Genomic DNA, 57,075 nt, shown 5'->3' with positions numbered 1-57,075 from the left:
CACCGTGCACGATTTCCGCCCCTATAGGGCCGGAAATCGCGCACAGGTGCCGAAGGCGCCTACAGCATGCAGCTGACGCAACCCTCCACCTCGGTTCCTTCCAAGGCCATCTGGCGCAGCCGGATGTAGTACAGCGTCTTGATTCCCTTGCGCCACGCGTAGATCTGCGCCTTGTTGATGTCACGCGTGGTGGCGGTGTCCTTGAAGAACAGCGTCAGGGACAGGCCCTGATCGACGTGCTGCGTCGCCGCGGCGTAGGTGTCGACGATCTTCTCGAAACCGATCTCGTACGCATCCTGGTAGTACTCCAGGTTGTCGTTCGTCAGGTACGGCGCCGGGTAGTAGACGCGCCCGATCTTGCCTTCCTTGCGGATCTCGATCTTCGACGCGACGGGGTGGATCGAGGACGTCGAGTAGTTGATGTAGGAGATCGACCCGGTCGGCGGGACGGCCTGCAGGTTCTGGTTGTAGATGCCGTGCTTCTGCACCGACGCCTTCAACTCCACCCAGTCCTCCTGCGTCGGAATGTGAATTCCGGCGCCGGCGAACAACTCTCGCACCCGGTCGGTCTCCGGCTCCCAGGCCCGATCGGTGTACTTGTCGAAGAACTCACCCGACGCGTACTTCGACTGCGGGAAGCCGCCGAAGTAGGTGCCGCGCTCGATGGAGATGCGGTTCGATGCCCGCAACGCATGGAACAGCACGGTGTAGAAGTAGATGTTCGTGAAGTCGATGCCCTCGGTGCTGCCGTAGAAGATGCGCTCGCGGGCGAGGTACCCGTGCAGGTTCATCTGGCCGAGACCGATGGCGTGCGAGGCGTTGTTGCCCTCTTCGATCGACGGCACCGACGTGATGTGCGTCTGGTCGGACACGGCGGTCAACCCGCGGATCGCCACCTCGATGGTCTTCGAGAAGTCCTCGGAGTCCATCGTTTTCGCGATGTTCAGCGAGCCGAGGTTGCACGAGATGTCCTTGCCCACATGGCTGTACGACAAATCGTCGTTGTAGGTGGACGGCGTGGAGACCTGCAGGATCTCCGAGCACAGGTTCGAGTGCGTGATCTTGCCCTCGATCGGGTTGGCGCGGTTCACGGTGTCCTCGAACATGATGTACGGGTAGCCGGATTCGAACTGCAACTCGGCGAGAGTCTGGAAGAACTCGCGCGCCTTGATCTTGGTCTTGCGGATGCGCTTGTCGTCGACCATCTCGTAGTACTTCTCGGTCACGTTGATGTCGGCGAACGGCACGCCGTACACGCGCTCGACGTCGTACGGCGAGAACAGGTACATGTCCTCGTTCTTCTTCGCGAGCTCGAACGTGATGTCCGGGATGACGATTCCCAGCGAGAGCGTCTTGATGCGGATCTTCTCGTCGGCGTTCTCACGCTTGGTGTCGAGGAAGCGGTACACGTCGGGATGGTGTGCGTGCAGGTACACCGCACCCGCGCCCTGCCGGGCACCGAGCTGGTTGGCGTACGAGAACGAATCCTCGAGCAGCTTCATGATCGGGATGACGCCGGAGCTCTGGTTCTCGATGCGCTTGATGGGAGCACCGGACTCGCGAATGTTGCTCAGCAGCAACGCGACTCCACCGCCGCGCTTGGAGAGCTGGAGTGCGGAGTTGATGGAGCGACCGATGGACTCCATGTTGTCCTCGATACGCAGCAGGAAGCACGAGACGGGCTCACCGCGCTGCTTCTTGCCCGAGTTCAGGAACGTCGGGGTGGCCGGCTGGAACCGTCCGGCGATGATCTCGTCGACGAGATCGGTTGCGAGGGTTTCGTTTCCGGCGGCCAGCGTGAGAGCGACCATGCAGACGCGATCCTCGAAGCGCTCGAGGTAACGCTTGCCGTCGAACGTCTTCAGTGTGTACGACGTGTAGTACTTGAACGCACCGAGGAAGGTCGGGAACCGGAACTTCTTGCTGTACGCGTGCTCGATCAGACCCTTGACGAACGACCGCGAGTACTGGTCGAGAACCTCTGCCTCGTAGTAGTTCTCCTCGACCAGGTAGTCCAGCTTCTCGTCCAGGTTGTGAAAGAAGACCGTGTTCTGGTTGACGTGCTGCAGGAAGTAGGCGCGTGCGGCTTCCCGATCCTTCTCGAACTGGATCTCACCGTTCGGGCCGTACAGGTTGAGCATGGCGTTGAGCGCGTGGTAATCGAGTTCCGAATCGTCGCGCGCCTGGGTGCGGGCCGGCGCTGCGTCGGTGATGGTCGGTGCCATGAATACTCCCGAGAAAGTGGTGTGGTGGATCGGTGGGTGTCAGGCGCGTGAAGCGTCAGGCGCGTGCGAACTGGTTTCCCCAGAATTCGCCGAGGCCTTCCCGAACGCGGTCGACGTCCTCGGGAGTGCCCATGAGCTCGAAACGGTAGAGAAAAGGAACGTTGCACTTCTGCGAAATGACATCTCCCGCAAAGCAATACGAATCACCGAAGTTGGTGTTGCCGGCCGCGATGACGGCTCTGATGAGCGACCTGTTGTGCTGATCGTTCAGAAACTTGATCACCGGCTTCGGCACGTAGTTCGTGTCTCGGCCGAGGTGGTTGGTGCCGCCGCCGTAGGTCGGAACGATCAACACGTACGGCGAGTCGACCCGAAACCGGTCGGCCGAACGGATGGGTATCCGAGTGGCGGGCAACTGGAGGCGCTGGACGAATCGATGCGTGTTCTCCGAAGCACTCGAGAAGTACACCAGGGAGTCGGACATCGAGATCGAGACCGCGTCAGGCTGCGGCGGTCACCAGGTTCTTGATGCGATCCGGGCGGTAACCCGACCAGTGATCGTCACCGGCGACGACGACGGGCGCCTGCAGGTAACCGAGCGCCATCACGTAGTCACGCGCATCGGCGTCCTGCGAGATGTCGACGACCGTGTACTCGATGCCCTGCTTGTCCAGAGCCTTGTAGGTGGCGTTGCACTGGACGCAGGCGGGCTTGGTGTAGACGGTGATGTCGCTCATGATCGTCCTCTTGTTCGTGATCGAGTTGGTCGTGCCGAGTGTTCGGAAAACCGTGCTGTGAAACCGAAATCTTGGGGGAAATCAGACCCTCCGACGGTGCGGAGCGGTTGTGGTCTCCCAGTGCTCAAGACACTACACCTAGTGTCCGACATCGCAAGAGAACACCACAATTTGTATGACACCCGTGTAATGACAACGGTGGAACTAGCTGGTCGGGGGCTCGAGCACCAGGCCGAGTCGGCGTGTCGAAATTCGCCCCGAAGACAGAAGTCCCCCGACCCGATCAGGCGCGGGGCGGGGGACTTCGTCGACGGGTTGGAATCAGGCTGCTGCGACTGCTCCGGCGTCGACGAGAGCGGACAGCGTCTTCGCGATGTCGCCCGACACCTCGGCGTTCTCGCTGGGGTGCGAATTGCCGAACTTCTCGCCCACACCACCGATCGCGAGATGAGCATCGTCGACGAGTGCGCCGCCGGCGACGGAGGCCGCCTTGACGGTGTCCGCCTGGCTCCACTTGCCGGCGTTGCCACTGACCGACGAGCTGATGACGGCAGTCGGCTTGCCGCTGATCGCGCCGACGCCGTAGGGACGCGAGATCCAGTCGATGGCGTTCTTCAGAACGGCGGGAATCGTGCCGTTGTATTCGGGGGTCACCAGCAGCAGTGCGTCGGCGTCGCCGACCGCAGTGCGCAGTTTCTCGACGGAGTCGATGGTGCCGGGGACGTCGATGTCCTCGTTGTAGAAAGGGATGTCGCCGAGACCGTCGTAGACGACGACGTCGACACCCTCGGGCGCGACGGTCGATGCGGTCTCCGCGAGACGACGGTTGATGGAATCGGCGCGCAGGCTGCCGACCAGTGCGATAACTCGAGACTCGGACATGGTGCCCCTTTCGTTGTGGTTGCTGACGTTGGCTGACCCTTGAAACGGACTGTAGTCCACTTTTGTTCCGAGCGGGTAATCTGTCGATGTGATCAGTCCCCTACCGCTCGATCCGTCGCTTCCGATGGTCGGCGCCGAGACCGAGCGATGCGACGCCGCACGCAATCGGCAGCGGCTGCTGAAGGCCGCCGTGGAGCTGGTCGATTCCCTGGGCGCCGACGCCGTGACGATGGACGCGGTCGCGGTGGCCGCCGGCGTGGGCAAGGGAACGGTGTTCCGCCGCTTCGGAAGCCGCGCCGGCCTGATGCTGGCGCTCCTCGATCACACCGAGGCAGAACTACAGCAGCGCTTCATGTTCGGGCCACCGCCGCTCGGACCCGGCGCCGACCCCGTGGACCGTCTCATCGCGTTCGGCCGAGCCCGGCTCGATCACGTCCACGTGCAGGGCGAGGTGCTTCGCGCCGCGGAGGCCGCGCCCGAGATGCGGTACTCGGCGCCCGCCCACGCGGTGAACATCACGCACGTCTCGTCCCTTCTGCGACGGATCCCGGTACACGGCGACATACAACTGCTCGCCTACGCGCTCGTCACGCCGCTCGAAGCCACGCTCGTACTGCACCAGGTGCGAGATCTGGGGATGACCGTCGAACGTATCGGGGACGGCTGGGCCGATCTGGTGCGGCGTGTGACGCGCGATCCGGATCAGCCGAAGACCGACAGCGTCGACTCGGCAGCCTCGCGCAACGCGACGCCGTAACTGCGGCCGTGGCCCGCCGCGTGCACCGCGAGCGGGTGGAGCTGGTGCACGGGGATGCGGTCCCGCGCGCCCGGCCGAAGCGGATGAGCCTCGTCGTACCCGGCGAGGATGTCGTCGAGGAACGAACATCCGAACAGCGCCAGCATCGCCAGATCCGTCTCGCGGTGACCACCGTGGGCGGCCGGGTCGATCATCACCACGCCGTCCTGCGACCAGAACACGTTGCCGCTCCACAGATCGCCGTGGAGCCGCGGCGGCGGTTCGCCGTCGTCGAGCACACCGGACGCCACCAGCGAGCACGCTCTCTCGATCACCGCGCTCTCGGCCGCCGTGACGTTTCCCGCGTCGACGGCGGACCGAAGAAAGGGAAGTACGCGCTCGGCGGCGTAGAACGCGCCCCAGGTGTCGTGAGTGGCCGACGACATGGGCCGATTTCCGATGAACAGCTGTCCCTCGAATCCGTCCGGGGGACTGCCGAATCGGTCCGCACCGGCGTCGTGCACGCGCGCGAGCCGGGCCCCGAACTCTCGCGCCGCCGACGCGGACGGGCGGGTCGGCTGTAGCCGGGCGAGCTCGATGAATCCGTCGCCGAACTCGATCACGTCGACCACTCGGGCTCCGCCGTCGCGCAACCATGCGAGCCCTGCCGCCTCCGCTGCGAAGAAGTCCCGGTGAGCGTCGGCGCGGTTCTTCCGGAAGGTGGCGCTGGTCGAGCGGGGGTGTTCGGGCGGCATCCTACGATGGTGGCATGAGCGATCTACAGAACGCGATCATCGACGAACTCGCCGTGCGTCCCACCATCGATCCGGCGGCGGAAATCGAGAGCCGGGTCGGTTTCCTCGCGGATTACCTCGCCTCCACGCCCGCGCACGGCTTCGTGCTGGGTATCAGTGGCGGTCAGGACAGCACCCTCACCGGCCGGCTGTGTCAGCTTGCGGCCGAACGTGTTCGGGACAGCGGAGGCGACGCCGAGTTCGTCGCGGTGCGCCTCCCCTACGGCGTGCAGGCGGACGAGGCCGATGCCACCATCGCGCTCGATTTCATCCGTCCCGACCGCACCGTGACAGTGGACATCGCGCCGGCCGCGGACGCGAATGCCGCGTCCGCCGCAGCGGCTCTCGGCGTCGACCGGTTGCGTGATTTCGTGCGCGGCAACATCAAGGCGCGCGTACGCATGGTGGCCCAGTACGCACTGGCCGGCGAGCTGGGACACCTCGTGGTCGGCACCGACCATGCGGCGGAGGCGGTCACCGGGTTCTTCACGAAATACGGCGACGGCGGCGTCGACCTGACACCGCTCACCGGCTTGACCAAGAGGCAGGGCGCCGCGCTGCTGCAGGAGCTGGGCGCACCCGAGAGCACGTGGAGCAAGGTGCCCACCGCCGACCTCGAGGACGACCGGCCCGCACTCCCGGACGAGGTCGCACTCGGCGTCACCTACGCCCAGATCGACGACTACCTGGAGGGCAAGGAGGTCGCGGCCGAGGCAGCGGAGCGCATCGAGACGATGTTCACCCAGACCCGCCACAAGCGCACCGTGCCGGTGACACCGGGCGACACCTGGTGGAAGTAAAGGTCTAGCCGCCTGCGAACGGCGGCAACACGTCCACACGCGGTCCCACGAGAGTGGTTCTGTCCCTGGTCAACTCGTCCCCGACCAGGAACGCGCACACCCTCAGGATGCCTGCGAGCGTGTCTCCGTGTGAGTCCGACAGCAGCGTCGACAGGTGCGCGAGATCGGCGCCGACGGGGACAGTGATGGTCTCCTTCTCGGTGCCGGCAGCGTCGGCTGCCGCCGCGAAGTACCGCACCTCCACCCCGATCGTCTCAGCCACCGATCGCACCCATCGATCGTTCGGGCGGCTCGAAGCCCTCGGCGTCGATGCCGTGGCCCGCCCACTTGTTCCACATGGCGCCGCGCCACAGATCGGCGATCTCCTCGTCGGTCGCGCCGCCGCGCAAAGCCCCGCGGATGTCGGTTTCGGTGTCGGAGAACAGGCACGACCGGATGGTGCCTTCCGCGGTCAGGCGGGTGCGATCGCAGTCGGAGCAGAACGAACGCGTCACGGACGCGATGATCCCGACCGTCGCGGGACCCCCGTCGACCGCCCACTCCTCGGCGGGAGCGGACGGATCGTCACGGCCGACCTCGGTGAGATCGAACCGGCGACCGAGAACGTCGAGCAGGGTGACGGCGTCGACCATCGAGCCTCGATCCCACTCGTGGTCCGCGTCCAGCGGCATCTGCTCGATGAACCGGAGGTGGACACCTCGGTCGAGGCACCACGCCAGCAAATCCGTTGCGCCGTCCAACGTTTCGGGCATCAGTACCGCGTTGATCTTCAGCGGCGAAAGACCCGCGGCGAGCGCGGCGTCGATACCGGCCATCACGGCGGGCAGACGATCGCGCCGCGTGAGCGTTTCGAAATGACGTCGGTCGACGGTGTCGAGCGAGACGTTCACACGGGTCAGACCGGCGGCGACCAGATCGCGGGCTCGCCGATCGAGGCCGATCGCGTTGGTCGTCATGGCAAGAGAGAGGCCGGGGGCCGCCGCCGAACACCGGGCCACGATGTCGACCAGATCCTTGCGCACCAGCGGCTCGCCGCCGGTGAAGCGGACGTCCCGGATGCCCAACCGGTGAGCGGCGATACCGACCACCCGCGCGATCTCCTCTGCCGACAACAACCTGTCCGGCGCGATGGCGGGGAGGCCTTCGGCCGGCATGCAGTACGTGCACCGCAACGAGCACTTCTCCGTGATGGAGATCCTGAGGTCGCGGGCGATGCGTCCGAATCGGTCCAGCAGCAACGGCTCGTTCGGGCGGTCGGCGGAGGGAGCAGGAGTAGAGGTACGCAGAGACGGTATGCCCATGCTCACCGCCGTCATTCGCTCACCACTTTCACTCATCCCATGTTTTGCGTCTCTTGCCACCAGTATGCCCGCGCGATGCCTAGGATAATCGCCATGTCCGGTGCGCACGTGGTCTCTCCGCCATCGGTCGACGAGCATTCTGCCCTGATTTCCTCCATGCTCGGGCCACTTCTCGACGCGCCCGCCGAGGAGACGTCGGTGTCCGACGCACTCGGACGGGTCGTCGCCGAGGACGTCCTCGCCCCCGTCGACCTTCCGCTGTTCCGCAATTCGCAGATGGACGGCTTCGCCGTCGACGCGGCGTCGCTCTCAACCGTCCCGGTCACGCTGGACATCCTCGGCACCATCGCCGCCGGTGACCCCGCAGGTGAGCAACACGTTCCGGGAACGGCGCGGCGCATCATGACGGGAGCGCCGGTACCGGACGGTGCCGACGCGATCGTTCCGGTCGAGGACACCGACGTCGCGGGTGATCAGGTGACCGTGCGCGTCGCCCGCCGATCGGGTGAATTCGTGCGCGACCGCGCCAGTGACATCCGCGCCGGATCCACACTCCTGACCGCAGGTGTCGTGCTGCGTCCCCGTCATCTCGGCGCTCTCGCCGCAGCGGGGCTCTCCGCGGTCCCGGTCCGTCGACGCCCTCGCGTTGCGGTGATCGCCACCGGCAAGGAGCTCGTCGACGTCGGCCACACCCTCGGCCCCGGTCAGATCTACGACTCGAACGGACTGACGTTGGCCACCAGCGTGACCGACGACGGCGGGGACGTCGTGTTCCGGGCCCGGAGCACCGACTCGCTCGACGAGTTCTCCCGGATTCTGCGTCACGCCATCGCGGTCGCGGACGTCGTCATCACCTCCGGCGGGGTGTCCATGGGCGACTTCGAAGTGGTGCGCGACGTGCTGACTCCGCTCGGCGGCCACTTCGGGCACGTCGCCATGCAGCCGGGTGGACCGCAGGGGACGGCGACCGTGGACGGGATTCCGATTCTGAACTTCCCCGGCAACCCCGTGAGCACCCTGGTGTCGTACGTGGTCTTCGCCCGGCCGCTGATCCGCCGCGCGTCCGGACTACCGGTGTCGGAACCGGAATTCGTGACACTCGATGCCGCCGTGCGGTCCACGCCGAACCGCCGACAGTTCCTCCGGGGACGGCGCACGTCCAGCGGTGCAGTCACCACCTCCGGCGCCGGCTCTCACCTCGTGGCGACGATGGCGCACGCCGACGTCCTCGTCGACATCCCCGCGGACGTGACCGACGTGGCCGCGGGCACCCGTGTGCGAGTGTGGGAGCTGTGACCTCCAACTCCTTCTCCCACGTCGACAGCGACGGCCGAGCCCGCATGGTCGACGTGAGCGGCAAAGCCGACACCGTGCGGGTGGCCGTGGCCGCCGGCGAACTGCGCACCACGCCGGAGGTGATTCGGCTCGTCCGCGCCGACGGCATGCCCAAGGCCGACGTGATCTCCACCGCGCGCATCGCCGCGATTGCCGGCGCCAAACGGACGTCGGATCTCATCCCGCTGTGCCACCCGCTCGCCCTGTCGTCGGTGACGGTCTCCTTCGGCTTCACCGACGAGTCCATCACCATCGAGGCCACGGCCAAGACGACCGGGCCGACGGGAGTGGAGATGGAAGCGCTCACCGCGGTGTCGGTCGCGGGATTGACCCTGCACGACATGGTGAAAGCGGTCGATCCCGCCGCGTCGATCGACGGTGTGCGGCTGATCAGCAAGAGCGGCGGCAAGCGCGGTCACTGGCAGCGAGAAGGCGCCGCGCCCGCGCCCGAACCACCCCGGTGCGGTCCGCGCTCGGCGGTGGTCGTCGTCGCCTCGACCGGCGGTGCGCTCGGGACGCGGGAGGACACCACCGGGCCCCGAATCGCAGAGTGGTTGTCGGAGCGCGACTTCGACGTCCGCGGGCCGCTCGTGGTCGCCGACGCCGACATTGCATCGGGACTGGACGACGCGCTCCGCGGCGGTCCGAGCATCGTCGTCACCACCGGCGGCACCGGCGTCTCCCCCACCGACGCGACCCCCGAGGCGACTCGGGCTGTCCTCGACCAGGAGCTGCCCGGGTTGGCGGAAGCCATCCGCCAGAAGGGAATTGCCGCAACACCGCACGCGTCGCTCAGCCGCGGTCTGGTCGGAATAGCCGGACGCACCGTGGTGGTGAATCTCCCCGGGTCACCCGGAGGGGTGAAGGACGGGTTGGCCGTGCTCGAGTCCGTGTACGAACACCTGATCGCTCAGGTAGCCGGGAAAGGAAGCCACGATGCCTGACATCGTCGCCGTCATCACCTCCGATCCGCTCGATCCGGCCACCGTCGACCGTGCCGTGTCGGGCCCGGAACACGGTGCGGTGGTGACCATGTCGGGAGTCGTGCGCAATCACGATCACGATCGCGCGGTGTCCGCGCTCGAGTATCAGGCGCATCCCGACGCCGAGCGGTTCCTTCGGACGTGTTGCGAGGACATCGCCTCGGAGTTCGGCCTGCCCGTGGCCGCGATGCACCGTGTCGGACCTTTGGTCGTCGGCGACCTCGCGCTCGTCGCCTCGGTGGCGGCGCCACACCGCGGTGAGGCCTTCGCCGCGTGCAGCGCCCTCGTCGACCGCATCAAGGTCGAGGTGCCCATCTGGAAACGGCAGCAGTTTCCCGAAGGCACGTCCGAGTGGGTGGGGTTGTAGGTCACCGCACGTAGCGGTGCACCACCAACATCTCGGCGGCCGTTGCCGATTCGGCCCGCCGCATGGTCGACAGCGCGGATTCGATTGCGGCGGAATCGATGCCCGATCCGATGAAGACCAAGTCGGTGCCCCGCCTCGTCACGGGCTCGAAGGTGATGTGCCGACCGACCGTGTGCACCCCGAATCGTCGTCCGGTTCCGCCGAAGTCGACGAAACCCTTCGATCGGTAGAGCCCGACCGGTGGGTTCTCCAGGAAATCGACGAAAGCGCGCGGATCGAGGATGTCGGCCTGCATCGTGAGCGAGGTGAAGCGGGCGTGCAGATGCGTGTCGTGATCGTCGTCGTCCTCCCGCAGCAGGTCGTCGAGGGTGAGCTGCACCGGCCCGACCACGGGCCCGCGGTCGGGGCGATCGAAAAGCAGATCGACGTCGACGACGCCTCGTGACGTCGTCACGATCGGAGCCTCCGGGGCGGTTCTGCGTATCGTGCCGGTGAGTCGGTCGATCTGCGCCGGCGGGACTCGGTCGGACTTGTTGACGACCACGAGATCGGCCATCGCCAGATGACCCGTCAGTTCCGGGTGTTCGGCGGACGTGTCCTCGAACTCCGCTGCGTCGACGACCACGACCAGGCCGCCGTATCGCAGCCCCTCGTTCTCCGATCCGAGGACGAGCCGAATCATGTTGCGCGGCTCCGCGAGTCCGCTCGCCTCCACCACGATGGCGTCGATCGCAGCGCCCGGGCCGGTGAGGACGGCGAACATCTCGTCGAGGTCGCTGACATCGACAGCGCAACACATGCAGCCGTTGCCGAGAGCCACGACGCCGTCGACCTGCCCGGCCACCAACATCGCGTCGATGTTCACCGAGCCGAAGTCGTTGACGATGACTCCGATACGCAGCCCGTGGTTGTGCCGCAGGAGATGGTTCAGCAGCGTCGTCTTGCCCGAGCCCAAAAAGCCGGCGACGACGAGGACCGGAATGCGGTCGGCCACCGGGATGTCGGCCACCGGAATGTCTCAGCCTCCCGACGGCGCGGACAGCAGCTTGGTGAACAACGTGCTGACGATGGTGAGGACGGCGCTGACGTTCTTCTCGGTCAGCAGACGATCGATTCCGGTGAGGCCGAAGGATTCGAGCAGCGGCGTCAGGACGGACAGCTGCTCGGCGAGCCCGCTCGGTAACTTGGCCAATGCGGCGGCAGGGGTCGAGGGGACGGCCACGCTCGGTGCTGCCGGTGTGGTGGTGGACGGTGCCGTAGCAGACGGCGCCGTGGCGGACGGCGCCGTGGCAGTGGGCGCGGTCGTGGCGGCCGGCGTTCCGGTCAGCAGGAAGTCGACGATGCCGGTGGTGATGGCGATGGCGTGCTTGACCTGACCTTCGGTGCTCTCGAGGATCTTGGCGTCGTCCGGGTTGGACCCGTTGCCCATCTCGAGGAAGACGTCGGGAACGGTGGTCAGCGCCGGGCCCGCGATGTCGCTGCGTTCCTGGATGCCGTCCTTGACGTCGGCGTAGTTCGCGCCGGTGAATCCGGCCTTCTCGTACGCGTCGCGCATGTCGGTGGACGCGGTGCGCCCGGCGCCCGTCTGCACGGCGTTGGCCGTGGCGTCGGGAATGGGGAGGGTCGGCACGATCACGTGGAAGCCGTGGTTCTGCGCGTCGGATCCGGTGCTGGTGGAGTCCGCGTGGATGCTGACGGCGACCTGCGCGCCGGAGGCGTTGGCAGCTCTGGCCCGATCGTCGACGCACCCGCCCCACCCGGAGTCGTCGGCGCGGCTCATGACCACCTTGGCGCCGACGCTTTCGAGGCTGGTCTTGACCAGAAGCGCCACGTTCCAGGTGATGGTGTGTTCGGGTGTCCCGCCGAGCGCGGTCATACCTGTGGTCTGGCAGTCCTTGGTGCCGCCGCGGCCGTCGCTCACCTGCTTGGACAGGTTCTCGGTGTGATTGGTCCCCTGGTGGCCTGGATCGAGGAAGACCGTCTTGCCGGCCAACTCGGTTCCGGTGGCGGGTGCTGCCTGCGCGAGGGGAGCTGTGGACAGGACGGATGCAAGGAACACGCCCGCACACAGGCCGGCGGTGGTCACGAGTCTCTTCACAGTTCTCCTCAGCAGCGATCACACACAACTTCAGTCACATCTGTACCAGAAGCATCGATCGAGCGACAAGAGCTGATCGAATCGGTAGCCGCTCGTGACCGCGTCGTGACCCGAATTTGCACGAAATAAATCCTCGGCCGTTCCGGACGAAAAGAACAATCGCACTCGATTCAGATATCGAACACAATGGGCGTAATGTCGAAATGGAATCCGAAACTGTGACCTGAAAGAAGTAATACATGGCTAAGAAGGTCGTGGTTCAACTGGTCGACGATATCGACCAGGAGCCGATCGAAGAAGGCGGCGAACACATTCGATTCGCCGTCGGTGGAGTCGAATACGAGATCGACCTCAACGACGAGAACGCAGCGGAGTTTCATCGACGACTCGATTACTACATCGACTTCGCCACCAAGGTCGACGGTCGCCGTGGCCGCTCGACGTCCACACCGTCGACCCAGCGCCGCAGCCCCGACCTCACCAAGGCGGTTCGTGAGTGGGCCCGCGAGAACGGTCACGCCGTTTCCGCGCGTGGACGCATTTCGGCGGAAATACAGCAGGCGTACGACGCCGCACACAATGGCTAGTACACAGGCCGCATGAACGACGAGATCCCCGCACCGAATCGGTGCGGGGATCTCGTTTTCTCGTTCCTCGGTGGAGCTAAGGGGACTCGAACCCCTGACCCCCACACTGCCAGTGTGGTGCGCTACCAGCTGCGCCATAGCCCCGAGCAGAACGCCCGACCGAAGTTACACCACCATGACGACGACCGACAAATCGCGTCGATCCGTCAGAGGTCGGCCACCCAATTCGCGTTTCCGAGGGCGTCGACGAGCGATCCGTCCACCACGACCGTCGGGGTTCCCGACGAGCCGGTAGCAGCGAGTGCTTGACGTGCCACCGCGGCATTGGCCGCTGCGCTGGGCACCTGCGCCCCGCCGGTGATGCACTGGGCGGCAGTGTCGGATGCACCGGAATCGCGTGCGAGCTGGGCGAGATCGTCGTTCGAATGATCGCTGCTGCCCTTCTCCGCGGGCTGGAAGTCCGGCGCGAAGAGCGTGCTGTGGAACTTGGAGTACACGATGGCGGACTCCGACGCGGCGACGCACTGCGACGCCGCGACCGCGCGGGTGCTGTAGTCACCGCTGGCCGAGAGCTGATTCAGGAAGTCGAGCATGTGATACCGCACTGTGACCGCGCCGGCATCGATCTTCTGCGCCAGCTCCTGGCCGTGCTTGTTCTCGAGCTCGGCGCAGTACGGGCACATCGCGTCCTCGTACACGTCGATGGTCTTGGTGGCCGACGGCAGTCCGATACTCACGACGCCCTGATCCAGCAGTGCGATCTGCACGTCCGCGTTCTGCACCGAGCCGTACCCGTCGGCGCGCGGTTCGCTTCTGCTCTTCTGCCAGAAGACTCCGCCGATCACGACGGCGGCAATGACCAGAATGGCCAATCCGCCCAGAATGTACGTCGACTTACTGGAGGACGGCTGCGGGTTGTACTTGCTCGGCCTGGCTTTTCTGTCGGTCACGGAATTACTGTGCCATGTCCGACTGAGTGCGCCCTGAGAAGGTTCCCGTTCGTGATCGGGGGCCCAGCGCACCCGGACTCCGGGGAAAGGCGATCAGCCAAACCGCAAGCGCCAGGAACCCGATATCGCGCGCAATTTCGCGCACGTAATCCCACGCGTCTACGTCCGCTGCTCCCCCGCCGCCGAAACATCCGCAGTCGATCGACATTCCGCGGGCCCACACACTGGCGATGACGGAAACGAGAACGAGAAGCACCGCTGCGGACACTCCGGCCACGAGGCGCACGCCCAGACCGACGACAAGAAACAGACCGAGCCCGATTTCCAGGAACGGCAACACGGTGGCGACCGGGCCGACCCAGTCCTCCGACAGCAGGCGATAGGCCCGGACGGCCACGATCGTCTGCGTCGGATCCGCAGCCTTGATGCCGCCCGAGACCAGCCACACAGCGGCGAGTCCGATACGCGCGACCCCCGAGATCCACCGCTTCCACATTGGGGCCACAGTACCGGCGTACCGCTGTAGGTTTGCCAAAGCTTGCTGGTAGAGCGCCCGCGGCGCGAGTACTTTCGCCAGCGTGACCGAGACGAACGCCTCCACCAAGCCCACGGGTGACCCCGCCCCGCACGACTTCGACCACTCCCACGCCGACGTGTCGGGTGGGTGGTTGCGTGCGGCGACTTTCGGAGCGATGGACGGGTTGGTGACGAACACCTCGCTGATCGCCGGCGTCGGCGGAGCGGGTGTGTCGTCGCACACCATCGTTCTGTCGGGTATCGCCGGACTGGTCGCCGGAGCGTTCTCCATGGCGCTCGGTGAGTACACCTCGGTCTCGACTCAGAACGAACAGATCGACGCCGAAGTGAAGGTGGAGCGGGCCGCGTTCGCGAACCATCCGGACGCCGAACGTGCCGAGCTGGTCACGATGCTCACCGACATGGGCATGAGCGGGGACACGGCGGAGACCGCTGCCACCGAGATCCACGCCGATTCCGACCGCGCGGTCAACTTCCACATCGCGCAGGAGCTGGGAATCGATCCCGACGAGAAGCCGTCGCCGCTCGTCGCCGCCGGATCGTCGTTCGTGTTGTTCGCGATCGGCGCGATCATCCCCCTGATCCCGTACCTGCTCGGGTTCGCATCGCTCCCAGCCGGATTGGCCTGCGGCGCAGCCGGTCTCGTGGTGGCCGGTGCGCTGGCGGCGCACTACACGTCGCGGTCGACCCTCCTCGGTGCGGCTCGGCAGCTAGCCTTCGGCGCGGTCGCCGTCGCCGCGACGTATGGGGTCGGCGCTCTCATCGGGGTCGGGACGGCCTGATCGGACGACGGTGTCGGGAACCACCACCCACGCCGCCGCAGCCGCCACCAGGATGACTCCGGTGACACCGAACGCGACACCGTAGGACACCGAGATCAACATCGCGGCAACGATCGGTCCGATGACGGCGCCCACGTCCGACGCCATCTGGAAGGCGGCCAACACGGGCCCGCCGCGAGCCTTCGACCCCACGATGTCGGCCACCGCGGCCTGCTGCACGGGGTTGATGGCGCCGCTGCCGAGTCCTGCCACGAACGTGACCACCATGAACACGACGATGTTCTCCGAGAGGCCCATCGCGATCGTGGAGACCCCGCACACGGCGAGGCCCAGAACGAGGAAGGGTTTGCGCCCTCGCCGATCCGACAGTTTCCCCGCCTGAAACAGCGTCAACGCATTGCCGACGGCGAAGACCGTGAGGACGACACCCGACAACGCTGCCGAGCGGTTCAGCCCCTCGACCACGAACAGGGGAACCACCGCGACCCGCACTCCGAACACGGCCCACCCGTTGGCGAAACTCGAGGCCAGTGCAGCCCGGTAGGGCGACTGAGCCCACGCATCGCGCAGGCGCATCGTCACCGGCTCCTCCCCCGCGGGGACGACGACCTCCGCGGGAGACTTCAGAGCGACGAACACCACGAGCGCGGCGATCACCAACGCGACCGCGTAGATGAAGAACGGCACCCGCAGACCGAATCCGACCAGGGCGCTGCCCACCAGCGGGCCTCCGATGGTGCCCGCGAGGAAACTGGTGGCGTAGAGACCCGCCACTCGCCCGCGACTCTCCGGCGGGCTCACCCGGATCAGCAAGCCGAGCGCGGAGACGGTGAACATCGTGGACCCGATTCCGCCGATGGAGCGAAAGATCAACAGCTGCGGATAGTTCGCCGCGAACGCGCACGCCGCCGTCGATGCGGAGACGATCAGCAGACCCACCAGATAGACGGGCCGCTCGCCCCATCTCTGCACCAACCACCCGGCCGGCGGTGCGAACACCAGACGCATGAGCGCGAACAGCGAGACGATGGCTGAGGCTGCAGTGACGCTCACGCCGAATTCGCGCGCGAACAGCGGTAGTGCCGGTGCGACGATTCCGAACCCGAGAGCGATGACGAAGCTCGCCGAGATCAGAATCCAGATCTCACGACCGATCGGTGCGGGGCGACTCACTCTCCACTCAGGACGGACGACACCAGATCCCGTGCGGCGGACTGCACCTCGGCCAGGTGCTTGTCACCGAGGAACGACTCGGCGTAGATCTTGTACACGTTCTCCGTCCCCGACGGGCGCGCCGCGAACCATGCGTTCTCGGTGGTGACCTTGAGCCCTCCGAGAGGTGCGTCGTTTCCAGGCGCTGCGGTGAGGATCGCGGTGATCGGTTCGCCCGCAAGGGAAGTGGCTTGCACCTGCTCGGCGGAGAGCTTGGCCAGCAATGCCTTCTGCTCGCGGTCGGCGGGTGCATCGGTGCGCGCGTACGCGGGTGCGCCGAACTTCTCGGTGAGCTCGGCGTAGCGCTGCGACGGGGTTTTCCCCGTGACCGCGGTGATCTCGGACGCGAGCAACGCCAGGATGATGCCGTCCTTGTCCGTGGTCCACACCCGACCGTCCTTGCGCAGGAACGACGCTCCGGCCGACTCCTCCCCGCCGAACCCCAGGTTGCCCGTGAGAAGACCGGGGACGAACCACTTGAACCCCACCGGAACTTCGAGGAGCGGACGCCCGAGCGACTCGACGACACGGTCGATCATCGACGAGCTGACGAGTGTCTTGCCGACCTTCGCCGACGGTGACCATCCCGGCCGATGCGAGAAGAGGTACTCGATCGCGACGGCGAGGAAGTGATTGGGATTCATCAATCCGGCGTCGGGCGTGACGATTCCGTGGCGGTCGGAATCCGCATCGTTGCCGGTGGAGATGTCGAAGCGATCACGCGCAGAGATCAAGGACGCCATGGCGTTCGGTGAACTGCAGTCCATCCGAATCTTGCCGTCGGTGTCGAGAGTCATGAACCGCCACGTGGCGTCCACCAACGGGTTCACCACGGTCAGATCCAGGTTGTGCCGCTGGGCGATGGCGTCCCAATAGTCGACGCTCGCACCGCCGAGCGGATCGGCGCCGATGCGCACGCTCGCACCCCGAATGGCATCGAGATCGAGGACGTTGTCGAGATCGTCGACGTACGTTCCGAGGTAGTCGTACTTCTCGACCGACCCGGCGAGTGCCTGCGCGAGGCTGACCCGCCGAACCGACGACACCCCGTCGCGCATGATCTCGTTGGCGCGTGCGGCGATGACCGATGTCGCGTCCGTGTCGGCAGGCCCGCCGTTGGGCGGGTTGTACTTGAACCCGCCGTCGCGCGGCGGGTTGTGCGACGGGGTCACCACGATGCCGTCTGCCGGGGCACTCGGCCCGGACGCGTTGTACCGCAGAATGGCATGAGAGACAGCGGGAGTCGGCGTGTACCGGTCACCCGAATCGATCAGCACGGCAACGTCGTTGGCCGCGAGCACCTCGAGCGCCGTGGTCCACGCAGGCTCCGACAGAGCGTGCGTGTCGCGGCCGATGAACAACGGCCCCGTGGTCCCCTGCGCTGCGCGGTACTCCACGATGGCCTGGGTGGTCGCGATGATGTGCGCCTCGTTGAACGCTCCATCGAGACTCGATCCACGGTGTCCCGAGGTCCCGAAGGCGACCTGCTGATCCGGATCGTCGACGTCGGGGGTGACGGTGTAGTAGGAGGTCACCAGATGTGGCAGATCCTCCAGATCCGACGGTGCCGCAACTTGTCCTGCACGATCGTGTGCCACGACATCTCTCCTTTTGGCTTCTACCCCCGAGCATTCCAACCCTAGCGTGGCTCAGGACGGCAGGCGGGAGAACTCCGCGACCGCGATGACGTCGTCCAGAGCGTCTGCGAGCGCCGCAGCGCGGGCCGGGGAGGTCGGCGCCGCGAGAATGCGCGATCGGTCCGACGGCCCGAGCGGCAGAGCCGCCGCGAGAGCGAACACGTCGTCCTCGGTCATGGCATCGAGGAGAGGCAACGACGGCAGCGTTTCACCTTGCGCTGCAGCCAGTTCCGACAGAACCTCCAGAAGCCGCCGCGCGCGCGTGACCACGGCCACGAGGTCCGCCGAATCGGTACTCGGCTCGTCCGGCCAGTCCTGCAGAAGGGCCCTCGGATACGGGTCGTCCTCGAGCCATTCGGTGACTCGCACCCGCGATCGGCCCTCGCATTCGAGGACGTACCTCCCGTCGGGCAGGGGGAGGCAACGACGGATCTCCGCCACCGTCGCGATGTCGCCGCGGGTGTCGCCGCCGCCGACTTCGTGGCCGCGTTCGATCAGCACGACTCCGAAACGCGGCCCGTCGTCGGACGCCATGCACGCGTCGACCATGGCGCGGTAGCGCGGCTCGAACACGTGCAGCGGCAATGCCTCACCGGGAAGCAGCACCGATCCGAGGGGGAACATCGGGAGCTCGTAAACGTCGATATCGGACACCCCTTCAGCATGCACCTCACGCGCGGTCACCGTCGACCCATCCGGCGCCCCGACCGGTAGCGAAGAGCTTCATGTGACGTCACGCACCGCTCGGCTGTCCATCCGCTCGCTTGCTGCTGCTGCCGCTGCTGTCGCGACGGTCCTCGCGGTACCCGGTACCGCCTCGGCGGCCCCGATCTACCCTGCCCCCGATCCGGACGGCTTCTACTCCGCTCCCGGCAACCTCGGATCGGCCCGCGACGGTGACGTCCTGCGGACGAGGACCGTGCCCGCGACCGGCTTTCCCGGCGCCACCGCGACGCAGATCCAGTTCCGGTCGGAGAACTCGTCCGGTGACCCCATCGCGGCGGTGACCACAGTGCTGACGCCTCCCGGCGGCGGCGCCAACCGCCCTCTGGTGTCGTATCAACCGTTCACCAACGCGCTCGGCCTGCAGTGCGCACCGTCGCACAGTCTGTTCGACGGTGGAATGCAGGAAGCGCCCGCACTCAACGCGCTCCTCGCACGCGGCTGGGCCGTGGCGATTCCGGACCATCTGGGCCCCACCAGCGCGTACGGCGCCGCGAAACTCGGCGGCCGCATCGTTCTCGACGGAGTTCGCGCAGCTCAGCGCGCAGGTGGACTCGGGCTCGGGGCAAGTCCCGTCGGACTCGCCGGGTACTCCGGAGGCGGCATGGCGTCGGAGTGGGCCGCGGCGCTCGCGCCGTCCTACGCACCCGAACTGAACATCGTCGGCGTGGCCGCAGGCGGTGTCCCCGCCGACATCGGTCGACTGGGAGCCGAGGTGGGGTCGAGGCCGTCCGATTCGTTCGGACTGGGCTTCGCCGCGTCGATGGGCCTCGAACGCGAGTACGCGGGACGCTTCGACTTCGGTGCTGCGCTCAACGACAACGGGCGCGCGCTCGCCGGCCGAGTGGCCAACGCATGCACCGACCAAATTCTTGCCGACGGCCGCGGCGGCAGCCTTCCGTCGGTCACCACCACCGATTTCGCCGCCGACCCGTCGGCACGTTCGGTGCTCGCCGAGAACAGCCTGCAGTTCTATCCCGGTGTCCCGACGGCGCCGGTCTACCAGTACCACGGCGGCGCGGACACTCTGGTCTCGCTCGACGCGGTGCAGCAGACGGTGGGCCGCTACTGCTCCTCCGGTGCGCGAGTTCAGTTCGCGGTGCTGCCCGGCGCGGATCACGGAGCGGCGATCGTCGCAGGAGCACCGGGTGCGTTCGGATACCTCGGAGATCGGTTCGCGGGGATTCCGGCGCCCAGTAACTGCTGATGTTCGCGCAACACGAAATTGGGTAAGGATGGGGACATGCAACCCCACGTTTTCGAGGTCTGGGCCCCGAACCCCCAGACCGTTCGACTGTCGGTCGACGGCACAGTTCACCCGATGTCGAAGTCGCAGCACGGATGGTGGACCGCCGAGGTCCCGGCTGCCGACGGTGCCCGCTACGGATTCCTGATCGACGACGACGATGCCGTGATCCCCGACCCGAGGTCGCCTCGTCAGCCCGACGGTGTGCACGCGGCCTCGGCGCTGCACACGCTCGACGACGACGCATGGACCGATTCGTCGTGGACCGGACGCCGGTTGCCTGGGTCGGTGATCTACGAGCTGCACATCGGAACGTTCACTGCCGAAGGGACTTTCGATGCGGCCGCCGAGAAGTTGGATCACCTCGTCGACCTCGGTGTCACGTTCGTCGAGATCATGCCGGTCAACGGATTCAACGGCACGCACAACTGGGGTTACGACGGCGTTCTCTGGTACACCGTGCACGAGGGATACGGCGGCCCGGACGGGTTGCAGCGTCTGGTGAATGCGTGCCATGCCAAGGGAATCGGCGTCGTACTCGACGTCGTCTACAACCACCTCGGACCGTCCGGGAACTACCTGGAGAAGTTCGGCCCGTACATGTCCCAGGGCGCCAACTCCTGGGGCCAGACCGTGAACGTGGCCGAGGAACATTCGGATCCGGTGCGCCGCTACATCATCGACAACGCGTTGCGCTGGATGTCGGAATTCCACATCGACGCACTGCGACTCGACGCCGTCCACGCACTGGCCGACAACCGCGCGGTGCACATCCTCGAACAATTGGCCATCGAAACCGAACGGCTGTCGGCCCACGTGCGACGGCCGCTGTCGTTGATCGCGGAGAGCGACCTCAACGACCCGAAACTGATCTCTCCGCGTGCCGCCGGCGGTTTCGGTCTCGACGCGCAGTGGGACGACGACGTTCACCATGCGATCCACGCCGCGGTCTCGGGTGAAAGGCAGGGCTACTACGCCGATTTCGGTCATCTCGAAACCTTGGCCACCACGCTGCGGCGAGGCTTCTTCCACGCCGGCACGTACTCGTCGTTCCGCGGCCGTGTGCACGGAAAGCCGATCGACGTCCGTACGGTGCGCGGAAGCTCCTTGGTTGCGTACACCACCACCCACGATCAGGTGGGAAACCGCGCGATCGGGGACCGCCCCGGCTTCTACCTCGACGGCGGGCAACTCGCGATCAAGGCGGCGCTCGTGCTGACCTCGCCCTTCACCCCGATGTTGTTCATGGGCGAGGAGTGGAACGCATCGTCGCCGTTCCAGTTCTTCACCTCGCATCCGGAGCCGGAACTGGGCAAGGCGACGGCGGAGGGCCGCAAGTCCGAGTTCGCGTCGCACGGCTGGGACAGCGACGACATTCCCGATCCGCAGGACATCGCGACCTACGACCGGTCCAAGCTCGTCTGGGACGAGGTGTCGGACGGCGAGCACGCCCGTGTGCTCGGGTGCTACCGGTCGCTCATCGCGCTGCGCCGCGAGCGCATCGAGATCACCGACCCGTGGCTCGATCACATCTCCGTCGACTACGACGAGGACAAGGGCTGGATCGCGGTGAACCGGGCGGGTATTCGATTGGCGTGCAACCTTTCTCCCGATCCGGTCACCGTGCCGTTCGGCGGCGTTCCGCTGCTGTGGTGGGATGCGCCGACCCAGGACGAGACTGCGTCCACCACGACCGTTCCCGGTCACTCGTTCGTCGTGCTGGACCGGGTGGCCTGATCGGTCGAGCTACTTCCGGAGCAACCTCAGCACCAGGGCGGCGGTCAGCAGCAGAATCACGGCCGTGATGCCCGACGCGACGTGCATGCCGCCGACGAATGCGTCCCGAGCGGAGTCGAGAACCGCGCTCGCCACTTCGCCGGAGTACGAGTTCGCCACGGCCACCGCACCACCGAGCGTTTCGCGGGCCACTGCTGCGTCGCCGGCCGACACGGTGCTGACGTCGAGCCCGGACCGGAACATCGCCATGACGACCGATCCCAGAACGGCGACGCCCAAGGCGATTCCGAGTTCGTAACCGGTCTCGGACACCGCCGACGCCGCTCCGGCGCGGGCGGGTTCGACCGAGCTGATCACCAGGTCCGACGTGAGCGTCAGCGCCACACCCGACCCGAACCCGATCAGTACGAAGCCCGCGACGAACAATCCCGGTCCGCCGTCCACGCGCAGCCCGATCAGCAGCAGTGCGCCGAGAGCGGCGGCGATCAGACCGGCCGCCAGCACCGTGCCGGGTAGCCACCTCCGGACGAGGGCACTCGCGGCGAGCGACGCCGCGATCGACATGGCGGTGCCGGGAAGGAGGAACAGCCCCGCTTCGAGCGGGCTCGTTCCGAGCACCAGCTGAAGATATTGCGCACCGAAGAACAGCACACCCGCGAGCGCGAAGATCGACAGCAGGTTCGTGAGCACCGCGGTGGTGAACCTCGGCCGCAGGAACAGGTCGAGGTCGATCATCGGGTGGGACACCCTGCGCTGGCGACGCACGAACGCCGCGCCGGATGCGACGCCGAGGGCGGCCATGACCGCCAGCGACCAGTGCAGCCCGTGCACCGCGCCTTCCTTGACCGCGTAGACGAGCGGAACCATCGTGGTGATGGACAGGGCGGCGCTCACCAGATCGAACCGACCCGGGTTCGGGTCCTTGGCCTCCGGGATCACCCACGGTCCGACGAGAACCAACACCAGCATGATCGGGACGTTGATCAGGAACACCGAGCCCCACCAGAAGTGCTCGAGCAGCCATCCGCCGACCAAGGGACCGGCTGCAGCGCCGCCGCCGGCCATCGCTCCCCACACCCCGATGGCCAGTGTGCGTTGCCGTGGAACCGTGAAGATGGTGCGGATCAGTCCGAGGGTGGCGGGCATCAGCGTCGCACCCGAGACGCCCTGCAGAACCCGTGCGCCGATGAGCATTTCGGGGCTGACGGACCACGCGGCGATGGCGGATGCGACACCGAAGCCGGCGGCACCGACGAGCAACAGACGCCGGCGGCCGATGCGGTCGCCCAACGTGCCCATGGTCACCAGGAGACCGGCGAGAACGAACGAGTAGACGTCGATGATCCACAGCAGTTCGGTGCTGCTGGGCGCAAGGTCGGCGCTCACGAAGGGCAGCGCCAGGTCCAGAACCGTGCCGTCGACGGCAATGAGCAGCACCGCGAACGCGAGTACGACCAGTCCCAGCCAGTCCTTCCGCGTTGCCGTTGCTGAATTCGACCGCTCCTCCGCAGTCGTCACGACAGACATCTCCACACTCTCCTCGCTCGTCCGGCTCCAACCGTCCAGCCGGTACAGTGATCGACTGTAGCAACAACCGTCCAGCCGGTACAGTCAACTCCATGCCGGTGGGAACGCGCGACCGAATATTGGACGCCCTCGAGGCGCAGCTGCTCGATCAGGGCATAGGCCAGGTGACACTGGAGAGCGTCGCGGCACGAGCAGGGGTGTCCAAGGGCGGACTGCTCTACCACTTCCCCACCAAGGAAGCCATGATCGCCGGAATGGTTCGCCGGCTCGGCGACCGATCGGATGCCCAACGGGCCGAGGCCGCTGCCGGTGGCACGACCGTCGCGGAGTGGTACCTCCAGCAGCCGGACACGAGCACGAGCGAGGAGGTAGCTCTCTACCGCTCGACCATCGCCGCCCTCCGCAGCGTCGACGGCAAGCCCGGCGAGGTCCAGCAGGCGGTCACCGACGTCATGCGATTGTGGGACGAGGGCCTACGAGCCGAGATCGAGGACCCGGTGCAGGCCGAGATCGTCCGCCTCGTGGGCGACGGCATCTACCTGGCCGCGCTCCTGGACCTACCCGCCACCGATCCCGATCTGCACCGCCGAGTGGTGGAGCGACTGCTCAACCGTGGCAGTGCCCCGTCGAACTCGGCGCCACGTCCAGCGCAGGGTTCCGATCGAAGAACCCCACCGGCTTGAGCCAGAAGGCGACCGTGTCGACGGGCATGACCGGCCAGTCCTCGGGCCGGGTGATGTGATGAATCCCGAAGACGTACCACACGACCACGTCCGTGTTCTCGATCGAACGATTCTGCGCGGTCCACTCCGGCAACCCGTGGTCGACGCTCGACTGGTTGACGAATTCCCCTGACGGCCAGCGCTCGTCGGGATCGTTGGGCGTGACCCACACCGTGTGACCGATGACCTGCGCCCGCTGGAACACCGGCGACGCTGGATCGAACATCGACGGAATGGCCGCTCCCGGAACGAGTTTGTACGCGGGCCGCGTTCCCAGTCCGTTGGTGACGTTGTCGTTCACCACTTTCCACGCCCGCTGGCTGTTCCAGTCGAAGTCCTGCTTGCCCTCGCTCTCGGTCCGCAGAGGTGTGTTCTTCTGCGTCAGCGCCAGACCGTAGGGGTTGTCGGGACCCATCGGCACCACTTCGGTTTCGGTTGCGTAGACGGTGTTCTCGGTGCCGTCCACGTCGAGATCGAGCCGCGCCACCAGGAAGTGCTGGTGGTAGGGCGCGTAGGTGCGCGTGTCGACGAGCGTGCCGTTGGGATGCGATCCACCTTCGGGGAAATGACTGACCACCATGATGCCGGTGGCGCGCACCTCGCACTCGATGTTGCCGTCCTGATAGAACCGCCAGTACGTCAGATACTCGTAGTTGGCGACCGTCACGTGGAACGACACCGTGAGTCGGCGCATCCGGCGCACTTCGGCGCTGTCGTGGTCGACGTGCTTCCACAGCACGGCGGCGTCTTCCTCGTGAATGCAGATCGCGTTCGGGATCGTGTACGGCTCACCCTTGCTGTTGTGCAGAACAGCGTCCAGGTACCGAATTTCGCCGAGGCAGTCACACCCCAGTTCGAGCGAGGTGGTCATGAAACCGATTCCCCACTCGCCGATGTCGAATGCGGTGCGGCGGTAGTGATCGGTGGAATGTTCGCGGTAGGGAACCACCATCTCCGCGAACGACAATCGGTTGGCGACCGACCGCGTCCTACCGTTGTCGTCGTAGGTGATCGCGTGCAGAGTCATGCCCTCGCGATAGTTGAATCCCACTCGCAGCGACCAGTTCTGCCACGTCAGACGATTGCCCTCGAGCGTGAACGACGGCCCCTCGGACTGGATGATGTCGAGCGGCTTCAGGGGCTCACGGGTGGACTTGATCCGATCCGGGATGTGCCGGGGAACGTACTCCCCCATGATGTCCGGCCGGTCCACCGTGAACGTGTCCTCGATTTCCAACAGCTCCATCGAGTTCACGTCGATGACGCAATGAAATCCGTTGACCGGACCCGCGTAGGGATTGGCTCCGTCGGCCTTCTTGACCCAGGTGTCCGACCACCCGAGCCGACGTCCGAGGTACTTCTCCGGCGTCACCGCGGCGCCGTAGGTCCAGGTGTCCATGAACACCAGGCTCATGTCCGTGATGCCGCGTTCGGCCAGAGCCGCAATGACATCCGGATGCGAACGCAGGACGGCGTCGGCCTCCTCCCACTCGTCCACGGTGAAGTTCGGCTGCACGTCGGGGATGTGCGTCCACGAGATCACCGCATCGTCGGTGAGCGACAGCACGGCCTTGTAGGTGGCGTTCTCGTTCCTGTTCAGGCACACCACGACTGCGCGTCGATCGGGTCGCGTTCCGTCGGCATCGAACGCGGCCACCTCGGCCTTGGGCGGCTCGACCATCTCCATCGACGCGAAGCGCCAGCCGTCTCCCACCTGATGCTCGCGGGCCAGAAGAGCTGCAGCAGCAGTGAATTCGTCGGCGCCGAGCGGATCCAGTGGGTGGAAAGTCGCGGTCACGAGTTGGAGCTCATCACGTGCTTGATGCGGGTGTAGTCCTCGACGCCGTACGCCGAGAGGTCCTTGCCGTACCCCGAGTACTTGAATCCGCCGTGGGGCATCTCGGCGACGAGAGGAATGTGGCAGTTCACCCACACCGCGCCGAAATCGAGTGCCGCCGTGACGCGTTGGACCACACCGTGGTCCTTGGTCCACACGCTCGACGCCAGCGCGTATTTGACGTCGTTGGCCAGGGCGATGGCCTCGGACTCGTCGGCGAAGCGCTGCACCGTCACCACCGGGCCGAAGGTCTCCTCCTGCACGATGTCGTCCGTCTGCCGCACACCGGTGATCACCGTGGGCGCGTAGAAGAACCCGCTCTCGCCGACACGGTGTCCTCCCGTCACCACCGTCGCGTGCTCCCCCACGGCGGCGACCTTCTCCGAGACCGCCGTGAAGTGCCGAATGTTGTTGAGCGGGCCGTAGAACGCGTCCGGATCGTCGGGCATCCCCGGCTTCAGACCGTCCGCTGCCTTGACCAGGGCGTCGACCAACTCGTCGTGAATGTCCTCGTGCACCAGTACACGAGTGACCGCCGTGCAGTCCTGTCCACCGTTGAAGAAGGAGGCTTCCGCGAGTCCCTGTGCGGTGGAGGCGATGTCGGCGTCACCGAAGACAAGGGCCGGAGCCTTTCCGCCGAGCTCCAGGTGTGCGCGCTTGAGCTGCTGCGCCGCGGCCACGGCCACGGCGATACCGGCCCGCACCGATCCGGTGATCGAGACCATCGACACCTTGGGGTGTGACACGAGCGCGGCCCCGGTGCCACCGTCGCCGAGCACGATGTTGAGAACCCCGTCGGGAAAGATGTCCTTGGTGATCCGCGCGAGCACCAAGGTGCTCTCCGGAGTCGTGTCACTCGGCTTGAGCACCACCGTGTTACCCGCCGCGATGGCAGGACCGATCTTCCAGATCGCCATCATCAGCGGGTAGTTCCACGGAGTCACCTGGCCGACGACACCCACCGGCTCACGCCGAACGTAGGAGGTGAACCCCTCCATGTACTCCCCCGCGGACTTCCCTTCGAGCATGCGCGCAGCGCCGGCGAAGAACCGCAGCTGATCGGCGCCGACGACGACCTCCTCGGCAGCGATCACGGCTTTCGGTTGCCCGGTGTTGCGACTCTGGGCGTCGACGATCTCATCGCTGTGCGCTTCGAGTGCATCGGCAAATTTCAGCAGCGCGGCTTGACGCACCTTCGGCGTGGTCTTGCTCCAGGACGCGAACGCCCGCTCGGCAGCCGCGACGGCGGTGTCGATGTCACCCGCGGTCGAAATGGGCGACCGCGCAACGACCTTCTCGTCGGTGGGGTCGACGATGTCCATCGACTCGGTTCCGGACGACGGCACGAACTGCCCGTCGATGTAATTCTGCAGCAGCTCGTTCGACACGCGTGCTCTCGTTTCGCCGTGGGGGTCGTTGCTCCCGATTATGCGCAGATTTACCGGCCGCCGCGGCTCATCGAAACGTCCAATGCGTGACCGGGGACACACCAGGGTGTCCAATTGGTTCGGGTCCGGTCAGGTGAGGTACCGGTACGCCGGGCTTCCCGGTTCGAGATGCTCGACGTGGACCGGGGCAGCCTCCATCCGCTCGAGCAACGCGGAAAACCCACGAGCGGAACCCAATTCGACACCCACGAGCGCCGCACCGGTCTCCCGGTTGTTTCTCTTGACGTACTCGAAGACGGTGATGTCGTCGTCCGGTCCCAGTACGTCGTTCAAGAAACCGCGCAAGGCACCGGGCTTCTGCGGGAAGTCGACGAGGAAGTAGTGCTTGAGGCCCAGATGCACCAAGGACCGCTCGAGGATTTCGCCGTAGCGTGAGACGTCGTTGTTGCCACCGGAGACCAGGCACACGACCGTCTCACCGGCACTCAGATCGACGTGCCCGAGGGCGGCAACCGAGAGCGCGCCCGCAGGCTCGGCGATGATCCCCTCGTTCTGATACAGCTCGAGCATGGCCGTGCAGATGGCACCCTCGTCGATCTGCGTCACAAAGAAGGATCCATCTGTTCCAATCCGACCGGCGTCCGGCCTTCCCGCCACAACCCGACCGGCCTCCGGCCTTCCCGCCACAACCCGACCGGCCTCCGGCCTTCCCGCCACAACCCGACCGGCCTCCGGCCTTCCCGAATGCGAGACGACGCGCGCACCCAGAGCGGACACCATGGCGTAGGGAACAGCGCCCACGCGCTTGACCGACGCGCCGTCGACGAACGGGTCGATGTCCTCGAGGGTGACGGGACCACCGGCGACGAGCGCGGCGGTCATCGACGCGGCTCCCGAGGGCTCGACTCCGATGATGGACGTGCTCGGCGACCGCTCGCGCAGGTAGGTCGCCATACCGGTCAGGCAGCCTCCTCCGCCGACGGGAACGATGACGGTGCCGGGCGCCTCGCCCAGCTGAGCGACGATCTCGGCGGCGATGGTGCCCTGTCCGGCGGCCGTGCGGGCGTCGTCGAACGGTGGGACCATCGTCGCGCCGCTTCGTTCGACGTCGTCGCGAGCGGCCTGCGCGGCAGCGTCGTACGTGACTCCGGTGGAGATGACCTCGACGAACTCGCCGCCGTGGAAGGCGATGCGGTCCCGCTTCTGTTTCGGGGTGGTGGTGGGGACGTAGATGCGTCCGCGCACACCCAGACGACGGCACGCGAACGCGACGCCCTGCGCATGGTTACCGGCGCTGGCTGCGACGACGCCGATCGCGCGCTCGGCGTCGTCGAGCTGCAGCATCAGGTTGTAGGCCCCGCGCAACTTGTAGGACCGCACCTTCTGCAGGTCCTCGCGCTTGAAATACACGCGCGCACCGGTTGCGTCGGACAACCGGTCGCTGAATTCGAGGGGTGTCTGCAGAACGACGTCGGCGATGCGTACCGCGGCTTCGTCGACGTCGTCCGCCGTCAGGGCAGGCCGCACCGTGGATTGAGTCGACTCGGTCACCCGCTCATGCTGCCACTGCGACTCGGCGCAGCCTCGCTCAGGATGACTTGGACAGCACGAACACCGGGATCTCGCGATCGGTCTTCTTCTGGTAATCGGCGTAATCGGGGTACGCAGCGACACTGCGTTCCCACCAGAGCGCCTTCTCCTCGCCGGTGACCTCACGAGCGACCATGTCCCACTTCTCGGTGCCGTCACGCAGCTCGACGTGCGGATTCGCTTTCACGTTGAAGTACCAGACCGGGTGCTTCGGCGCCCCGCCGAGCGACGCCACCGCGGCGTACTCGCCGTTGTGCTCGACGCGCATCAACGGCGTCCGACGCAGCTTGCCGGACTTGTTGCCGATGGTCGTCAGCAAGATCACCGGCATGCCGTTCATGGTGGTGCCCTCGGTTCCACCCGAGCTCTCGTATAGCTCGGCCTGATCTGCGGCCCACGTGGACGGACTGGGTTCGTATTCACCTGTCAATGGCATGTATCTCAGTACACACGAGGCCGATCGACCCGGCAACGACTAAATTGTTCGGTTAACCGAACTCCACATTGCGTGTAACCTGACAGTCATTACCGGTACACCCGAAACGAGGATCCATGACTGTCGACATCGCCGGCACCGCGTGGCCCGTGTACAAGCTCGAATCGCTGGCCCTGGGTGCGATCGTCTTTCTCGCCACCTTCGCGATCACCATGTCTCTGCAACCGGCCGTGCTCCTCGGCGCCGCCGTTGCCGTGGCGGCGTGGCTCGGCCTTCCCGCCGCCGAAAAGAAACGACCGGCCGAATCCAGAGGACTCGACCGGTCGCTGTCGTAGGTGGATCGTCAGGAACCGAAAGGCAGCGTTCCGGGCGCCAGGTAGAGGCCGCTGCTTCCGGCTGCGACGCCGCCGATGGCACCGAGAATCAGGTTGATGAAGTTCGTGATCATGCGATACATCCTTTGTTCGATGGAAATTGTTCGCCTCGACGGTACTCGCCGCGTCCCATAATCGACCTGTGAACCTTTGGTACGTCAGCTACGGATCGAACCTTCTGGACGAGCGCTTCCACACCTATCTGACCGGTTCGCCGGATTCGAGCCCTTTCGGAGCACACCGGCCGGCGCCCGACCCCGCACTTCCCGTCCGGGATCGCTGGTTATGGATCGACCACTCGCTGTACTTCGCCGGCGTGTCGAAACGATGGGGAGGCTCGTCGGCATTCCTCTCGTGGGAGTGCACCCCCGAGGCACCCGCGCTCGCTCGTGCCTACCTGGTCCAGAGCGATCAATTTGCTCACGTCGCGGCCACCGAGAACGTTGTGGACCGCGTGGACTTGCCGACCGACATTGCGATCGGCGACTGGGGTCCGATCGGACTGCCGGCGACCACCGAGCCGCACCGCGGCAAATACGATGCGCTGCTTCGCCTTCCCGACATCGACGGAACGCCGGCGTGGACCGTGACGAGTTCGTTCGTGCGTGAACGTGGCACACCGTCCGAGCCGTACCGCGCGACGATCGCACGCGGACTTTCCGACAGCCCGCTACCGGTCGACTGCGCCGCCTACCTCGATGACGCCGTCGCGCGGTCGGCCACCATCACACTGCCAGGCAGGACGGACCCAGCAACGCCTTGAGGTCGCCCATCAGGGCAGACGACGGTGTCACACGCAGGCTGTCGTCGAGTCGCAGCATCGTGATGCGCTCGCCGCTCACCAGCCTGAGGTGCACATCCGACGACCCCGGATGACTCGCCAGCACCTTCTTGAGAGCGCCGACCTTGTCCGCGGTACACAGTCGCGTGGGCAGGCTGACCGCCAGCGGCTTCGCGACACCGATGGCCGAGAGATCCGGTACCGCAAGGTCGTTGACGATCAGCGACGGGCCACGGTCGTCACGCTGTGACACGCGCGCCTTGACCAGCACCACCGAGTCCTCGGCCACGTCGGCGCCCAGCACCGAGTACGCCTGCGGGAAGAAGAGCACCTCGATGCCGCCGGTGAGGTCTTCCAGCTGCGCCGACGCCCACGTCAGACCGTTCTTGTTGACCCGGCGGTTGACCGAGGTGAGGATGCCGCCGACGGTCACCTGCGTGCCGTCCTTGATTCCGCCTTCGAGGATCGCCGGGATGTTGGTGTCGGACTGCTGAGCGAGAACGTGCTCGACCCCGTTGAGCGGATGTCCGGACACGTACAGCCCCAGCATCTCTCGCTCCAGCGCGAGGCGGTGCTTGGTATCCCACTCCTCGTCGGGGATCTTGACGTTGAAGACCGCGTTGATGGACTCGTCGGCGTCGACGCCGCCGAATAGGTCGAACTGGCCCATCGCTTCGGCCTTCTTGGTGCCCAGGACAGCGTCGATCGCGTCGGCGTGTACCAGCATCAGACCCTTGCGCGGGTGGCCCAGCGAGTCGAATCCACCCGCCTTGATGAGGGATTCGGTGACCTTCTTGTTGCAGGCCGTCGCGTCGATCTTGCCCAGGTAGTCAGAGAAATCCTGGAACGGCGACTTCTCCTTGCGCGCGGAGATGATGGACGCGACCACGTTGGCGCCGACGTTGCGCACGGCGCCGAGGCCGAATCGGATGTCCTCGCCGACGGACGCGAAGTTGAGTTCGGACTCGTTGACGTCCGGTGGGAGAACGGTAATTCCGAGCCGGCGGCAGTCCGCCAGATAGATCGACGCCTTGTCCTTGTCGTCGCCGACGCTGGTGAGCAGGCCCGCCATGTACTCGGCCGGGTAGTTGGCCTTGAGGTACGCCGTCCAGTACGAGACCAGTCCGTAGCCCGCGGAGTGCGATTTGTTGAACGCGTACCCGGCGAACGGAAGAACGGTGTCCCAGAGCGCCTTGATGGCGGCCTCGGAGAAACCGTTGTCCAGCATGCCCTGTCGGAATCCGGCGTAGGCCTTCTCCAGTTCGGACAGCTTCTTCTTACCCATGGCGCGGCGGAGAAGGTCGGCCTGACCGAGGGAGTATCCCGCCACCTTCTGCGCCAGTTGCATGATCTGCTCCTGGTAGACGACCAGGCCGTACGTCTCGCCGAGGATGACCCGGAGCGGCTCTTCGAGCTCGGGGTGGATGGGCTTGACCTCTTGGCGCCCGTTCTTGCGGTCGGCGTAGTCGTTGTGCGAGTTCATGCCCATCGGGCCGGGTCGGTACAGCGCGAGCACCGCCACGATGTCCTCGAAGCCCGTCGGCTGCATCTTGCGCAGCAGGTCTCGCATGGCCGTACCGTCGAGCTGGAAAACACCGAGAGTGTCTCCGCGCGAGAGCAATTCGTACGTGGCGGGGTCGTCCAACGGCAGTGCGTCGAGGTCGATGTCGATTCCGCGATTGGCCTTGATGTTCTCGATGGCGTCACCGATGACGGTGAGGTTGCGCAGCCCGAGGAAGTCCATCTTGAGCAGGCCGATGGCCTCGCAGGACGGGTAGTCCCAGCCGGTGATGATGGCGCCGTCCTGGGCACGCTTCCACACCGGAATGGCGTCGGTGAGCGGCTCGGACGACATGATGACAGCGCAGGCGTGGACACCGGCGTTGCGAATGAGGCCTTCGAGCCCCTTCGCGGTCTGGTAGATCTTCGCGACGTCCGGGTTCGAGTCGATCAGCGACCGAACTTCGGACGCTTCCTTGTACCGCTCGTGGGTGGGATCGGTGATGCCCGCAACCGAGATGTCCTTGGCCATGACGGGCGGCGGCAGCGCCTTGGTGATCTGATCGGCGATCGCAAAACCCGGCTGGCCGAACTGAACTCGTGCGGAGTCCTTGATGGCGGCCTTGGTCTTGATGGTGCCGAAGGTGATGACCTGCGCGACGCGGTCACTCCCCCACTTCTCGGTGGCGTACCGCACCATCTCGCCACGGCGGCGATCGTCGAAGTCGATGTCGATATCGGGCATCGACACGCGCTCGGGGTTGAGGAATCGCTCGAACAGCAGACCGTGGGGCAACGGGTCGATGTTCGTGATGCCCATCGCGTAGGCGACCAGCGAACCGGCGGCCGATCCTCGACCGGGCCCGACGCGGATCCCGACTTCCTTGGCGTGGTTGATCAGGTCACCGACCACGAGGAAGTACGCGGGGAAGCCCATCTCGAGGATGACGCTGATCTCGTACTCGGCGCGGGAAAGGTATTCCTCGGTCGGGCCGTCCGGGAACCGCCGATGCAGCCCGTCCATGACCTCTTTCCGAAGCCACGTTCCCTGCGTGTAGCCCTCGGGGACGGGGAAGATCGGCATGCGGTCGCGGTGCTCCCACACCTCGGAGTACGACTGCACGCGCTCGGCGATCAGCAGCGTCGAGTCACATGCTCCGGGCACCTCGTCGTCCCACAGCGCGCGCATTTCCTGTGCGGACTTGAGGTAGTAGCCGTCGCCGTCGAACTTGAAGCGGGTGGGATCGCTGAGGGTCTTGCCCGTCTGAATACACAGCAGGGCTTCGTGATTGACCGATGCGTCCTTGGTGACGTAATGGCAGTCGTTGGTGGCGAGCGGCGGGATTCCGAGCTGCTTGCCGATGTTCAGCAGGCCCTCGCGCACCCGACGTTCGATGGACAAGCCGTGGTCCATCAGCTCCAGGAAGAAGTTGTCCCGACCCCAGATCTCCTGCCACTTGGCCGCCGCCTCGAGCGCCTCGCGGTCGTGCCCGAGGCGCAGCCGAGTCTGGATTTCACCGGACGGGCAGCCCGTGGTGGCGATGATCCCCTCGGCGTGCGTGGCGATGAGCTCCTCGTCCATGCGCGCCCACTTGCCGAGCTGGCCTTCGATGGACGCGAGCGAGGACAGCTTGAACAGGTTGCGCAAGCCGGTGGCGTTCTCGGCCACCATCGTCATGTGCGTGTAGGCGCCGCTACCGGACACGTCGTCCGACTTCTGGCTGCGGTCACCCCACAGAACGCGTTTGGTGTCGAAGCGCGACGCGGGCGCCACGTAGGCCTCGATGCCGATGATCGGTTTGATGCCGGCCTTCTGGGCCTCGTTGTAGAACTCGCTGGCTCCGTACATGTTCCCGTGGTCGGTCATGCCCACGGCGGTCATCTCCAGCCGCGCTGCCTCGGCGAACATGGGCGCGATCTTGGCCGCGCCGTCGAGCATCGAGTACTCGGTGTGATTGTGAAGATGTACGAACGAGTCAGCCACGGGAGTCACTCTATGTGGTCGCACCGACAGTCCTCGGCGCGTCTCGGCGTGTCCCGTCAGGTCGTGACGGGTGTTACCGAAGTGGCTCGATGTTCGTGTCGACTGCGCCTGATCCGGCCCACCGCATCGACCGTGAAGACCACCAGGGCACACCAGATCAACGCGAATCCGATCCACCGGGAGGCCGGCATGTCCTCGTGCAACACGAACACTCCCCACAGCAACTGCAGACCGGGAGTCAGGTACTGCAAGAGGCCCAGGGTCACGAGCGGAACCCGTTGCGCCGCCACCCCGAACAGCAACAGCGGTACGGCGGTGATCGGCCCGGCGAGCGCGAGCAGCAGCGCGTGCGGGACGCCCGCCGAGAGCGCCGTCGCGTGACCCGTCACACCCAGCACGATCAGGAAGGCCAACGCGACGGGTGCGCCGACGATGCCCTCTGCGGTCAAGGACGTGCGCGGGTCCAGCGGGACGATCTTCTTCATCACCCCGTAGAGAGCGAACGAGAAGGCCAGCGCGAGCGAGATGAGCGGCGGGCGACCGTAGTCGACGGTCAGGACCACCACCGCGATCGCCGCGAGCACCACGGCCGCCACCTGAGCGCGGGAGAGCCGCTCCTTGAAGAACACGACGCCCAGCAGAACGCTCACCAGCGGGTTGATGAAGTACCCGAGCGCCGCCTCGACGACGTGGCCGGACAGGACCGCGAAGATGTAGACACCCCAGTTGATGGACACGAACGCCGACGCCAGCGCGACGGTGCCCCACGTCCGTCCACCGAGACCTCGCAGAGTTCTCAGCCTGCCGGTGACCAGCATGACCACCAGCATCAACGCCAGAGTCCACAGGACACGGTGCGCGAGAATCTCCACGGGACCGGCGAAGCTGAGCAGGCCGAAGAAGGCTGGGAACAGGCCCCACATGCCGTAGGCACCGACACCGCTGAGCAGCCCGACGCTGCCGGCGGAACGCGGCTCCTTCTTGGATGTCACTGGTTCTTCTTGGGTGTCACTCGTGAGACGTTACAGAGAACCGGGCACCTGTCACGAAACGTCCCTCCGTCCTGTCTTCACTGGTGAGGCTCGTCTGCACCGACGAGCGAAGGAGGAAGTCATGACACGATTTCTGGTCACTGGATGGACCGGACAACTCGGAGCACCCGTCACCGAGCGGCTTCGGGCGGCGGGCCACACTGTCCGCGGCCTGAGCCGGCGCGGCGGACCGGACGCCACGGCGTGCGACCTCACCACCGGCGCAGGTCTTGCCGCCGCCCTCGGCGGCATCGACACGGTGGTGCATCTGGCCACCACGAACGGATCGAAAGACGTTGCCATCGCCCAGAATCTCGTCCGTGCTGCCGAGCAGGCAGAGGTTCGACACCTCGTCCTGATCTCCATCGTCGGCATCGAGGACGTCCCGATCGGGTTCTATCGAGACCGAGTGCGCATCGAGCAGTCGGTCACCGAGAGCGCGGTCCCGACGACCGTGCTCCGAGCCACCCAGTTCCATTCGTTCGTCGAACGCATCTTCTCGGCGCAGCGGTTCAGCCCCGTCCTGCTGGGTCCGGCGTTCCGATTCCAGCCCATCTCGACCGACGACGTGGCGGACCGTCTGACCGAACTCGCCCTCGGTGCCCCGGCGGGGCGAGTGGACGACATCGGTGGACCGGAGACCGCCACCCTCCGCCAGTGGCACCGGAGGTGGGCGTCGGCGACGGGTAGTCGTCGACCCTTCGTGTCGATCAGGCTGCCGGGCAAGCTGTTTCGCGCCTACGACGCTGGAGTCAACCTCGTTCCGGGCCCGGCGTACGGCCGGGGAACGTTCGAGGAGTATCTGTCCGAACGGGCATGACTCGGGCAAGGTGCGCGAGCTTGCCCGGCTCGAGCACGATCATGACCGACTCGATACCGGACCAGGTGGCGTCGATGGTGCACACCCCGGCGACTACGCCGTCGCGGGTGAACAGCACTGCAGCGCGACCGTTGACCTCGACGATCTGCGGAGCGAGATCCTGGCCGAACTTGGCCACGACACCGAGCAGGAACTGGGCGACGCGACCACGGCCCACGACGGGAACCCGCGCGGCGGTGACTTTCCCACCACCATCGGAGAGCGCGACGACGGATTTGGTCAGCACGGCCTCGAGTCGCGCCATCTCACCCGACGCCACCGCGCCCAGGAATGCGTCGAGCAGACGTCGGTGCTCGTCCGCGTCCACGGCGACCGGCCGGCGTGACTGCAGATGCGCACGGGCGCGCCGAAACACCTGCCGCGCAGTGGCTTCGGCGATCTCGACCACCTCGGAAATGTCCGCGAAAGAGTAGTCGAACGCCTCTCGCAGCACGAACACCGCGCGCTCGGTCGGCGAGAGCTGTTCGAGAAGACGGACCACCGCGAAATCCATGGCCTCGGCGCGAAGTGCCCCGATCGCGGGATCGGACTCGGTGTCCACCGGCTCCGGCAGCCATGGACCGGGGTAGGTCACCCGCCGTGCGTACGCCGACGTCGCCGCGTTGACGGCCAGCCTCGTGACCATCGTCATGAGGAACGCTCCGGGATCGCGCACCGCTTCGTGGTCGACGTCGGCCCACTTGATCCACGCGTCCTGAACGATGTCGTCGGCGTCAGACGCACTGCCGAGCATGCGGTACGCGACGCCGAACAGCCGGCGACGATGGGCGTCGAACTCGGCGAGTGCATCCGTGGCCATGATTCTCGGGAGTCTAGGGACGCCCGCATAGTCTTAAAAGATGAAGACCGAGGGATCGTTCCCGAACATGCGTCTGCTCTGGTCCTACATCGCACCTCACAGGCGTGTGCTGTTCGCCGGTCTGGGCCTCGGCCTTCTCGTGACGGCGTCGTCGCTGGCGACACCACTGGTGACCAAGCGGCTGCTCGACTCGTTCGGCGTGCCGGGTGCGACGACGTCCGCCATCGTTCTGCTGGTGTCGCTGCTCGCGGTCGGCGTCGTGGTGGGCCTCGCGCAGCGTCTGCTCCTCGGGACCATGGCCGAACGCGTGGTCCTGAACGCGCGATCGTCGATGGTGCACCGGTACTTCGGTGCGACGATCGGATCGGTGACATCGCGACCCACCGGCGAGATGCTCACGCGCGTCACCTCGGACACGGTGCTGTTGCGCGAAGCGTCGTCCTGGGCACTGGTGGAAATCGTGAACGGCATCATCGCGATCGTCGGCGTCATCGCCCTCATGGCCTTCCTCGACCTACCACTGCTCGGCACCGCACTGGCCGGCATCACTCTGATCGCCGTTGCTGCAGGCACTTTGATGCCCGCGGTCGCCCGCGCACAGAAGGACGCCCAGGCCGCGATGGGCCGGCTCGGCGCAATGCTCGAAGGCGCGCTGCGCGCCGTCCGCACGGTCAAGGCCAGCCGAGCGGAGCAACGTGAAGGCGATCGGATCGTCGACGAGGCCAAGACGTCTGCAGTCTTCGGAATCCGAGCGGTCAAGCTCGAAGCCTGGGCGTGGACCATCACCGGCACCGGCGTTCAGCTGACGATCATCGCGGTGCTCGGATTCGGCGCGTACCGCGTCAACGCCGGCGCTCTCGAAGTGTCCAGTCTCGTTGCCTTCCTGCTGTATTCGTTCCAGTTGGTCGGCCCCGTCTCACAGGTGACGCTGTACGTCTCACAGCTTCAACGCGGCATGGCTGCTGCCGCGCGCATCCGCGAAGTACAGGAACTCGAGCTCGAATCCTCGCCGCCGGCCGAACTGGTGGACTTGCCGACGCGCATTCCGGAATCCTCTCCCGCTCTCACCCTCCGCTCCGTCACGGCCGGGTACGGCAGCGAGGATCCCGCGGTTCGGTCGATCGACATCACAGTTCCCTCGCGTGGGCACACAGCCGTGGTGGGACCGTCGGGTGCCGGCAAGACGACCCTGTTCTCGTTGGTCCTGCGTTTCCTCGAACCGAACAGCGGCGAACTGTCGCTCGGCGGTATCCCGTATCACCAACTGTCCAACAGCCAGGTTCGCGGAAACATCGGCTACGTCGAGCAGGCGACGCCGACGCTGCCGGGAACCATCGCCGACAACCTTCGCCTGACCCACCCCGACGCGACGGACGCGGAACTGTTCTCCGCCCTCGCCCGAGTCCACATGACGGAGAAGATCGAGCACCTCCCCCTCGGCCTCGACACGGAATTGCGCGACTCGGCCGTCTCCGGCGGAGAGCGTCAACGAATTGCATTGGCGCGAGCCATCGTTCGACCGCCCAACGTGTTGCTCCTCGACGAGGCCACCGCGCAGGTCGACGGGCGCACCGAGGCGGCGATTCACGACGCGATCCGCGAACTTTCCCGCGAGGGCGCCGTGGTCACCATCGCGCACCGCCTCTCGACCGTGATCGACGCCGACACCATCTTCGTGCTCGAACGAGGCCGCGTCCGCGCGCAGGGCACGCACACAGAGCTGCTCGAGAGCGACGATCTGTACCGCGAGTTGGTCGCGGCGCTGCGCATCGCGGTGTGACGTCACGCTGCGTCGGGCCGAGGCAGAGATGGAGCCGTCGACGTGTGGCGATGACCGGTGGGCGTAACGATTTCGTACTCGTGTAACCGGCCACCGGTTGTGGTCGGCGTGGTGCTCCATCCAGGTGTGTTCTTGACCTGGTTGCACGCCACACACAGGCCTGCGCCATTCTGTGCCGCGGTGGGTCCACCCTGGTGGTCGGGAATCAGATGATCCCGGTGCCGGATCGGCGCCTCGCACCACGGAGTTCGACACACCTGATCGCGAATGTCGATGAGTCGCTTCATTCCTGTGGTGAAACAGCGAGACCTCGATTCCACCGCCGTGAGCGCGCCGGTGGCGGGATGGGCGTACACCCGTCGAAGAGTCACCTGCGCGTCGGCATCCTGCACCCACTCGCGGGCGATCGACGCTGGAATCGGTCCGTATCCCAGAACGTGTGCGGCTTCGTCACCACCGCCCATCAGAGCCGCGTCCGACATCACGAGAACGAGTTCCACGGGAACGTCTGAAGCGGCAGCGGTCCCGGAAGTGCGCTCCACGAGCAGGTCGGCCATGATCTGATCGCGAGTCCTGCCCTCGGCGTTGCCCGTTGCAATCAGGGAGTCCGCGTCGCGACGCAGCGTTGCGTACACGGTGATGGCCTGCTTCATCGGTAGCAACGTGGTCAGGTACACCATGAGGTCGGGAGCCGGTCGAGTCGATACCCTACGATCACTCGTCCTCTTGCGAAGTCGACGGCGCACAGCTTTCGGATTCATCTTGCTCGCAAGCGCTTTGGCGCGAGCGGCGACAGTTCGGTCGCCACTGGTGGCCAGGGTGTCCGGGCTCGAGCACAGTTCGGCGTCGATTCGCCGGCGCTGTTTCGCAGTTAATCCCCCGGTTTCGCGAACCAGGATCGTCGCTCGCCACTCCGTGATGATGCCCGTGGACAACAGCTCTCGCGTATGCGGCATCTCGGTGTACAGGACAGCTGCGAACGCCGCCTTCTGCGATCCGACTGTCGGCGACGCCTTGTGCGCCAACCCCACCTGAGCGGCAATCGACTTTCGCGCATTCTCGCGCGTGATCGTCGTGCCGTCGCACGACAGGCCGGACCCGATGATCTGGCGGCGGGTCGAGGCAGCGAGGTCCACCGTCGGCGTGATCTGCGCCGCCGCGAAGATGGCCTTGGCATCTGCCAGCAACGTGATCTGATCGACGCGTTCGGCGTCGTCGACGGCGACAGCCAGCGACGGCACTCTGCGGAGAAACGACCGAAGTTCGTCCGTTGTCAGTGGCGGTGAGTCATCCATTCCAAGCCCCCCTCAATTCCAAGCCCCTCTCGAACTGATGTTCGAAAACCGTATCCCGACCCACCGACAAGAACCTCGCTCGTTTCGCTGCCCCTCCCGCCGGGCATCGTGAAGGTGTGCCTCTACTGCCTCCTCCCCCCACCGACACCGACGACGTGATCGCCTGGGTCGCCGAGCACCTCGGCGACCTCACACGCGAAGGACCGGGCGACATCACGTCGGGCGGATTCAAGGGCGGGCAGAGTGCGGCGGACGCCGCGCTGGCCATCCTCGACATCACCCGCTACGCCTACACACGCAGCACGGTCCTGCCCGTGTCCCGCCGGGGCGCGAGCCGGATGTCGCCCTACATTCGGCACGGTCTGCTGACGCTCCCGATGGTGTGGGACGCCGTGGCCGACGCACCGCCGAAGGACCGCAGCAAGTATCGAGACGAGCTGATGTGGCAGGAATACGCTCGCCACCTCTACGCGCGGGTGGGCTCCGCGAACGGCGCATCCCTCACCCGTGCGCAACCGCAGACCTCCTCGTGGACACGGGACCCATGGCCGTCGGAGATGAACTGCATGTCCACTGTCGTCGACGAATTGCACACCGACGGCTGGTTGGTGAATCAGACGAGAATGTGGTTGTCCTCGCAGTGGGCCGTGCGCGCCGGAGCTCCCTGGCGCGAGGGCGAGGACGAAATGTTTGCGCACCTGCTCGACGGATCACGCGCAGCCAATCGCCTCGGATGGCAGTGGACCGTCGGGACCGGCAGCGGCAAGCCCTACGGGTTCAGCCGTTGGCAGGTGGAGAAGCGCGCTCCGAAGCTGTGTCAGCAGTGCGGGCTGAGGAAGGCGTGCCCCATCCAGGACTGGCCGAGCAGCGACCCCGGCCCCCGCGTGGACGGACCCGATCTGAACACGGGTCCGGTGCCGGCGGGACCGTCGCAGCCGGAGATCACCGGCACGGCCGACACGGTGTGGCTCACCGCGGAGTCGTTGGGAGACAACGACCCAGCGCTCGCCGCCGACCGCGACCGGCCTGCTGTCTTCGTCTTCGACGAGCCGCTCCTGCGCCGGCTGCGACTGTCCGGCAAGCGACTCGTCTTCCTGGCCGAGGCACTGGGGGAAATCGCGACGATGCGCCCGCTCGACGTTCGCCGCGGTGTCGTTGCGGACGAGCTGGCCGGCAAGTCGCTCGCCGCCACCTGGACGCCCGTTCCGGGGTGGGCACGCATATCGCCGCACCTGACCATCGACGAGTTGTATCCCTGGCCCTGGTTAGTGCGGCCCGAGACGTCGTCGTTGCGCTCGTTCAGTGCGTGGCGTCGCAGCCACCGGAAGTGAGCTGAGCGAGAATAGGATCGAGACATGGCCCATTCCAAGCGAGTGTCGACGACGCACCCCGACAGGGTGTGCGCGTCGTGCGGGCGTCGGATCGAGTGGCGCAAGAAGTGGGAACGGGACTGGGACAACGTCAAGTACTGCAGCGCGACCTGCCGGCGGAACTCGGTGACCGAGTCCGATCACGATCTCGAGGAACGCATTCGAAGCTTGCTGGCCTCACGGGCCGCCACGTCGAGCATCTGTCCCTCCGATGTCGCGCGTGCGGTGTCCCCGGACGACTGGCAGCCCTTGATGGAGCCGGTGCGCAAGGCTGCACGTCGTATGGTCGACGCCGGTGAGGTGGAAATCACGCAGAAGGGCTCGGTGGTCGACCCGTCCACGGCTCGCGGACCGATCCGAATTCGCCGCGCGCGTAACTGATCACACGTGACGCAGGTCCCGGGCGTGCGCGACGGCGGCGCCGATGTCGCCGTGATGCATCGGGCCGTGCCCGGGAAGTAGGACGTCGGCCGCCAGGCCGGAAAAGACGTCCAGGACGGAATACTCGGCCGGCGCGTCGTGTGAGAACAGGGTCGGTAGGAGCTGAGGTCCGACCGTGCGGGACAGTGCGTGCCCGGTGACGAGGGCGTCACCGGAGATCAGGACGCCGGCCTTCTCCACGAAGTAGGCGGTGTGACCCGACGTGTGCCCCGGACTCGCGATCGGAGTGGGCGCACCGGGGAGATCCAGCGGGCCGTCCCGATCGGCGCCGGTGACCGCGTCGAAATCGTCCGCGTCGTCGACCTCGCCGGTCTGCAGCGCCCCGGCGCGCACGATGCGCAGAGACCAGGGCACCATGCCCCGCGTGGCGACGTGCGCGAGCAGTGTCCGGGGCGAGCTCTGCTCCAGGTACTCCCGACGTGCGTGGTGGACCTCGGTGTCCGACGTGAGCACCGGAGTGCCGTAGGTCGACGCGAAGTACGCTGCGCCGCCGATGTGGTCGATGTGTGCGTGCGTCAACAGAATCGCGCGGACGTCTTCGGGGCGACGCCCGATCCGCCGCAACGACTCCTGCACTGCGTCGACGTAGCGTGGATATCCCGTGTCGACGAGCGTGACATCGTCCCCGTCGGTCAGCAGAATCCAGTTGACGTCCCGCCCGGTCGCGAGGTGGACACCGTCGGCTGCAGTCACGACTTCGAAAGCGGTCATCGGTCAACAGTATTGCCGCTACCCGTGCACTCGGGAAGACACCGAGCACTGGAGGACGGTGGCGAAAATCGTTGGTCCGCTTGTGCAGTAAGCTGGTTCGTCGTGATCGACGCTGCACTTCATTCCTCCTCCACTCAGTCCGACGACGACTTCTCCCGCTCCGGCGAACCCTGCTCGTGGTGCGGTGGCACCGACGATGTCGAGGCTTATCGGAACGAACCCCGCTGCGCCACGTGCCGCACACACGAGTCGGTCATCGACGCCGCACGACGGTTCATCGGCATGTACGGCCTTCGGCCACTGGGCGGTTCCGTCGTCTCGGAGGACGAGGACGAACTCCAGCACCGCACCGATGCCCGCGCGGCCCGCGCCGCCCTCGACAGCTCGCGTTCCGCGCAGGCCGTGAAGCCGCGCAAGCCCCGCGCGACCAGCCCGCGCCCTGTGACGCAGCGCGCCGGCGGCAGAGCCACCACCAGCCGTGTCTCCCGCACCGACACCGTCGACGTCGCCGCGCTCGGCGCCCGCGTCAGCGCACTTCTCGAGCAGCTGAGCGCAATCGACACCGAACTGGCCGGTCTCGACGGCGCCACCGGACTGCCGGCGCGCGCACGAACGAGCGATCTCGAACGTCAGCGCACCACCGTGATGACCACTCTGGCAGCATTGGAGAAGGCGCGTCGAAACGCGCGATGAGTTCTGCCGACCGGAAAGGTCACAACTCCATGCAGCTAGTACGAGTTCAGAACTTCGGAGTGTCGAGCGACGGCGTGGCCGCCGGTGAAAACCAGAGCCTCGACAATCCGTTCGGCCTCGACCACAGCAGTCTTCTCGGCTGGGCGTTCGAGACCGCAAGCTGGCCCAACCGGACCGAGCCCGGTGGAAGTCGTGGGATCGACAATTACTTCACCCGAGACTTCCATCACAATATCGGCGCGGAGATCATGGGCCGCAACAAGTTCGGTCCGTACCGCGGCCCCTGGAGCGATCACGAGTGGGACGGATGGTGGGGTGACGAGCCGCCCTTCCGCACCCCGGTCTTCGTGATGACACACCACGAACGTCCGTCGTTTCGAGCCGGTGACACGACGTTCCACTTCGTCGACGGCGAACCTGCGGACGTCCTCGCGAAGGCCAAGGAGGCTGCGGACGGACGCGACGTTCGGCTCGGTGGCGGTGTGACGACCATTCGGGAGTTCCTCGACGCAGACCTGGTCGACACCATGCACATCGCGGTGGCGCCGATTCGGTACGGATCGGGTCTGCGGCTCTGGGATTCCCCCGACGAGCTGCGCGACCGCTTCGAGCTGGACATCGTCCCCAGTCCGAGTGGCGTGGTCCACCACCTCTTCTGGCGGAAATGACCTAACGGTCGGGAACGACGCCGTCGTCCGGCTGCACCACCGCGGTGTCGACCGTTTCCGGTAGCAGCGGGTTCACACTGAACGTGCCGAAGACGGCGTCGGAGGGAAGCGCCTCGACGGCCCGAACCGCGGGCGAGGCGGACAACTCTCCCAGCACGGGAAGCGGCGCGCGCACCAGCGCCGCCGCGACGCAGGCACAGTTGCTTGCAAAACGTGTCCGTGTCACTGCGGCGACGGCCTGTCCGCGACTCGTCTCCGTCGACGGCACCTTCTCCGCCGCTCTGACAACAGCGTTGGCCAGCGACACGGGGTGAGCGGAGACGGCCACCACCACGACGGGCGTCTGCACCCGCTCGAGTGCCACATGGGCGTACACCTGCGACACGCGGGTCTCGCCCACGATGGAGGCCAGTTCGCCGGTGGTCGCATCGGATCGCAGCGACAACAGCGCCCAGCGATCGTCGGTGTCGTCGCCGGAGAGCGTGGACTGCGCGAACGCGAGGTAGTCGTCCACGCTCTGGCCCGTGTCCGGCCCCAGCCGATCGGTGGCCACCCGTGCGGTGCGCACCGGATTGCTCACTCCGAGAACGACAACGGCGGCGGCGACAACCGCAACGGCCACTGCTGCGGCGCTCAGGCGCGAGGACACTCAGACGGCCCTCAGTACCTCGAGTGCGTGCTGGAGGTCCTTCGGGTACGGGCTGGAGAATTCGACGTACCGTCCGTCGGCCGGGTGCGTGAATCCGAGCGACCGTGCGTGCAACCACTGACGTTCGAGTCCCAGACGTGCAGCGAGGCGGGGGTCCGCGCCGTAGGTGAGATCGCCGCAACAGGGATGGTGCAGAGCGGAGAAATGCACTCGAATCTGGTGCGTACGACCGGTTTCGAGGTGGACGTCGAGCAGGCTGGCGGCTTGGAAGGCCTCCACCGTGTCGTAGTGAGTGACGCTCTCCTTGCCGTCGGCCATCACCGCGAACTTCCAGTCGTTGCTGCGGTGCCGGCCGATCGGCGCGTCGATGGTGCCGCTGCTGGGGTCCGGATGTCCTTGTACGAGAGCGTGATACCGCTTGTCGATAGTCCGCTGCTTGAACGCACGCTTGAGCAGGGTGTAGGCGCGTTCGCTGGTCGCCACCACCATCGCGCCCGAGGTTCCGACGTCGAGACGATGAACGATGCCCTGACGTTCGTGGACTCCGGACGTCGAGATTCGAAAACCTGCCGCGGCCAATCCGCCGATGACCGTCGGTCCGGTCCACCCCACGCTCGCGTGCGCCGCAACGCCGACGGGCTTGTCGACCACCACGATGTCGTCGTCGGAGTAGAGGATCTCCATCCCGGGGACGGCCTGCGCCTCGATGGTCAGCGGCTGCGGCGGCTCGGGAAGCTCGACTTCCAGCCACGATCCTGCCGGGAGGCGATCGGACTTGCCGACCGCGGACCCGTCGAGTTGAACGGCCCCCTCCTCTGCCAGAACCGCCACCACGGTCCGCGACAGTCCGAGCAACCGCGCCAGGCCGGCGTCGACTCGCATCCCGTCCAGCCCGTCGGGCACGGGCATCGACCGCGTCTCTCTCACGACACCGCCTTCTTCTCCGGCACTCGACGCGTGCCGTCGGACTCGATTCCGAACACCGTCAACGCGACCAGCAGGACGGCGCCGCAGACGATCGACGAATCGGCGACGTTGAACACCGGCCACCATCCGATGGACACGAAGTCGACGACGTGGCCCTGCAGGGGGCCCGGCGAGCGGAAGAATCTGTCGATCAGGTTTCCGAGCGCGCCGCCGAGCACCAGCCCGAGGCCCACTGCCCACCACGACGATCGGAGTGTGCGCCCCATCCGGATCACGACCACCACCACCACGACGGCGACCAGCGTCAGCACCCAGGTCAAGCCGGTGGCCATCGAGAACGCGGCACCGGGGTTGCGCACGAGCGTCAGTGTCACCGTGTCGCCGATGATGTGCACCGGCCGGCGCGGATCGATCAGGGCGACGGCCGCGATCTTGGTGGCGAGGTCGAGAAGCAGGATCACCGAGGCGAGGACGATCAGCGCTTTCATGCGGCGCGGGGAACGAGACGGCGGCTCTTCGGTCGGGATCGGCTGTTGGTGGTCGGTCACCCCTCCATCATCCCTCACCTAACCTGGTGGGCGTGACACGTGTTCGAATGACTGCTGCACTTGCCCTGACCACGGTCCTTCTCACCGCGGCGTGCGGATCCGACGCCGGCTCGGACGCACCGTCCACCGCTGGGTCCACGACCACCTCGGCGGAGATCGCGCTGCCCGTGTCGCCGGTGACGACCGCGGTGATCGACCCCGGCGCCGAACCGCGCGCGGTGGTGACCAGAGCGTCGTCGGGAGAGAACCAGCAGGTGACGCTGACGACGTCGTCGACCATCAACCAGCAGATCGGTACCTCACCGGCACAGGACTTTTCGACTCCGGCGCTGACGATCCCGCTGACCGCCGCAACGAGCGGCGGCGACGGATCGACGACGGTCGATCTCACCCTCGGCGCCGTCACCACCCCCGACGGGACGCTCGCCTCGAACCTCGGACCGACCGAGGGTTCCGGGGCCGGCCTGGCGACCGACGCCACGGGCGCGATCACCGCCCTGAGCATCGACCCGTCCCCCGATTCACCGGACGTGGCCCGCTCGGCGGTGGAGCAGGCGTTGAACCAAGCCGTGTACAGCGCGGTTCCGTTTCCCACCGATCCCATCGGGGTGGGCGCGCAGTGGACGGTCACGCTCGAGGTGCAGAGCGCCATCACGCTGCGGCAGGTCACCACGGCCACCCTGCGCAGTCTGACCGATGGTGTTGCGACAGTGGATGTCTCGGTGACGCAGACGCCGGAGAATCCGGTGTGGACCCTCCCTGAGGGCCAGGGCACTCTGAACATCGACAGCTTCGTGATGACCGGGCAGGGATCGTTCACGTTCGACCTGTCGCGTCCGCTCCCCACGGGAGGATCACTCACGATCGGCGGCGATCAGGTGTACCGGGATCCGAACAGCAACACGATCCTGCGACAGAACACGCAGAACGCGGTGTCGTGGACGTCGTGATCAGGCGGGCCGCGGCCTCGTGCGCCGTCGTGGCGTCCCTGGTCGCGGGCTGCGGGACCGGCGGCGACACGGCGAGCGCTCCCGAATCGGAGTCCGCATCGAGCCTGCCCGAACTCGGCGCACCGGTGACGGCGCCGTCCCCGACGGCCGCCCCGATCACCGATTCGAATGTTCTCGCCGCGGCCATGATCACGGCGGACGACCTACCGCCGGGCTACGTGTCGCTGGAACTGCCGCCCGCCGATCTGTCCGACTCGACTGCGCCCGATTCCAGTGCGACCGAGAACGAACCGGACAAATCGAGCACCGAACCGGCCGAATGCGCCGCGGTGCTGGCACCCGTGTCGTCGCAGTCCGTGGGGGCGACGGCTACTGCCGCCGTGGCGTATTCGGGGCCGGACTTCGCGTCGATCGACGAGGATGCCGCCAGCTATTCCGGCGGTGGGAGTGCGGCGACGTTCGCCGCCATGCAGAACACGCTGCGCCGCTGCGCGGCCTTTTCCGGCACGGATGCCGACGGCGTGCGTGTGACGTATCGCGTCGGCGCGCTGGACGCCCCGCGGGTGGGAGATGCGTCGAGTGGCGCACGCGTGGAGATCACCAGCGACGGGCTCACCTTGACGTCGGACCTGGTGATCGTCGTGGTCGGATCGACAGTGGTGCAACTGACCGCGACGGCGCAGGAACCGATGGAATCGGATGTCCTGGACGCCGTCGCGACAGCTGCGGTCGGCCGCTTAGGAGGGGCAGGCCGGTGAGGTGATCTGTGCCAGCGAGACGATCTGGCACGCGTTGGCGTTCGAGAGCTTCCAGACGCCGTCCTCGGCCACGAAGGACACCTGGAGCGGGTTCGCCTGGCCGTTGACCGTGATCGTGCCGTTGGCGCTGAGCGTGCCGTCGCCGAGGTCCGTCACGTCGTTGACCGTCACCGTGGCGTTGTTGGCGCGCGCGGCGTCGGCGACCTTGGTGATCAGATCGGGATCTGCTTCGGCTCCCTGAACCAGACCGACCTTCTCCGAGACCGGCACGTTCGGGTCGAGTCCGCGCTGCAGCTCGGCGTTCAGATCCGCTGCGGTCGGGACGGGCGGAAGATCACCCGTGGGAGCGGTCGCGGAGGTGGTTGCAGCCGCGGTTGTCGTGGTGGCGGCCGGCTCGTCCCCGCCCGAGCTGCATGCCGTCATCGTCAGAGTGGCGGCGATCGCCATGGTGCCGACCAGTACTCGTCCGCTGTTACGAAGCTTCAACTTGGTTCCTTTTCGCTCGTCGATCATGTTCCCCCTACTTTCAGAGGTAGACCTTACTGACCGGATCTGTGGGAACGTTAAACCCGGCCGCTACTTCAGACTGTCCAGCGGATCGGCGCGGACCAGTGCCGCATCGTCCGCCGCGAAGGTGCGGGCGACGCCCGGTCCGGTGGAGCGGGTCTCGAAGCGCACGGTCACCACGTCGTGGCCGGCTCCCTGAACCCATCCGTGACCGAACTCGTTGTGTCGCACATCCATTCCGGGGCGCCACTCGTGTGTCGTCTCCACCGGCGCGGCGGCTGCCGGATCGTCCGGTGTGAGCTCCGACGCCGCCTCGTCCGGGCTCGGATCTCCGTGGTCCAGATCGGGAAACAGCGATTCCTGACGAACCGACGACAGACCTCCCAGACCGACGCCGACGAGGCGGATCGCTCCCAGTTCCTGCGGGTCGATGGCCTGACGTTGCGCGGTTGCGACAATGGTCTGCAGATCGACCGTCGCGTAGGGCAGCGTGATGGAACGCGTCACGATCGAGAAGTCCGACTTGCGCAGCTTGAGAACCACCGTGCGCGCCGCGCGACCGTCGCGCAGCAACCGCGCGTGCGCAGCGTCGGCGCTGGCGGCGATCGCGGTCCGCAGCTCGCTCATGGTCACGATGTCGGTGGCGAACGTCGACTCCGCGCTCACCTGCTTCGCCTCGGCCCGCTCGGCGACGGTCCGGTCGTCGATCCCGCGCGCCAACCGGTGCAGGCTCGGTCCGACGGCGCTTCCCAGCACCGACGCGGCCTCGGACTCGGGCATGGCCGCGAACGCGCCGACGGTGAGGATGCCGAGTTTGCGAAGCTTCTCCTCCGCCACCGGTCCGATCCCCCACAGTTTCCGTACCGGCAGCGACTCGAGCAGCTCGGCCTGCGCGTCGCGGGTGACAACGGTGATGCCGTCGGGCTTGGCGAGTCCCGACGCGATCTTCGCGATCTGTTTCCCCGATCCCGCACCGATCGAGGCGACGAGGCCCGAGGCCTCCAGAACCGTGGCCCGCAGGCCCGCGCAGAACTCCTCGACCGCTGCGGCGTCGGCGCCCGCCAGTTCAGCGGGCTCACCGAAAGCCTCGTCGAGCGAGAGCATCTCGAGGACGGGCATCTTCTCGCGAAGAGCGTCGAATACCGTCTTGCTCAGGGCCGAGTACAGAGTGAACCGCGGTGGCATCACCACGGCGGCCGCACCCACGAGGCGACGTGCCTGGTGCATCGGCATCGCCGACCGGGCACCGAAGACGCGGGCTTCGTAGCTGCATCCTGCGACGACGCCGCGTCCACCCGTCCCGCCGACGAGAACCGGACGCCCGCGCAGGGTGGGCCTGGTGAGCTGCTCGGCGGAGGCGAAGAACGCATCCATGTCGAGGTGCAGGACCCAGCGGCGGTTCGTCGACATCGGTCTCAGAGCGAGAAGCCGAGCGCGCTCGCCGCACCCTCGGGAGAGGGATGGGCCCACAGCCGGGCGTAGGTGGGGTTGTGCGCGAGCGACCTGATCTCGGCGCGGTCGATGTAGAGCGTGCCCGCAAGGTGATCCGTCTCGTGCTGCACGATGCGCGCCGGCCAGCCGTCGAACCGTTCGTCCACCTCGGCGCCTTGTTCGTCCTGGCAGCGCAGGCGCACGCTCGCGTGGCGCCGCACCACCGCCTGGTACCCCGGCACCGACAGGCAGCCCTCGTAGAACGACCGCGAACCACCCAGCCCGTCGTAGCTCGGGTTCACCAACACCCGATACGGCTGAGGCGATCGTTCCCGGACGGCGGCCACGTCCGTATTCACGTCGTAGAGGTCCTCGACGACCGCGATCTGCAGCGGGATGCCGATCTGCGGCGCCGCCAGTCCGACTCCCGGCGCATCGTGCATCGTGGCGCGCATGACCGTCAGCAGGCGGTCGAAGACGGCGTCGGAGAGGGACCAGTCGTAGGGCGTCGCCGGCGTCCGCAACACGGGATCACCCGCGGTGACGAGGGGAACGACATCGCCCCGCGCCGACGCCAACACGGCGTCGACGATCGAGGAGACGTCGGTCATGCCTTCGCGATGGTGGCCCGGACCCCGTCACCGAGATCGACCGCGTCCGCGGCGACCGCACCGACGGACAGGTCGGTGGCGAGGATCTCCCCGGCGATCAGATCCCGGTGCGTGTCGAACCAGGTGCGCCGTTCCTCGGGCACCTCGACGACCACGCGGATGCGGTCCGAGACGTCCAGCCCTGCCGACCGGCGCGCATCCTGGAGCTCTCGGATGCGGTCCTTCGCCCATCCTTCGGCTTCGAGTTCCTCGGTGACCTCGGAGTTCAGCACGACCAGCCCGCCGTTGCCGGGAAGAGCCGCGGTGGACTCCGGTTCGGCGGCGACGAGCTTGCGCGTGAACTCCGTCGGAAGAAGCTCGATACCGGCGTCCGGAGCGGAGCCGGCGGAGCGATCCGGATGCACCGTGACCGTCCCGTCCGTTTCGGTCCAGTCGCCGGCCTTGACGGCCTTGATGACGCTCTGCACGGCCTTGCCCAGTCGCGGGCCCGCGGCACGGGCGTTGACCACCAGTTCGAAACGTCCGTGCACGTCGACGTTCTCGTCGAGATCGACGCGCTTGACGTTCACCTCGTCCTCGATCAGGCCGACGAAGGGACGCAGCCGCTCGGCGCCCTCGGCCGCAACGGTCAACTCCTGCAACGGAAGTCGCACCCTGAGGTTCTTCGCCTTGCGCAGGCTCAGAGCTGCACCGCACACCGCACGGACCTCGTCCATGGACGACACCAGGTCCGGATCGGCGGGAAGGTCACCGGGCGCGGGCCAGTCCGCCAGGTGCACGGACCGACCACCGGTCAATCCGCGCCACACCACCTCGGTGACGAGCGGAAGCAGCGGTGCCGCAACGCGAGTCAGGACCTCGAGAACGGTGTGCAGGGTGTCGATCGCGTCGGTGTCCTCGTCCCAGAAACGCTGACGCGACCTGCGCACGTACCAGTTGGTGAGCGCGTCGCAGAACAGGCGAACCTCGTCGCACGCACCGGCGATGTCGACCTTGTCGAGGTCCTCGGTGACCGCCTCGGTGGTCGCGGCGAGCTTCGCGAGGATGTAGCGGTCCAGCACGTGCGGCGAATCCGTCCGCCAGACACCGGGTTTCGACGCGTAGAGCTGCAAAAAGCTCCACGCGTTCCACAGCGGAAGGAGCGCCTGCCGCACACCCTCGCGGATGCCCTGCTCGGTGACGACGAGGTTGCCGCCGCGCAGGATGGGCGACGCCATCAGGAACCACCGCATGGCGTCGGAGCCGTCCCGGTCGAACACCTCGTTCACGTCCGGGTAGTTGCCCTTGGACTTGCTCATCTTGAGCCCGTCCTCGCCGAGGACGATGCCGTGCGCCGCCACAGTCTCGAAGGCGGGTCGGTCGAACAGGGCGGTCGCCAGAACGTGCAGCGTGTAGAACCAGCCACGCGTCTGACCGTTGTATTCGACGATGAAATCACCCGGATTGTGCGTCCCGAACCATTCCTGGTTCTCGAACGGGTAATGCACCTGCGCGAACGGCATCGACCCCGATTCGAACCAGCAGTCCAGCACCTCGGGCACGCGGCGCATCGTCGACTTGCCCGTCGGGTCGTCCGGGTTGGGACGGGTCAGCTCGTCGATGAAGGGGCGATGCAGATCGGCCGGACGCACGCCGAAGTCGGCCTCGAGTTGGTCGAGGCTGCCGTAGACATCCGTGCGGGGGTATGCGGGGTCGTCGGACACCCACACCGGTATCGGGCTGCCCCAGTAGCGGTTACGGCTGATGTTCCAGTCGCGCGCACCCTCGAGCCACTTGCCGAACTGGCCGTCGCGGATGTGCTCGGGCACCCAGGTGATGGACTTGTTCAGCTCGACCATGCGGTCGCGGAACGTGGTGACGGCGACGAACCACGACGGCACGGCCATGTAGATCAGCGGCTGACCGCTGCGCCAGCTGTGCGGGTAGGAGTGTTCGATCGTCTCCTGCCGGAACAGCTTTCCTTTTCCCTTGAGGTCCTTCGTGATCACCGGATTGGCGTCGAAGATCATCAGGGCCTCGTAGGGCGGCACCATCGAAGTGAACTTGCCGCCGGCGTCTAGAGGCTGCACCACCTCGATGCCGTTCGCAGTGGCGACGTCCATGTCCTCCTCACCGAAAGCCGGTGCGAGGTGGACGATTCCGGTACCGGACTCGGTGGTGACGTAGTCGGCGGACAGAACCCGGTGGGAATTGGGGTGTCCGAGGAAGAAGTCGAACGGCGGCGTGTACGCGAGGCCGATCAGGTCGGCACCGGTGTGCTCGGACACCACCGTCGGCGAGTCCCCGAGTTCGCGGGCGTAGTGCGACACCCGGTCGCGCGCGAGCACGACGCGGCCACCGGCGCCGTCCTCGAGCTGGACGTAGTCGATGTCGGGGCGCACGGCCATCGCGAGGTTGGACGGGATCGTCCACGGGGTGGTGGTCCAGATCAGGGCGTCCGCACCGTCGAGCGGCGAGCCGGGCGCGGACAGCGTCATCCGGACGGTCACCGCGGGGTCCTGACGCATCTTGTACGCGTCGTCCAGGCGGGTTTCCTGATTCGACAGCGGCGTCTGCTCGTACCAGCTGTACGGCAGGACGCGGAATCCCTGGTAGATCAGGCCCTTGTCCCACAACTCCTTGAACGCCCACATGACCGACTCCATGAAGTCGAGGTCGAGCGTCTTGTAGTCGTTGTCGAAATCCACCCAGCGGGCCTGCCGGGTCACGTAGTCGCGCCATTCCCCGGTGTAGCGCAACACGGACTGCTTGCAGTACGCGTTGAACTCGGCCAGGCCCATCGAGTCGATCTGCGACTTGTCAGTGATGCCCAGCTGCTTCTCGGCTTCGAGTTCGGCCGGCAGACCGTGACAGTCCCACCCGAAGCGGCGCTCGACCTTCTTGCCGCGCATTGTCTGGAACCGCGGGATCAGATCCTTGACGTAGCCGGTGAGGAGGTGTCCGTAGTGCGGGAGACCGTTGGCGAAGGGCGGACCGTCGTAGAAGACGTATTCGTCGGCGTCGGAACGGGCCTCGACGCTGGCGCGGAAGGTGCCGTCGTCGTCCCACGTCTTCAGGACCTGCTGCTCCAACGCGGGGAAGTCGACACCACCGGAGTTGCCGCGAGTGGTGCCGTAGTCGACCAACGGGTAGCTGTTACCAGCGGGGTGACTGTCTGTCACGAGGTACTCCTGTGCCGTGAACGTACTGGGCACGGGGACGACATCGGGCGCGTCTACGCCCGAGCCGCGGTACCACCCCGCTTGACCGTTCTCGGCGAACGATCCACTCGTCTTTCGGAGGTTGTGACGGACCTCGACCGTTCGGGTCTAGTGAGCGCAGACCCCGAGGGACCCGCGCCGTTCTTCCGAAATGCTCCCCGGTGATGGCCGGATCTACGCAACGTCATCGTACTCGTCCGAATTCGACTTACGCCGCCCGGACAGCGCTCCCACCAGCAGGACGACCGCACCGATGACACAGACCGCCATACATCCCCACGCCCACAGCACAGATCCTGTGGTGATCGAGGCGACCAGGAGCGCAAACCCCACTCCCGCGAGAACCAGCGTCGCTATCAGCACGGCTCCCCCGTAAATCTCGACCGGCCTCCGGCCTGCCCGCCTTAAGTGCTGTGGGTCAGTTGTTGCCCTTGGCGTAGGACTGGCCGTACGCGTTGGACGACCCGTTGTCCTTGCCGAAGTTGTCCTGACCGTTGTCCACCGGAAGAGCCGACGAACGCTGGTCGAGTTCCTGCAGCTGGGACTCGAGGTAGGACTTCAAGCGCACCCGGTACTCACGCTCGAACGTCTTGAGACGCTCGATGCGCTCTTCCAGGACCGAACGCTGCTGGTTGATGGTCGCCATGATCTCGGTGTGCTTGCGCTCGGCGTCGTTCTCGAGGGCTTCCGCCTTCTCCTTCGCCTGACGCAGCTGCGACTCGGACCGCGTCTGCGCGTCGGCGAGAAGCGCCTCGGCCTTCTGCCGGGCCTCGGAGATCATCGCGTCCGCGCGGCTGCGGGCGTCGCCCACCATCCGCTCGGAGTTGGTGCGCGCGCTGCCGAGCAGCTGCTCGGACTCGCTCTTCGCATCGTTCGTCAGGCGATCGGCCATCTCCTGCGCCAGCCCGAGAATCTTGGCGGCCTGGAGGTTGGAATCTCCGGCACCGCCACCGGACTGCGGAGCGGCTGCGGGAGCCGGCGCCACGACGGGTGCTGGTTTGGGAGCCTCCACAACCGGGCGGACCGGTTCCGGCGCGGGAGCAGGAGCCTGCTGGGGGGCGGAAGACCCACCCTGGCGTGCCGAGCTCTTGGCGTCGGCAAGTTCCTGGTCGAGCTCTCCGACGCGCTGACGCAGGTCGGCGTTGTCCTCGATCAGCCGCGACAGCTCTTGTTCGACGAGGTCGAGGAAAGCATCGACCTCGTCTTCGTTGTAACCGCGCTTACCGATGGGCGGCTTGCTGAACGCGACGTTGTGCACATCAGCGGGAGTCAGCGGCATGGAAGGGTCCCTTCACGCGTCTTGTGAGCAGTCGAGCAAGCATTCAGTTATATCGCACAGACTGGGAAAGTTCCCCAACGGGCCATAACTGTAGTCCATTCTGTCACACCAGACTCGCAGGTAGCTCGCGGATCCGTGGACGAGAACAATTCGGTGGTCCCGAGACCGGTCAGACGGGCTGAACGACGCGCATGAGAATGAACACGATGAACAACAGAACCATGATCGACAGATCCAGCCGAACACCGCCCAGATTGAGCGGCGGAATGATCCGCCGCAGCAGCTTGACCGGCGGATCCGTCACCGTGAAGATCGCCTCGAGCAGGACGACCATCAGGCCCGACGGGTGCCAGTCCCGTGCAAACGAACGAATGAATTCGACGATGATCCGGCCGATGAGCAGCAACCAGAAAATGAAGAGAGCGAAATAGAGGACCGATAACAAGGACAGACCTTCACTCTGCGAGTACGGACAACCGGGTCGATGTCCATAGTGCCCTATTGCTGGTTGTAGAAGCCCGTCTCGGCGATGCGACGACGCTCTTCGGCCGAGACGTCGACGTCGGCCGGTGAGAGCAGGAACACCTTCGTGGCGACCTTGTCGAACGAGCCACGCAGCGCGAAGGCGAGACCGGCTGCGAAATCGACGAGGCGCTTCGCGTCGGCGTTGCTCATCTCGACGAGATCCATGATGACGGGGGTGCCGTCCCGGAACCGCTCGCCGATGGTGCGCGCTTCGCTGTAGTCCCGCGGGCGAAGGGTGGTGATGGTGGCGACTGCGCCGCCGTCGTCGGCTACCACGCTGCGGCGAAGCTCGGGGTTGCGGAGCTCGGAGCGCGTGTCCATCGCGAGCGCGCCACGGGTCGAGGGCCGGCCGCCTCCCCCACCGGGTCGGCCGCCACTGCGCGGCGTCATCGGTGCGACACGAGCGCTGTGCCGCGGCGCAGCGCCGGCGTACGCGGGCTCCGCGTAGTGGTCGTCGTAATCTCGGTCGTCGTCACGGTCGTCGAGCTCGTAGCCGCCCCGTCCCCGCGCGGGCCGCGGAGCGTCCGTCTCGTCGAGGTAGTCGTCTTCGTAGTCGTCGAGCGGGACCATGCCGAAGTAAGCCTTGAACTTGTGCATCGTGCTCATCGGTCGAACCTCCGGGGCGTGGGGCGTACGGCGAAAACGGTACGGATGTGACTGGTGTTGTTCGTCGCTGTCATGGCGAGGTTATCGGCCGGGGGCCCAGGATCGCGGTACCGACACGCACACACGTCGAACCGTGTCGCACAGCTTGTTCCAGATCTCCGGTCATTCCGGCGGACCGCTGCACGGCATCCGGATGCACCCGAAGCAGGTTCTCGTGAATCTCGGCCAGATCGGCGAAGGCCGCGTCGGCATCGGCGTCGATCGGCGGTACCGCCATCACCCCGCTCAGGCGCAGCGCAGACGACTCGGCAACCCGATCTGCCAACTCCGCCAACCCTTCTCGCGGAGCGCCGCCTCGATGAATGTCGCCGTCCAAGCTGACCTGCAGCAGCACCTCGAGCGGTGTGGATCGGTCGCCGCCGTCGAGCGCTGCGCGGACGGCCTTCTCCAATGCGGTGATCAAGCGTCCGCTGTCCACCGAATGGATCGAATACGCCCAGGCGGCAACGTTCTTGGCCTTGTTGCGTTGCAGGTGACCGATCATGTGCCAACGAACGTCGTCCGTCCCGATCTCGGCCACCTTGGCGCTCGCGTCCTGCTCGCGCGACTCCCCGAATTCCCGGCAGCCGAATTCTCGCAGGATCTCGATGTCGGACGCGGGAAAGAACTTGGTGACCGGAAGCAGTGTCACCTCGCTCGGATCACGATCTGCCGCAACACATGCCGCGGAGAGTCGGTCACGGACAGCCGTGAGGGCGGTCTCGATGTCGGCGCGGCGATCGCTCTCGGTCATGATCGGGTGTCCATCCAGATGACGCTGGCCAGCCGACCGGTCGGCGCGGCGCGGCGGTGGCTGAAGAGTGTGCGGTCGGCCATCGTGTCGCGAGGGTCCTGCGCGACACCGGAAATTCCGGCGGCGAGAAGCTGTTGGCGCACACCGGCTCTGATGTCGAGACCGGGCGTTCCCTTCTTCGTCTTCGTCGCACTTCCGGGTAGGTGCTTCTCGACGTCCGCACGCATCGAGGCAGGTACCTCGTAGTAGTCGCCGCTCGCAGCGGGCCCGAGGAACGCCCCGATGTCGGCGACACGTGCGCCGACGCTCACCATCGCGTCGAGCACCCGCGGAACGATGCCGATTCTCGCTCCCACACGGCCGGCGTGCACCGCGGCGATCACGCCCGCGCGCTCGTCGGACAGCAGAAGTGGAACGCAGTCGGCCGTGAGCACCACCAGCGCGAGATCGCGTTCCGTGGTCACGACGGCGTCGGTGGCCTCGAGGGGGCCGTCGACCGGCCCGGTCACCACCTGCACGGTCCTCGAATGGATTTGGTCCATCCACACCAGACGATCCGGCGTCAGCCCGATCTCGCGGGCCAACCGTTCCCGGTTGGACGCCACCGCGGCCGGGTCGTCCCCCACGTGGTCACCGAGGTTGAAGGTGTCGTACGGGGGCTTCGACGCGCCCCCGGCGCGCGAGGTGACGACTCTCCGGAATCTGGCAGGAGTGGAGCCTGCGGAACGACCCGAGGCAGGAGTGGAGCCTGCGGAACGACCCGAGGCAGGAGTGGAGCCTGCGGAACGACCCGAGGCAGGAGTGGAGCCTGCGGA

General features: G+C 66.4%; 57 protein-coding genes, 1 tRNA gene and 1 pseudogene. 21 read left to right on the top strand and 38 right to left on the bottom strand.

Features of this window, described 5'->3' with window-relative positions; all coding sequences use genetic code 11:
* Positions 1–59: 59 nt before the first annotated feature.
* The 4 genes from nrdE to AC59JP_RS03340 form a co-directional block, all read right to left on the bottom strand.
* Complete coding sequence (gene nrdE, locus AC59JP_RS03355; protein WP_497324206.1) at positions 60–2,225, bottom strand: class 1b ribonucleoside-diphosphate reductase subunit alpha; 2,166 nt, start codon at positions 2,223–2,225, stop codon at positions 60–62.
* A gap of 55 nt (positions 2,226–2,280) precedes the next feature.
* Positions 2,281–2,709, bottom strand: coding sequence for a class Ib ribonucleoside-diphosphate reductase assembly flavoprotein NrdI (gene nrdI / locus AC59JP_RS03350; protein ID WP_497324205.1), 429 nt, complete (start codon positions 2,707–2,709; stop codon positions 2,281–2,283).
* 16 nt (positions 2,710–2,725) lie between these two features.
* Positions 2,726–2,962 carry a glutaredoxin-like protein NrdH gene (gene nrdH, locus AC59JP_RS03345; RefSeq protein WP_497324204.1) on the bottom strand — a complete coding sequence of 79 codons (237 nt, stop codon included), beginning with the start codon at positions 2,960–2,962 and terminating at the stop codon, positions 2,726–2,728.
* Positions 2,963–3,283: 321 nt separating this feature from the next.
* Positions 3,284–3,844, bottom strand: coding sequence for an NAD(P)H-dependent oxidoreductase (locus tag AC59JP_RS03340; RefSeq protein WP_497324203.1), 561 nt, complete (start codon positions 3,842–3,844; stop codon positions 3,284–3,286).
* A 124-nt stretch (positions 3,845–3,968) separates the two neighbouring features.
* Between AC59JP_RS03340 and AC59JP_RS03335 the strand changes: the two genes are divergently transcribed.
* A complete protein-coding gene (locus AC59JP_RS03335) occupies positions 3,969–4,601 on the top strand; it encodes a TetR/AcrR family transcriptional regulator (RefSeq protein WP_497324851.1) in 633 nt (210 codons plus the stop codon).
* Here AC59JP_RS03335 and AC59JP_RS03330 read toward each other — a convergent pair.
* The gene (locus tag AC59JP_RS03330; protein WP_497324202.1) at positions 4,547–5,335 is read right to left on the bottom strand and encodes a fructosamine kinase family protein; all 789 of its coding nucleotides are present in this window, start codon (positions 5,333–5,335) and stop codon (positions 4,547–4,549) included. The genes AC59JP_RS03335 and AC59JP_RS03330 overlap by 55 nt on opposite strands.
* A 14-nt stretch (positions 5,336–5,349) precedes the next feature.
* Between AC59JP_RS03330 and nadE the strand changes: the two genes are divergently transcribed.
* Positions 5,350–6,174, top strand: coding sequence for an NAD(+) synthase (gene nadE / locus AC59JP_RS03325; protein WP_497324201.1), 825 nt, complete (start codon positions 5,350–5,352; stop codon positions 6,172–6,174).
* Positions 6,175–6,178: 4 nt separating this feature from the next.
* Here the strand turns inward: nadE and AC59JP_RS03320 are convergent, their stop codons facing one another.
* On the bottom strand, positions 6,179–6,436 hold the full coding sequence (locus AC59JP_RS03320) for a MoaD/ThiS family protein (protein WP_497324200.1): 258 nt from the start codon (positions 6,434–6,436) through the stop codon (positions 6,179–6,181).
* A complete protein-coding gene (gene moaA, locus AC59JP_RS03315; RefSeq protein ID WP_497324199.1) occupies positions 6,429–7,490 on the bottom strand; it encodes a GTP 3',8-cyclase MoaA in 1,062 nt (353 codons plus the stop codon). Before moaA ends, AC59JP_RS03320 begins: the two co-directional genes overlap by 8 nt.
* A gap of 78 nt (positions 7,491–7,568) precedes the next feature.
* On the opposite strand from moaA, the gene AC59JP_RS03310 reads away from it, so the two are divergent.
* Genes AC59JP_RS03310 through AC59JP_RS03300 form a run of 3 tightly spaced genes read left to right on the top strand, consistent with a single transcriptional unit; the run spans position 7,569 to position 10,160 of the window.
* A complete protein-coding gene (locus AC59JP_RS03310) occupies positions 7,569–8,771 on the top strand; it encodes a molybdopterin molybdotransferase MoeA (RefSeq protein ID WP_497324198.1) in 1,203 nt (400 codons plus the stop codon).
* Positions 8,768–9,754 carry a bifunctional molybdenum cofactor biosynthesis protein MoaC/MoaB gene (gene moaCB / locus AC59JP_RS03305; RefSeq protein WP_497324197.1) on the top strand — a complete coding sequence of 329 codons (987 nt, stop codon included), beginning with the start codon at positions 8,768–8,770 and terminating at the stop codon, positions 9,752–9,754. The genes AC59JP_RS03310 and moaCB overlap by 4 nt, the downstream gene beginning before the upstream one ends.
* The gene (locus tag AC59JP_RS03300; RefSeq protein ID WP_497324196.1) at positions 9,747–10,160 is read left to right on the top strand and encodes a molybdenum cofactor biosynthesis protein MoaE; all 414 of its coding nucleotides are present in this window, start codon (positions 9,747–9,749) and stop codon (positions 10,158–10,160) included. The genes moaCB and AC59JP_RS03300 overlap by 8 nt, the downstream gene beginning before the upstream one ends.
* A 1-nt stretch (position 10,161) precedes the next feature.
* Here the strand turns inward: AC59JP_RS03300 and AC59JP_RS03295 are convergent, their stop codons facing one another.
* Positions 10,162–11,160 carry a CobW family GTP-binding protein gene (locus AC59JP_RS03295; protein WP_497324850.1) on the bottom strand — a complete coding sequence of 333 codons (999 nt, stop codon included), beginning with the start codon at positions 11,158–11,160 and terminating at the stop codon, positions 10,162–10,164.
* Between the two features lie 18 nt (positions 11,161–11,178).
* Positions 11,179–12,258 carry an N-acetylmuramoyl-L-alanine amidase gene (locus AC59JP_RS03290; protein WP_497324195.1) on the bottom strand — a complete coding sequence of 360 codons (1,080 nt, stop codon included), beginning with the start codon at positions 12,256–12,258 and terminating at the stop codon, positions 11,179–11,181.
* A gap of 239 nt (positions 12,259–12,497) precedes the next feature.
* Between AC59JP_RS03290 and AC59JP_RS03285 the strand changes: the two genes are divergently transcribed.
* On the top strand, positions 12,498–12,845 hold the full coding sequence (locus AC59JP_RS03285; protein WP_497324194.1) for a histone-like nucleoid-structuring protein Lsr2: 348 nt from the start codon (positions 12,498–12,500) through the stop codon (positions 12,843–12,845).
* A gap of 71 nt (positions 12,846–12,916) precedes the next feature.
* On the opposite strand, the gene AC59JP_RS03280 is transcribed toward AC59JP_RS03285, so the two are convergent.
* The 3 genes from AC59JP_RS03280 to AC59JP_RS03270 all read right to left on the bottom strand — a co-directional run bounded on the left by AC59JP_RS03280 (position 12,917) and on the right by AC59JP_RS03270 (position 14,291).
* Positions 12,917–12,989, bottom strand: a tRNA-Ala gene (locus AC59JP_RS03280).
* A 62-nt stretch (positions 12,990–13,051) separates the two neighbouring features.
* Positions 13,052–13,795 carry a DsbA family protein gene (locus tag AC59JP_RS03275; RefSeq protein WP_497324193.1) on the bottom strand — a complete coding sequence of 248 codons (744 nt, stop codon included), beginning with the start codon at positions 13,793–13,795 and terminating at the stop codon, positions 13,052–13,054.
* Positions 13,796–13,799: 4 nt separating this feature from the next.
* Positions 13,800–14,291, bottom strand: coding sequence for a MauE/DoxX family redox-associated membrane protein (locus AC59JP_RS03270; RefSeq protein WP_497324192.1), 492 nt, complete (start codon positions 14,289–14,291; stop codon positions 13,800–13,802).
* Between the two features lie 82 nt (positions 14,292–14,373).
* Here AC59JP_RS03270 and AC59JP_RS03265 point away from each other — a divergent pair, with 82 nt between their 5' ends.
* The gene (locus tag AC59JP_RS03265; protein WP_497324191.1) at positions 14,374–15,114 is read left to right on the top strand and encodes a VIT1/CCC1 transporter family protein; all 741 of its coding nucleotides are present in this window, start codon (positions 14,374–14,376) and stop codon (positions 15,112–15,114) included.
* On the opposite strand, the gene AC59JP_RS03260 is transcribed toward AC59JP_RS03265, so the two are convergent.
* Genes AC59JP_RS03260 through AC59JP_RS03250 form a run of 3 tightly spaced genes read right to left on the bottom strand, consistent with a single transcriptional unit; the run spans position 15,043 to position 18,617 of the window.
* Positions 15,043–16,287 (bottom strand): MFS transporter, encoded by a 1,245-nt coding sequence (locus tag AC59JP_RS03260; protein ID WP_497324190.1) that lies wholly within the window; start codon positions 16,285–16,287, stop codon positions 15,043–15,045. The two genes, AC59JP_RS03265 and AC59JP_RS03260, sit on opposite strands and share 72 nt — an antisense overlap.
* The gene (gene pgm, locus AC59JP_RS03255; protein ID WP_497324189.1) at positions 16,284–17,924 is read right to left on the bottom strand and encodes a phosphoglucomutase (alpha-D-glucose-1,6-bisphosphate-dependent); all 1,641 of its coding nucleotides are present in this window, start codon (positions 17,922–17,924) and stop codon (positions 16,284–16,286) included. Before pgm ends, AC59JP_RS03260 begins: the two co-directional genes overlap by 4 nt.
* A 51-nt stretch (positions 17,925–17,975) precedes the next feature.
* Positions 17,976–18,617, bottom strand: a complete 642-nt coding sequence (locus AC59JP_RS03250) for an LON peptidase substrate-binding domain-containing protein (RefSeq protein WP_497324188.1) — start codon at positions 18,615–18,617, stop codon at positions 17,976–17,978.
* A gap of 73 nt (positions 18,618–18,690) precedes the next feature.
* Between AC59JP_RS03250 and AC59JP_RS03245 the strand changes: the two genes are divergently transcribed.
* Both AC59JP_RS03245 and treZ read left to right on the top strand, forming a co-directional pair.
* Positions 18,691–19,893 (top strand): lipase family protein, encoded by a 1,203-nt coding sequence (locus AC59JP_RS03245; protein ID WP_497324187.1) that lies wholly within the window; start codon positions 18,691–18,693, stop codon positions 19,891–19,893.
* Between the two features lie 36 nt (positions 19,894–19,929).
* Entirely contained in the window at positions 19,930–21,669 is a 1,740-nt protein-coding gene (gene treZ / locus AC59JP_RS03240) for a malto-oligosyltrehalose trehalohydrolase (protein ID WP_497324186.1), read from the top strand.
* Between the two features lie 9 nt (positions 21,670–21,678).
* On the opposite strand, the gene AC59JP_RS03235 is transcribed toward treZ, so the two are convergent.
* A complete protein-coding gene (locus AC59JP_RS03235) occupies positions 21,679–23,196 on the bottom strand; it encodes an MFS transporter (protein WP_497324185.1) in 1,518 nt (505 codons plus the stop codon).
* A 92-nt stretch (positions 23,197–23,288) separates the two neighbouring features.
* Here AC59JP_RS03235 and AC59JP_RS03230 point away from each other — a divergent pair, with 92 nt between their 5' ends.
* Positions 23,289–23,879: a TetR/AcrR family transcriptional regulator gene (locus AC59JP_RS03230; RefSeq protein WP_497324184.1), complete on the top strand. Its 591-nt coding sequence runs from the start codon at positions 23,289–23,291 to the stop codon at positions 23,877–23,879.
* On the opposite strand, the gene AC59JP_RS03225 is transcribed toward AC59JP_RS03230, so the two are convergent.
* From AC59JP_RS03225 to AC59JP_RS03210, 4 genes are all read right to left on the bottom strand, one after another.
* Positions 23,803–25,716 (bottom strand): primary-amine oxidase, encoded by a 1,914-nt coding sequence (locus AC59JP_RS03225; RefSeq protein ID WP_497324183.1) that lies wholly within the window; start codon positions 25,714–25,716, stop codon positions 23,803–23,805. The genes AC59JP_RS03230 and AC59JP_RS03225 overlap by 77 nt on opposite strands.
* On the bottom strand, positions 25,713–27,143 hold the full coding sequence (locus AC59JP_RS03220; RefSeq protein WP_497324182.1) for a gamma-aminobutyraldehyde dehydrogenase: 1,431 nt from the start codon (positions 27,141–27,143) through the stop codon (positions 25,713–25,715). The genes AC59JP_RS03225 and AC59JP_RS03220 overlap by 4 nt, the downstream gene beginning before the upstream one ends.
* A 129-nt stretch (positions 27,144–27,272) precedes the next feature.
* Complete coding sequence (locus AC59JP_RS03215; protein WP_497324181.1) at positions 27,273–28,694, bottom strand: threonine ammonia-lyase; 1,422 nt, start codon at positions 28,692–28,694, stop codon at positions 27,273–27,275.
* A 37-nt stretch (positions 28,695–28,731) separates the two neighbouring features.
* A complete protein-coding gene (locus tag AC59JP_RS03210) occupies positions 28,732–29,169 on the bottom strand; it encodes a nitroreductase family deazaflavin-dependent oxidoreductase (protein WP_497324180.1) in 438 nt (145 codons plus the stop codon).
* 116 nt (positions 29,170–29,285) lie between these two features.
* Here AC59JP_RS03210 and AC59JP_RS03205 point away from each other — a divergent pair, with 116 nt between their 5' ends.
* Together AC59JP_RS03205 and AC59JP_RS03200 are read left to right on the top strand one after the other, a co-directional pair.
* Positions 29,286–29,504 carry a hypothetical protein gene (locus AC59JP_RS03205; RefSeq protein WP_497324179.1) on the top strand — a complete coding sequence of 73 codons (219 nt, stop codon included), beginning with the start codon at positions 29,286–29,288 and terminating at the stop codon, positions 29,502–29,504.
* Positions 29,505–29,685: 181 nt separating this feature from the next.
* Entirely contained in the window at positions 29,686–30,306 is a 621-nt protein-coding gene (locus tag AC59JP_RS03200) for a hypothetical protein (protein WP_497324178.1), read from the top strand.
* Here the strand turns inward: AC59JP_RS03200 and dnaE are convergent.
* Both dnaE and rarD read right to left on the bottom strand, forming a co-directional pair.
* Positions 30,269–33,808 carry a DNA polymerase III subunit alpha gene (gene dnaE / locus AC59JP_RS03195; protein ID WP_497324177.1) on the bottom strand — a complete coding sequence of 1,180 codons (3,540 nt, stop codon included), beginning with the start codon at positions 33,806–33,808 and terminating at the stop codon, positions 30,269–30,271. The two genes, AC59JP_RS03200 and dnaE, sit on opposite strands and share 38 nt — an antisense overlap.
* A 56-nt stretch (positions 33,809–33,864) precedes the next feature.
* Positions 33,865–34,800, bottom strand: coding sequence for an EamA family transporter RarD (gene rarD / locus AC59JP_RS03190; RefSeq protein ID WP_497324176.1), 936 nt, complete (start codon positions 34,798–34,800; stop codon positions 33,865–33,867).
* Between the two features lie 121 nt (positions 34,801–34,921).
* Here rarD and AC59JP_RS03185 point away from each other — a divergent pair, with 121 nt between their 5' ends.
* Positions 34,922–35,659 carry an SDR family oxidoreductase gene (locus AC59JP_RS03185; protein ID WP_497324175.1) on the top strand — a complete coding sequence of 246 codons (738 nt, stop codon included), beginning with the start codon at positions 34,922–34,924 and terminating at the stop codon, positions 35,657–35,659.
* Here AC59JP_RS03185 and sigJ read toward each other — a convergent pair.
* Positions 35,592–36,518 (bottom strand): RNA polymerase sigma factor SigJ, encoded by a 927-nt coding sequence (gene sigJ, locus AC59JP_RS03180; protein ID WP_497324174.1) that lies wholly within the window; start codon positions 36,516–36,518, stop codon positions 35,592–35,594. The genes AC59JP_RS03185 and sigJ overlap by 68 nt on opposite strands.
* Before the next feature lie 40 nt (positions 36,519–36,558).
* Here sigJ and AC59JP_RS03175 point away from each other — a divergent pair, with 40 nt between their 5' ends.
* Positions 36,559–38,298, top strand: a complete 1,740-nt coding sequence (locus AC59JP_RS03175) for an ABC transporter ATP-binding protein (RefSeq protein WP_497324173.1) — start codon at positions 36,559–36,561, stop codon at positions 38,296–38,298.
* Between the two features lie 2 nt (positions 38,299–38,300).
* Here AC59JP_RS03175 and AC59JP_RS03170 read toward each other — a convergent pair whose 3' ends face one another.
* Positions 38,301–39,593, bottom strand: coding sequence for an HNH endonuclease (locus AC59JP_RS03170; protein ID WP_497324172.1), 1,293 nt, complete (start codon positions 39,591–39,593; stop codon positions 38,301–38,303).
* A 116-nt stretch (positions 39,594–39,709) separates the two neighbouring features.
* Between AC59JP_RS03170 and AC59JP_RS03165 the strand changes: the two genes are divergently transcribed.
* The 3 genes and pseudogenes from AC59JP_RS03165 (at position 39,710) to AC59JP_RS03155 (ending at position 41,344) form a co-directional block, all read left to right on the top strand.
* Positions 39,710–40,924: an FAD-binding domain-containing protein gene (locus tag AC59JP_RS03165; protein ID WP_497324171.1), complete on the top strand. Its 1,215-nt coding sequence runs from the start codon at positions 39,710–39,712 to the stop codon at positions 40,922–40,924.
* A gap of 24 nt (positions 40,925–40,948) precedes the next feature.
* Positions 40,949–41,074, top strand: a pseudogene (locus AC59JP_RS03160) (DUF2256 domain-containing protein); the annotation flags it as partial.
* A gap of 15 nt (positions 41,075–41,089) precedes the next feature.
* A complete protein-coding gene (locus tag AC59JP_RS03155; RefSeq protein ID WP_497324849.1) occupies positions 41,090–41,344 on the top strand; it encodes a DUF3253 domain-containing protein in 255 nt (84 codons plus the stop codon).
* Here the strand turns inward: AC59JP_RS03155 and AC59JP_RS03150 are convergent, their stop codons facing one another.
* Complete coding sequence (locus AC59JP_RS03150; protein WP_497324170.1) at positions 41,345–42,115, bottom strand: MBL fold metallo-hydrolase; 771 nt, start codon at positions 42,113–42,115, stop codon at positions 41,345–41,347.
* 102 nt (positions 42,116–42,217) lie between these two features.
* On the opposite strand from AC59JP_RS03150, the gene AC59JP_RS03145 reads away from it, so the two are divergent.
* Both AC59JP_RS03145 and AC59JP_RS03140 read left to right on the top strand, forming a co-directional pair.
* On the top strand, positions 42,218–42,808 hold the full coding sequence (locus AC59JP_RS03145) for a hypothetical protein (RefSeq protein WP_497324168.1): 591 nt from the start codon (positions 42,218–42,220) through the stop codon (positions 42,806–42,808).
* 29 nt (positions 42,809–42,837) lie between these two features.
* Positions 42,838–43,476: a dihydrofolate reductase family protein gene (locus tag AC59JP_RS03140; RefSeq protein WP_497324167.1), complete on the top strand. Its 639-nt coding sequence runs from the start codon at positions 42,838–42,840 to the stop codon at positions 43,474–43,476.
* Position 43,477: 1 nt separating this feature from the next.
* Here AC59JP_RS03140 and AC59JP_RS03135 read toward each other — a convergent pair whose 3' ends face one another.
* From AC59JP_RS03135 to lspA, 3 genes are read right to left on the bottom strand one after another with little or no spacing between them, the layout of a single operon-like run.
* A complete protein-coding gene (locus AC59JP_RS03135; protein ID WP_497324166.1) occupies positions 43,478–44,125 on the bottom strand; it encodes a hypothetical protein in 648 nt (215 codons plus the stop codon).
* A complete protein-coding gene (locus AC59JP_RS03130) occupies positions 44,126–45,052 on the bottom strand; it encodes an RluA family pseudouridine synthase (RefSeq protein WP_497324164.1) in 927 nt (308 codons plus the stop codon). It abuts the gene before it with no gap.
* Positions 45,049–45,540: a signal peptidase II gene (gene lspA, locus AC59JP_RS03125; RefSeq protein WP_497324848.1), complete on the bottom strand. Its 492-nt coding sequence runs from the start codon at positions 45,538–45,540 to the stop codon at positions 45,049–45,051. Before lspA ends, AC59JP_RS03130 begins: the two co-directional genes overlap by 4 nt.
* A gap of 92 nt (positions 45,541–45,632) precedes the next feature.
* Between lspA and AC59JP_RS03120 the strand changes: the two genes are divergently transcribed.
* Positions 45,633–46,550 carry a hypothetical protein gene (locus AC59JP_RS03120; protein WP_497324163.1) on the top strand — a complete coding sequence of 306 codons (918 nt, stop codon included), beginning with the start codon at positions 45,633–45,635 and terminating at the stop codon, positions 46,548–46,550.
* Positions 46,538–47,308, top strand: coding sequence for a hypothetical protein (locus AC59JP_RS03115; RefSeq protein ID WP_497324162.1), 771 nt, complete (start codon positions 46,538–46,540; stop codon positions 47,306–47,308). The genes AC59JP_RS03120 and AC59JP_RS03115 overlap by 13 nt, the downstream gene beginning before the upstream one ends.
* On the opposite strand, the gene AC59JP_RS03110 is transcribed toward AC59JP_RS03115, so the two are convergent.
* From AC59JP_RS03110 to pgeF, 10 genes are all read right to left on the bottom strand, one after another.
* Positions 47,288–47,821 carry a WKL family lipoprotein gene (locus AC59JP_RS03110; protein ID WP_497324161.1) on the bottom strand — a complete coding sequence of 178 codons (534 nt, stop codon included), beginning with the start codon at positions 47,819–47,821 and terminating at the stop codon, positions 47,288–47,290. The genes AC59JP_RS03115 and AC59JP_RS03110 overlap by 21 nt on opposite strands.
* Before the next feature lie 63 nt (positions 47,822–47,884).
* A complete protein-coding gene (locus AC59JP_RS03105) occupies positions 47,885–49,225 on the bottom strand; it encodes a DNA polymerase IV (RefSeq protein WP_497324160.1) in 1,341 nt (446 codons plus the stop codon).
* A gap of 5 nt (positions 49,226–49,230) precedes the next feature.
* Positions 49,231–49,857, bottom strand: a complete 627-nt coding sequence (locus AC59JP_RS03100; protein WP_497324159.1) for a peptide deformylase — start codon at positions 49,855–49,857, stop codon at positions 49,231–49,233.
* A complete protein-coding gene (gene ileS, locus AC59JP_RS03095; RefSeq protein ID WP_497324158.1) occupies positions 49,854–53,018 on the bottom strand; it encodes an isoleucine--tRNA ligase in 3,165 nt (1,054 codons plus the stop codon). Before ileS ends, AC59JP_RS03100 begins: the two co-directional genes overlap by 4 nt.
* Positions 53,019–53,231: 213 nt before the next feature.
* Entirely contained in the window at positions 53,232–53,420 is a 189-nt protein-coding gene (locus AC59JP_RS03090) for a hypothetical protein (protein WP_497324157.1), read from the bottom strand.
* A gap of 55 nt (positions 53,421–53,475) precedes the next feature.
* The gene (gene wag31 / locus AC59JP_RS03085) at positions 53,476–54,336 is read right to left on the bottom strand and encodes a DivIVA-like cell division protein Wag31 (protein ID WP_497324156.1); all 861 of its coding nucleotides are present in this window, start codon (positions 54,334–54,336) and stop codon (positions 53,476–53,478) included.
* Between the two features lie 169 nt (positions 54,337–54,505).
* Entirely contained in the window at positions 54,506–54,787 is a 282-nt protein-coding gene (locus tag AC59JP_RS03080) for a YggT family protein (RefSeq protein WP_497324847.1), read from the bottom strand.
* Between the two features lie 47 nt (positions 54,788–54,834).
* A complete protein-coding gene (locus AC59JP_RS03075; RefSeq protein WP_497324154.1) occupies positions 54,835–55,467 on the bottom strand; it encodes a cell division protein SepF in 633 nt (210 codons plus the stop codon).
* 70 nt (positions 55,468–55,537) lie between these two features.
* Complete coding sequence (locus AC59JP_RS03070; RefSeq protein WP_497324152.1) at positions 55,538–56,260, bottom strand: YggS family pyridoxal phosphate-dependent enzyme; 723 nt, start codon at positions 56,258–56,260, stop codon at positions 55,538–55,540.
* A partial coding sequence (gene pgeF / locus AC59JP_RS03065; RefSeq protein ID WP_497324151.1) for a peptidoglycan editing factor PgeF occupies positions 56,257–57,075 on the bottom strand: 819 nt, incomplete at its 5' end. The genes AC59JP_RS03070 and pgeF, both read right to left, overlap by 4 nt.

It is taken from the genome of Rhodococcus sp. 320_ES (assembly GCF_059691855.1).
Note: the sequence above shows the minus strand (reverse complement) of the source record. Positions and strands in the feature narration are given on the sequence as shown.

Excerpts from the sequence above, each read along its gene's own strand:
- nrdE (WP_497324206.1), bottom strand. The coding sequence starts at position 2,225 with ATGGCACCGACCATCACCGACGCAGCGCCGGCCCGCACCCAGGCGCGC.
- nrdI (WP_497324205.1), bottom strand. The coding sequence starts at position 2,709 with ATGTCCGACTCCCTGGTGTACTTCTCGAGTGCTTCGGAGAACACGCAT.
- nrdH (WP_497324204.1), bottom strand. The coding sequence starts at position 2,962 with ATGAGCGACATCACCGTCTACACCAAGCCCGCCTGCGTCCAGTGCAAC.
- AC59JP_RS03340 (WP_497324203.1), bottom strand. The coding sequence starts at position 3,844 with ATGTCCGAGTCTCGAGTTATCGCACTGGTCGGCAGCCTGCGCGCCGAT.
- AC59JP_RS03335 (WP_497324851.1), top strand. The coding sequence starts at position 3,969 with ATGGTCGGCGCCGAGACCGAGCGATGCGACGCCGCACGCAATCGGCAG.
- AC59JP_RS03330 (WP_497324202.1), bottom strand. The coding sequence starts at position 5,335 with ATGCCGCCCGAACACCCCCGCTCGACCAGCGCCACCTTCCGGAAGAAC.
- nadE (WP_497324201.1), top strand. The coding sequence starts at position 5,350 with ATGAGCGATCTACAGAACGCGATCATCGACGAACTCGCCGTGCGTCCC.
- moaA (WP_497324199.1), bottom strand. The coding sequence starts at position 7,490 with ATGACGGCGGTGAGCATGGGCATACCGTCTCTGCGTACCTCTACTCCT.
- AC59JP_RS03310 (WP_497324198.1), top strand. The coding sequence starts at position 7,569 with ATGTCCGGTGCGCACGTGGTCTCTCCGCCATCGGTCGACGAGCATTCT.
- AC59JP_RS03300 (WP_497324196.1), top strand. The coding sequence starts at position 9,747 with ATGCCTGACATCGTCGCCGTCATCACCTCCGATCCGCTCGATCCGGCC.
- AC59JP_RS03285 (WP_497324194.1), top strand. The coding sequence starts at position 12,498 with ATGGCTAAGAAGGTCGTGGTTCAACTGGTCGACGATATCGACCAGGAG.
- AC59JP_RS03270 (WP_497324192.1), bottom strand. The coding sequence starts at position 14,291 with ATGTGGAAGCGGTGGATCTCGGGGGTCGCGCGTATCGGACTCGCCGCT.
- treZ (WP_497324186.1), top strand. The coding sequence starts at position 19,930 with ATGCAACCCCACGTTTTCGAGGTCTGGGCCCCGAACCCCCAGACCGTT.
- AC59JP_RS03235 (WP_497324185.1), bottom strand. The coding sequence starts at position 23,196 with ATGTCTGTCGTGACGACTGCGGAGGAGCGGTCGAATTCAGCAACGGCA.
- AC59JP_RS03230 (WP_497324184.1), top strand. The coding sequence starts at position 23,289 with ATGCCGGTGGGAACGCGCGACCGAATATTGGACGCCCTCGAGGCGCAG.
- AC59JP_RS03210 (WP_497324180.1), bottom strand. The coding sequence starts at position 29,169 with ATGCCATTGACAGGTGAATACGAACCCAGTCCGTCCACGTGGGCCGCA.
- AC59JP_RS03205 (WP_497324179.1), top strand. The coding sequence starts at position 29,286 with ATGACTGTCGACATCGCCGGCACCGCGTGGCCCGTGTACAAGCTCGAA.
- AC59JP_RS03185 (WP_497324175.1), top strand. The coding sequence starts at position 34,922 with ATGACACGATTTCTGGTCACTGGATGGACCGGACAACTCGGAGCACCC.
- sigJ (WP_497324174.1), bottom strand. The coding sequence starts at position 36,518 with ATGGCCACGGATGCACTCGCCGAGTTCGACGCCCATCGTCGCCGGCTG.
- AC59JP_RS03175 (WP_497324173.1), top strand. The coding sequence starts at position 36,559 with ATGAAGACCGAGGGATCGTTCCCGAACATGCGTCTGCTCTGGTCCTAC.
- AC59JP_RS03170 (WP_497324172.1), bottom strand. The coding sequence starts at position 39,593 with ATGGATGACTCACCGCCACTGACAACGGACGAACTTCGGTCGTTTCTC.
- AC59JP_RS03150 (WP_497324170.1), bottom strand. The coding sequence starts at position 42,115 with ATGACCGCTTTCGAAGTCGTGACTGCAGCCGACGGTGTCCACCTCGCG.
- AC59JP_RS03140 (WP_497324167.1), top strand. The coding sequence starts at position 42,838 with ATGCAGCTAGTACGAGTTCAGAACTTCGGAGTGTCGAGCGACGGCGTG.
- lspA (WP_497324848.1), bottom strand. The coding sequence starts at position 45,540 with ATGAAAGCGCTGATCGTCCTCGCCTCGGTGATCCTGCTTCTCGACCTC.
- AC59JP_RS03110 (WP_497324161.1), bottom strand. The coding sequence starts at position 47,821 with ATGATCGACGAGCGAAAAGGAACCAAGTTGAAGCTTCGTAACAGCGGA.
- AC59JP_RS03105 (WP_497324160.1), bottom strand. The coding sequence starts at position 49,225 with ATGTCGACGAACCGCCGCTGGGTCCTGCACCTCGACATGGATGCGTTC.
- AC59JP_RS03100 (WP_497324159.1), bottom strand. The coding sequence starts at position 49,857 with ATGACCGACGTCTCCTCGATCGTCGACGCCGTGTTGGCGTCGGCGCGG.
- wag31 (WP_497324156.1), bottom strand. The coding sequence starts at position 54,336 with ATGCCGCTGACTCCCGCTGATGTGCACAACGTCGCGTTCAGCAAGCCG.
- AC59JP_RS03075 (WP_497324154.1), bottom strand. The coding sequence starts at position 55,467 with ATGAGCACGATGCACAAGTTCAAGGCTTACTTCGGCATGGTCCCGCTC.
- AC59JP_RS03070 (WP_497324152.1), bottom strand. The coding sequence starts at position 56,260 with ATGACCGAGAGCGATCGCCGCGCCGACATCGAGACCGCCCTCACGGCT.